Annotated in this window: 42 protein-coding genes and 1 tRNA gene; 22 read left to right on the forward strand and 21 right to left on the reverse strand. The window is 69.1% G+C overall.

The window, feature by feature from the left end:
- Nucleotides 1-583 precede the first annotated feature (583 nt).
- Nucleotides 584-1,156 carry a hypothetical protein gene (locus KL771_RS26595; protein ID WP_261971546.1) on the forward strand — a complete coding sequence of 191 codons (573 nt, stop codon included), beginning with the start codon at nucleotides 584-586 and terminating at the stop codon, nucleotides 1,154-1,156.
- A gap of 112 nt (nucleotides 1,157-1,268) precedes the next feature.
- Here KL771_RS26595 and KL771_RS26600 read toward each other — a convergent pair.
- The 4 genes from KL771_RS26600 to KL771_RS26615 all read right to left on the reverse strand — a co-directional run bounded on the left by KL771_RS26600 (nucleotide 1,269) and on the right by KL771_RS26615 (nucleotide 5,634).
- A tRNA-Arg gene (locus KL771_RS26600) sits at nucleotides 1,269-1,345 on the reverse strand.
- A gap of 404 nt (nucleotides 1,346-1,749) precedes the next feature.
- Nucleotides 1,750-3,213, reverse strand: coding sequence for a sensor histidine kinase (locus tag KL771_RS26605; RefSeq protein WP_261971547.1), 1,464 nt, complete (start codon nucleotides 3,211-3,213; stop codon nucleotides 1,750-1,752).
- 221 nt (nucleotides 3,214-3,434) lie between these two features.
- A complete protein-coding gene (locus tag KL771_RS26610; RefSeq protein WP_261971548.1) occupies nucleotides 3,435-4,865 on the reverse strand; it encodes a dihydrolipoyl dehydrogenase family protein in 1,431 nt (476 codons plus the stop codon).
- 22 nt (nucleotides 4,866-4,887) lie between these two features.
- Nucleotides 4,888-5,634: a TVP38/TMEM64 family protein gene (locus KL771_RS26615; protein WP_261971549.1), complete on the reverse strand. Its 747-nt coding sequence runs from the start codon at nucleotides 5,632-5,634 to the stop codon at nucleotides 4,888-4,890.
- Between the two features lie 324 nt (nucleotides 5,635-5,958).
- Here KL771_RS26615 and rpmH point away from each other — a divergent pair, with 324 nt between their 5' ends.
- The 7 genes from rpmH to KL771_RS26650 all read left to right on the forward strand — a co-directional run bounded on the left by rpmH (nucleotide 5,959) and on the right by KL771_RS26650 (nucleotide 12,532).
- Nucleotides 5,959-6,093, forward strand: a complete 135-nt coding sequence (gene rpmH, locus KL771_RS26620) for a 50S ribosomal protein L34 (RefSeq protein ID WP_054359961.1) — start codon at nucleotides 5,959-5,961, stop codon at nucleotides 6,091-6,093.
- Between the two features lie 36 nt (nucleotides 6,094-6,129).
- The gene (rnpA, locus tag KL771_RS26625) at nucleotides 6,130-6,627 is read left to right on the forward strand and encodes a ribonuclease P protein component (RefSeq protein ID WP_261971550.1); all 498 of its coding nucleotides are present in this window, start codon (nucleotides 6,130-6,132) and stop codon (nucleotides 6,625-6,627) included.
- Nucleotides 6,624-8,444 carry a membrane protein insertase YidC gene (gene yidC / locus KL771_RS26630; protein ID WP_261971551.1) on the forward strand — a complete coding sequence of 607 codons (1,821 nt, stop codon included), beginning with the start codon at nucleotides 6,624-6,626 and terminating at the stop codon, nucleotides 8,442-8,444. The genes rnpA and yidC overlap by 4 nt, the downstream gene beginning before the upstream one ends.
- 6 nt (nucleotides 8,445-8,450) lie before the next feature.
- Nucleotides 8,451-9,230 (forward strand): GTP-binding protein, encoded by a 780-nt coding sequence (locus KL771_RS26635; RefSeq protein WP_261971584.1) that lies wholly within the window; start codon nucleotides 8,451-8,453, stop codon nucleotides 9,228-9,230.
- 112 nt (nucleotides 9,231-9,342) lie between these two features.
- On the forward strand, nucleotides 9,343-10,251 hold the full coding sequence (gene argB / locus KL771_RS26640) for an acetylglutamate kinase (RefSeq protein ID WP_054359963.1): 909 nt from the start codon (nucleotides 9,343-9,345) through the stop codon (nucleotides 10,249-10,251).
- Nucleotides 10,252-10,382: 131 nt separating this feature from the next.
- Nucleotides 10,383-11,129, forward strand: coding sequence for a pyrimidine 5'-nucleotidase (locus KL771_RS26645; protein WP_261971585.1), 747 nt, complete (start codon nucleotides 10,383-10,385; stop codon nucleotides 11,127-11,129).
- A 122-nt stretch (nucleotides 11,130-11,251) separates the two neighbouring features.
- Nucleotides 11,252-12,532, forward strand: coding sequence for a glycosyltransferase family 87 protein (locus KL771_RS26650; protein ID WP_261971552.1), 1,281 nt, complete (start codon nucleotides 11,252-11,254; stop codon nucleotides 12,530-12,532).
- 66 nt (nucleotides 12,533-12,598) lie between these two features.
- On the opposite strand, the gene KL771_RS26655 is transcribed toward KL771_RS26650, so the two are convergent.
- Entirely contained in the window at nucleotides 12,599-14,179 is a 1,581-nt protein-coding gene (locus tag KL771_RS26655) for an ATP-binding protein (protein WP_261971553.1), read from the reverse strand.
- Between the two features lie 390 nt (nucleotides 14,180-14,569).
- On the opposite strand from KL771_RS26655, the gene KL771_RS26660 reads away from it, so the two are divergent.
- A complete protein-coding gene (locus KL771_RS26660) occupies nucleotides 14,570-15,256 on the forward strand; it encodes a Crp/Fnr family transcriptional regulator (RefSeq protein ID WP_261971554.1) in 687 nt (228 codons plus the stop codon).
- A 126-nt stretch (nucleotides 15,257-15,382) separates the two neighbouring features.
- On the opposite strand, the gene KL771_RS26665 is transcribed toward KL771_RS26660, so the two are convergent.
- From KL771_RS26665 to nirJ, 3 genes are read right to left on the reverse strand one after another with little or no spacing between them, the layout of a single operon-like run.
- Complete coding sequence (locus KL771_RS26665) at nucleotides 15,383-15,871, reverse strand: hemerythrin domain-containing protein (RefSeq protein WP_261971555.1); 489 nt, start codon at nucleotides 15,869-15,871, stop codon at nucleotides 15,383-15,385.
- A 35-nt stretch (nucleotides 15,872-15,906) separates the two neighbouring features.
- A complete protein-coding gene (locus KL771_RS26670) occupies nucleotides 15,907-17,511 on the reverse strand; it encodes a nitrite reductase (protein ID WP_261971556.1) in 1,605 nt (534 codons plus the stop codon).
- The gene (nirJ, locus tag KL771_RS26675; RefSeq protein WP_261971557.1) at nucleotides 17,486-18,697 is read right to left on the reverse strand and encodes a heme d1 biosynthesis radical SAM protein NirJ; all 1,212 of its coding nucleotides are present in this window, start codon (nucleotides 18,695-18,697) and stop codon (nucleotides 17,486-17,488) included. The genes KL771_RS26670 and nirJ overlap by 26 nt, the downstream gene beginning before the upstream one ends.
- 186 nt (nucleotides 18,698-18,883) lie before the next feature.
- Here nirJ and KL771_RS26680 point away from each other — a divergent pair, with 186 nt between their 5' ends.
- The 7 genes from KL771_RS26680 to ahbB (KL771_RS26710) all read left to right on the forward strand — a co-directional run bounded on the left by KL771_RS26680 (nucleotide 18,884) and on the right by ahbB (KL771_RS26710) (nucleotide 25,092).
- Complete coding sequence (locus KL771_RS26680) at nucleotides 18,884-20,650, forward strand: nitrite reductase (RefSeq protein ID WP_261971558.1); 1,767 nt, start codon at nucleotides 18,884-18,886, stop codon at nucleotides 20,648-20,650.
- Between the two features lie 168 nt (nucleotides 20,651-20,818).
- A complete protein-coding gene (cobA, locus tag KL771_RS26685; protein WP_261971559.1) occupies nucleotides 20,819-21,598 on the forward strand; it encodes a uroporphyrinogen-III C-methyltransferase in 780 nt (259 codons plus the stop codon).
- Nucleotides 21,564-21,929, forward strand: coding sequence for a c-type cytochrome (locus tag KL771_RS26690; protein ID WP_261971560.1), 366 nt, complete (start codon nucleotides 21,564-21,566; stop codon nucleotides 21,927-21,929). The genes cobA and KL771_RS26690 overlap by 35 nt, the downstream gene beginning before the upstream one ends.
- Nucleotides 21,926-23,140, forward strand: a complete 1,215-nt coding sequence (locus tag KL771_RS26695; protein WP_261971561.1) for a cytochrome D1 domain-containing protein — start codon at nucleotides 21,926-21,928, stop codon at nucleotides 23,138-23,140. Before KL771_RS26690 ends, KL771_RS26695 begins: the two co-directional genes overlap by 4 nt.
- Nucleotide 23,141: 1 nt before the next feature.
- A complete protein-coding gene (ahbB, locus tag KL771_RS26700; protein WP_261971562.1) occupies nucleotides 23,142-24,164 on the forward strand; it encodes a siroheme decarboxylase subunit beta in 1,023 nt (340 codons plus the stop codon).
- Nucleotides 24,161-24,616, forward strand: a complete 456-nt coding sequence (locus KL771_RS26705; protein ID WP_261971563.1) for an Lrp/AsnC family transcriptional regulator — start codon at nucleotides 24,161-24,163, stop codon at nucleotides 24,614-24,616. The genes ahbB (KL771_RS26700) and KL771_RS26705 overlap by 4 nt, the downstream gene beginning before the upstream one ends.
- Nucleotides 24,616-25,092, forward strand: coding sequence for a siroheme decarboxylase subunit beta (gene ahbB / locus KL771_RS26710; RefSeq protein WP_261971564.1), 477 nt, complete (start codon nucleotides 24,616-24,618; stop codon nucleotides 25,090-25,092). Before KL771_RS26705 ends, ahbB (KL771_RS26710) begins: the two co-directional genes overlap by 1 nt.
- A 29-nt stretch (nucleotides 25,093-25,121) precedes the next feature.
- On the opposite strand, the gene KL771_RS26715 is transcribed toward ahbB (KL771_RS26710), so the two are convergent.
- Genes KL771_RS26715 through KL771_RS26725 form a run of 3 tightly spaced genes read right to left on the reverse strand, consistent with a single transcriptional unit; the run spans nucleotide 25,122 to nucleotide 27,498 of the window.
- Nucleotides 25,122-25,664, reverse strand: coding sequence for a VOC family protein (locus tag KL771_RS26715; RefSeq protein ID WP_261971565.1), 543 nt, complete (start codon nucleotides 25,662-25,664; stop codon nucleotides 25,122-25,124).
- A gap of 20 nt (nucleotides 25,665-25,684) precedes the next feature.
- Nucleotides 25,685-25,885, reverse strand: a complete 201-nt coding sequence (locus KL771_RS26720) for a DUF2783 domain-containing protein (protein WP_261971566.1) — start codon at nucleotides 25,883-25,885, stop codon at nucleotides 25,685-25,687.
- Nucleotides 25,885-27,498: an FAD-dependent oxidoreductase gene (locus KL771_RS26725; protein ID WP_261971567.1), complete on the reverse strand. Its 1,614-nt coding sequence runs from the start codon at nucleotides 27,496-27,498 to the stop codon at nucleotides 25,885-25,887. The genes KL771_RS26720 and KL771_RS26725 overlap by 1 nt, the downstream gene beginning before the upstream one ends.
- 125 nt (nucleotides 27,499-27,623) lie before the next feature.
- Between KL771_RS26725 and KL771_RS26730 the strand changes: the two genes are divergently transcribed.
- Both KL771_RS26730 and KL771_RS26735 read left to right on the forward strand, forming a co-directional pair.
- The gene (locus KL771_RS26730; protein WP_261971568.1) at nucleotides 27,624-27,866 is read left to right on the forward strand and encodes a type II toxin-antitoxin system Phd/YefM family antitoxin; all 243 of its coding nucleotides are present in this window, start codon (nucleotides 27,624-27,626) and stop codon (nucleotides 27,864-27,866) included.
- Nucleotides 27,863-28,030: a PIN domain-containing protein gene (locus KL771_RS26735; RefSeq protein ID WP_261971569.1), complete on the forward strand. Its 168-nt coding sequence runs from the start codon at nucleotides 27,863-27,865 to the stop codon at nucleotides 28,028-28,030. Before KL771_RS26730 ends, KL771_RS26735 begins: the two co-directional genes overlap by 4 nt.
- Nucleotides 28,031-28,037: 7 nt before the next feature.
- Here the strand turns inward: KL771_RS26735 and KL771_RS26740 are convergent, their stop codons facing one another.
- The 4 genes from KL771_RS26740 to hmgA are packed head-to-tail and all read right to left on the reverse strand — an operon-like array spanning nucleotide 28,038 to nucleotide 32,017.
- Complete coding sequence (locus KL771_RS26740) at nucleotides 28,038-28,991, reverse strand: MBL fold metallo-hydrolase (protein ID WP_261971570.1); 954 nt, start codon at nucleotides 28,989-28,991, stop codon at nucleotides 28,038-28,040.
- A 6-nt stretch (nucleotides 28,992-28,997) separates the two neighbouring features.
- Nucleotides 28,998-29,642 (reverse strand): maleylacetoacetate isomerase, encoded by a 645-nt coding sequence (gene maiA, locus KL771_RS26745; protein ID WP_261971571.1) that lies wholly within the window; start codon nucleotides 29,640-29,642, stop codon nucleotides 28,998-29,000.
- Nucleotides 29,635-30,678 (reverse strand): fumarylacetoacetate hydrolase family protein, encoded by a 1,044-nt coding sequence (locus tag KL771_RS26750; RefSeq protein WP_261971572.1) that lies wholly within the window; start codon nucleotides 30,676-30,678, stop codon nucleotides 29,635-29,637. Before KL771_RS26750 ends, maiA begins: the two co-directional genes overlap by 8 nt.
- A gap of 4 nt (nucleotides 30,679-30,682) precedes the next feature.
- Nucleotides 30,683-32,017 (reverse strand): homogentisate 1,2-dioxygenase, encoded by a 1,335-nt coding sequence (hmgA, locus tag KL771_RS26755; protein ID WP_261971573.1) that lies wholly within the window; start codon nucleotides 32,015-32,017, stop codon nucleotides 30,683-30,685.
- Nucleotides 32,018-32,299: 282 nt separating this feature from the next.
- Between hmgA and KL771_RS26760 the strand changes: the two genes are divergently transcribed.
- The 3 genes from KL771_RS26760 to KL771_RS26770 all read left to right on the forward strand — a co-directional run bounded on the left by KL771_RS26760 (nucleotide 32,300) and on the right by KL771_RS26770 (nucleotide 38,299).
- Nucleotides 32,300-32,779 (forward strand): MarR family winged helix-turn-helix transcriptional regulator, encoded by a 480-nt coding sequence (locus tag KL771_RS26760; RefSeq protein ID WP_261971574.1) that lies wholly within the window; start codon nucleotides 32,300-32,302, stop codon nucleotides 32,777-32,779.
- Nucleotides 32,780-33,134: 355 nt separating this feature from the next.
- On the forward strand, nucleotides 33,135-37,046 hold the full coding sequence (locus KL771_RS26765; RefSeq protein ID WP_261971575.1) for a hypothetical protein: 3,912 nt from the start codon (nucleotides 33,135-33,137) through the stop codon (nucleotides 37,044-37,046).
- Between the two features lie 230 nt (nucleotides 37,047-37,276).
- Nucleotides 37,277-38,299: a hypothetical protein gene (locus KL771_RS26770; protein ID WP_261971576.1), complete on the forward strand. Its 1,023-nt coding sequence runs from the start codon at nucleotides 37,277-37,279 to the stop codon at nucleotides 38,297-38,299.
- 61 nt (nucleotides 38,300-38,360) lie between these two features.
- Here the strand turns inward: KL771_RS26770 and KL771_RS26775 are convergent, their stop codons facing one another.
- The 6 genes from KL771_RS26775 to KL771_RS26800 all read right to left on the reverse strand — a co-directional run bounded on the left by KL771_RS26775 (nucleotide 38,361) and on the right by KL771_RS26800 (nucleotide 45,654).
- Complete coding sequence (locus KL771_RS26775; protein WP_261971577.1) at nucleotides 38,361-40,301, reverse strand: nitric oxide reductase activation protein NorD; 1,941 nt, start codon at nucleotides 40,299-40,301, stop codon at nucleotides 38,361-38,363.
- Between the two features lie 25 nt (nucleotides 40,302-40,326).
- Nucleotides 40,327-41,193, reverse strand: coding sequence for a CbbQ/NirQ/NorQ/GpvN family protein (locus KL771_RS26780; protein ID WP_261971578.1), 867 nt, complete (start codon nucleotides 41,191-41,193; stop codon nucleotides 40,327-40,329).
- Nucleotides 41,194-41,205: 12 nt separating this feature from the next.
- On the reverse strand, nucleotides 41,206-42,561 hold the full coding sequence (locus KL771_RS26785) for a cbb3-type cytochrome c oxidase subunit I (RefSeq protein WP_261971579.1): 1,356 nt from the start codon (nucleotides 42,559-42,561) through the stop codon (nucleotides 41,206-41,208).
- A 127-nt stretch (nucleotides 42,562-42,688) separates the two neighbouring features.
- The gene (locus KL771_RS26790; protein ID WP_261971580.1) at nucleotides 42,689-43,141 is read right to left on the reverse strand and encodes a c-type cytochrome; all 453 of its coding nucleotides are present in this window, start codon (nucleotides 43,139-43,141) and stop codon (nucleotides 42,689-42,691) included.
- 254 nt (nucleotides 43,142-43,395) lie between these two features.
- Entirely contained in the window at nucleotides 43,396-44,631 is a 1,236-nt protein-coding gene (locus KL771_RS26795) for an NAD(P)/FAD-dependent oxidoreductase (RefSeq protein WP_261971581.1), read from the reverse strand.
- Between the two features lie 102 nt (nucleotides 44,632-44,733).
- Nucleotides 44,734-45,654 (reverse strand): sugar kinase, encoded by a 921-nt coding sequence (locus KL771_RS26800; RefSeq protein ID WP_261971582.1) that lies wholly within the window; start codon nucleotides 45,652-45,654, stop codon nucleotides 44,734-44,736.
- A gap of 123 nt (nucleotides 45,655-45,777) precedes the next feature.
- On the opposite strand from KL771_RS26800, the gene KL771_RS26805 reads away from it, so the two are divergent.
- A complete protein-coding gene (locus tag KL771_RS26805; protein ID WP_261971583.1) occupies nucleotides 45,778-46,248 on the forward strand; it encodes a hypothetical protein in 471 nt (156 codons plus the stop codon).
- Nucleotides 46,249-46,392: the final 144 nt, after the last annotated feature.

Consider the following 46,392-nt stretch of genomic DNA (forward strand, 5'->3'; position numbering starts at 1 on the left):
ACGACTGCCTCCTCTCGAAGGCAACCTTGAATCACGGGAGGTCGAAGAACGGAATCCTATTTGTCAACAGGTCCTAGGCCAATTGCTGCCCACTTTAAGAAGGTACGAAATCCGCGAAATCGAATTGCGAAGTAAATCACCGCAACGGCCACTATCGAAACTGCTAACCACTCCATCGGAAAGCCCTCCGGCACACTATGCGAAAACATTGCGGAATATTATTTTGAGACCGGCGCAATCGACTTCGGATTGTCATCGCCCGCGCTGCGGCAAGCTACGATCCATTTTCGAGATAGGCCATTCGCAGTGGGCTTGAGGTTCCGGCGCCTTTCATGCCGTCCAGCCATGCGCCGTTTGCGTCCCGATACAGAATGCTCGGCATGCGGTCGTGAACCGTCCGCACCTTCCGCACCCCCAACATTGCCGTAAGTTGGCCGGGGAGCCACCAACATCTTCAGGATGATTTACCCGGCGGGCAACTGCTCGCTTAGTTGGTGGAACTCGATCCGTTCTGTACGTTTAAGGTTGCACCGGTGGAGGTTCGCTGCGGGGGTTAGGCAGGAAATTTCGGCGGGAGTAAGCGATGGCTTTGGCACTCGTGGAATCGGGATTGCGGCTCGACATTCATCGTCTGGTGAAGGGTTCGATCCCGGGCGACTGTAGGGCGCAGCTTTGGCAATGGTGGCGCGGAGAAATGCTGTCGGGATCGATTTGTTTTCGCGTGGTGCTGGAGGATGATAGTCGGGCAACACTCATCCTGGACTATTTGCGGAACGGCCGACCGACGCGGCAAGATATCCGGTTGAGGCCCGTGGGGTGTCGCTTCGGTGGGGTCCGGTGGTATGCGGTCTGCCCACGAACCGGCCGACGCGCTTCCAAGCTCTACCTCCCGGCCGGGGAAAGCCGCTTCTTGTCCCGCAATGCGTATGGGCTCGCCTATCGATCGCAGCGCGACTCGGCTGGCTTCTCTCGGGATATCAGCCGGCGCAACCGCCTGCTTGCGAAGCTAAAAGCCGATGATCCGGACTATTGTCCCCGCCCCAAATGGATGCGGACGCGAACCTATAACCGGCTTACTGCTCACCTAGAGGCGATGGAACTCCGATTGGATGGGCATCTAGCCCGGTATGCCAAGCATCTTGGCGCGCTCGCCTAGCCTCTTGCGGCGAATTTGTGCGCCGTGGCGACCCGGTGGCGACCCGGTGAACGAACAGCCAAGATCTAGTCTCTAAGAGACCCAAAATCGCACGATTTTTCAAATGGATAAATGGCGCGCCCGAAAGGATTCGAACCTCTGACCCCCAGATTCGTAGTCTGGTGCTCTATCCAGCTGAGCTACGGGCGCTTGCCGGAGCGGAGGCGCTTGGCCGCCGCGGTGGGGTGTACCTAATCGAGTTCGGACGGCGGCGCAAGGGGGGTGATGAGGTTGCGTGACGGGCCTGTGAATATCGCGGGCCGGCACGACGGCGGGAGGGAACGCCGCCTCCGGTCGCCCCGCGGTGGGGCTGCCGGCGGCCTCGGGCATTGCTGCAGGCTCCGCCGGCGACAGCGCGTCGTCCGGTGTCCAGCGGATGGACTGTTGACAGTTTGGCCCGGATGAATGGTTGACCCTCTTTGAGGGACTGTTGTGTTTGGTCCGCGGTCCGGACCGTTCCCGCGGCGGGCAGCGCGGGCGAGCCTTGCCGCCCCTCGCGCGGCCGCCCCTCCCGCGGCAGCTCGGTCGTGCCGCGCCATCCGCTGCCGGCCGCGTCAGCCGCGATTCGCCTTGCGGCCGGCGCTGCGCAGCTCGACGACGCGGTCAGGGATCCGGATGCGGAAATGGGCGCCGGGGCCGGTCTCGTCGAGATCGATCGTGCCGCCATGGCCGCGGACCAGTTCGGCGCAGATGGCGAGGCCGAGGCCGGTGCCGCCGCGCCGGACGCCGCCCTGGAAGGCGCGGAACAGGTTTTCGCGCGCCCGCGGCGGTACGCCGGGGCCGGTATCGGAGACCCGGATGGTGACCATGCTGCCCTGCCGCTCGGCTTCCACCCGTATGCGCCGGACCAGCGCCGCGTCGGCATCGCCGTCGAGCGCCTGCATGGCGTTGCGCATCAGGTTCATCAGCACGCGCAGCAGATGGTCGGGATCGGCGTCGATCTCCAGCTCGTGCGGGATCGCGACCTCCAGGCGGATGGCGGCATGACTGGAAAGGCCGAGCATCTCGGCGGTGTCGCCGACGAGCCGCTCCAGCGCCACCAGGCGGCGCTCCGGCGGCGCTTCGCGGGCCTTGCCATAGGCGAGCACCGACTGGCTGAAACCGATCGCGCGGTCGAGCGCGGCGACCAGCTTCGGCGCCAGGCGCTGCACGGTCTGGTCTGGAACCGAGGCCAGGCGGTCCGTGATCAGCTGCGCGGAGGCCAGCATGTTGCGCAGGTCGTGGTTGATCTTCGAGACCGCCAGGCCGAGATCGGCCAGGTGGCTCTTCTGCTTCAGCGTGCCGATCAGCTCGCGCTGCAGGCCGGCCAGATGTCGCTCGGCATCGCCGATCTCGTCGGTGCGCCGGCTCGGCGCGACGATCCGGCCCGGATCTTCCGGGTCCTCGCTGAACAGCGCCATGGCCCGGGTCAGGCGCTGCATCGGACGCAGGAACAGCCAGCGCAGGGTGACGTAGACCAGCGAGGCGGTGATGATCGAGATGACCAGCGACAGCCCGAGAATGTTGATCGAGAAGCGCAGCATGGCATGGCGCAGCGGCGTTTCGGGATGCACCAGTTCGATGATTCGGTCGGATCCGGCCGGCGCGCCGAGCACGCGCATGACCCGGCCCTCACCGAAGATCAGCGTGTCGAAGGCATCGTAGATCGCCGTCATCGGGCCGTAGTCGGACAGGTCGTAGTGGCGCGCCACCTCCGGCGGCATCTGGGCCATGGCGACCAGGCGGCGCGCGTTGCCCTCGCGTACCGCGATGATCATGGCGCCCGTGGCGGCGAGCAGGCGATCCTGCACGCTGCGCGGCACGTCGGCGACCTCGCCGAGCGCGATCGCCGCGATATTGGCGGCACCGACCCGGTCGCGCAGCCAGGTGTTGCGAAAATTGGCGATGGAGGGGACGTAGACCAGGATTTCGGCCAGCATCACGAAGACGACCGTCAGGCCGAGCAGCTTTGCCGAAAGCCCGAAGGCCGGCCGCCTTCCATCCGCCTCGGGCGACGCCTCGCGGCTGCCCTCGTCCATGTCCGTCTCCCGTCTCGTGGCCGGCCGGGACGCTTCCCGGGCCGGTCGTCCCGCAGGAGGCGCCGCGATGCGGCTCCGCCGATCGGTCGTGTCGTTCCGGTCGGCGCGAATCGGCCGGAAGACCGGCGCCCGTCCGCGACGGCCCGACCGCCGGATCCTGCCGATGTCGCGTCGATGCGGGGCGAAGCCGGCGAAATTCAGGTCGGCCGCCTGCGTTCGATTCAGCCGAAGCGACGCAGCAGCGAAATGATGCGGCGCAGCCACGGCGAGGTCAAACCCGGCCGGTAGTAGCCGATCGCCGCACGCCGGCCGATCTCGCCGAGGATCGGGTAGGGCGGCACGGCGCGCGCGAAGGCGCCGATGCCGAGCCGGTTGGCGACTGCGAGCGACCAGGCGTTGACGATCTCGCCGGCTTCCGGCGCCGCCACCCCGGCGCCGAGGATGCGGCCGCGTTTCGTCGTGATCACCTTGATCATGCCCTCGCCGGCCCGGTCGGTTCGCGCCCTGTCGGATGCCGCAAGCGGCTCGGCGAGGACGCGGATGCCGTCACCATGCAGGGCGCGCGCCTCGGCCTCGGTCAGGCCGACCTGGCCGATTTCCGGATCCGTATAGGTGACGCGCGGCAGGATGGCGCGATTCTCCGCAACCGGCAGGCGGAACAGGATGGCGCGCAGCACGAGGCCGGCATGGTAGCCGGCGACATGGGTGAAGCGCAGCGGGCCGAGGCCGGCCATGTCGGCGACATCGCCGATCGCATGGACGCGGCGGTTGCTGGTGCGCAAGCCGCGGTCGACCCGGATGCCGGCGGGGCCTTCGTCGATGCCGGCGGCGGCGAGGTCGAGCCCGGCGGTGTTCGGCCGGCGGCCCGCTGCGACCAGGACATGGCTGGCGCCGATCCGCCCGCCGCCCTTGAGGCCGAGCACGATGCCTTCGGCCTCCACGGCGACTTCGGCGACCACCGTCCCCTCGCGCAGGTAGACGCCTTCCCGGCGCAGCCGGTCGAGCGCGAAACGGGCGAGCTCCGTATCCTCGCGGGCCAGCGCACGGCCGGCCTCGATCACCGTGACGGCGGCGCCGAGCCGGCGATGGGCCTGGGCCATTTCGAGCCCGATCGGTCCGCCGCCGATCACCGCGAGGCGGGCGGGCAGGGCGCGCAGGTCGAACAGGCTTTCGTTGGTCAGATACGGGATCGTGTCGAGCCCCGGGATCGCCGGCACGGCCGGGCTCGAGCCGGTGGCGATGACGAAGCGGCGCGCCCGGATGCGGCAATCGCCGGCGATCACCGTCGCGGCGTCCTCGAAGCGGGCGGTGTCGCGCAGCACCGTCACGCCGAGTCCTTCGAAGCGCGCTTGCGAATCGTGCGGCGCGATCGCCGCGATCGTCTCGCGGACATGATCTTGCACGGCGGCGAAATCGATGCGCGGTTCGCCGGCGTCGACCCCAAAGCGCCGGGCGGCCCGGATCGCCTCGGCATGCCGGGCGGCTGCGATCAAGGCTTTGGAGGGCACGCAGCCGGTGTTGAGGCAGTCGCCGCCCATGCGGTGCTGTTCGATCAGCACCACGGGCACGCCGAAGGCGGCGGCGCCGGCGGCGACCGACAGGCCGCCGGAGCCGGCACCGATCACGCAGATGTCGGGGGTCAGGAGTCTCATCGGCGTTGCCGGTACGCGCAGGTCACGGCCGCCGGCGCCGGATCACGCGGATCAGGACCGGCAGCAGGGCGATCAGCCCGAGCGCGGTCAGTCCGATCAGGAGTTCGGGTCCGAGCAGGCTCTTGAGACGCAGACGGCACGTTCCCTCCAGGACGCAGGCCGGTTCGGCTGCGATGATCCGGTCGAGGCCGGCCCCGATCACCGCAAAGGCGATGGTGCCGGGCAGGATGCCCAGAAACGTCGCCAGCGCATAGGGGGCGAGGCGCATGCCGAGAATCGCGGGGGCCAGGTTGACCAGCCAGAAGGGGAACACCGGCACGAGCCGCAGGAACAGGAGATAATTGAAGGCATCCTTCCGGAATCCTTCGGCAAAGCGGGACAGAAACGGCCCCGCCCGGGCCGCCAGCGTTTCGGCCAGCGCCGTGCGCGCCGCCAGAAAGATCAGCACGGCCCCGGTGGTGGCCGAGATCAGCGCGAGCGCGCCGCCGACCAGCCAGCCGAACAGGAAGCCACCGGCAAGCGTCATCAGGATACCGCCGGGAATCGACAGGGCGACCACGCCGACATAAAGGACGACATAGAGGGCGAGCGACCAGGCCATGTGGGCCTGGACCTGTGCCGCCAGGTCGGCCCGGCTCTGCACCAGGGTCGCGAAGGAAAGCGATCGCGGCAATCCGAAAGCCCAGCCGGCCGCCATCAGCGCCAGGATCGCGGCGAGCGGCGCGAACCTGAGCCAGGCGGAGCGGCGGGGGGGGACATCGGATGCCAAGGGGATCTCCGGTCGGGACAACGGGCCGACTGTATCGGAGACGGGGGCCCCCGGAACCCCGCTTCGCGCGGCTGTGACGAGAACTGAACGACCGTGTTCGGCATCCCCCGGCGGCGGACCTCGCGTCTCGCGCCGGGCTCGCGTTGACTTCGCCGGACGCTCCCCCTATAAGCCCCCGACCGGGACGGCTGCCCGTGGGGACGCAAGACGCGTGTCCGCGGAACCGCTCGCGTGCGAGCGGATGGCTCTCCCCTGGAGGCCGCCCTCCCATCCGGACATTGAAGCCCTTGCCAGAGGAGTCGCCTGACCGGCGGCCGAGACCCGATGAAGCGGACCTATCAGCCCTCCAAGCTCGTGCGCAAGCGCCGCCACGGCTTCCGCGCGCGCATGGCCACCGTTGGCGGCCGTCTCGTGATTGCCCGCCGCCGCGCCCGCGGCCGCAAGCGCCTGTCGGCCTGATCCGGTCGCGGCCCGACGGCCGCGCCGGGCCCTGACATGGACCGTTTGAAGAAACGCGCCGAGTTCCTGGCCGTCGCCAAAGGCGCGCGGTCGGCTCGGCGCGCGTTCGTTCTTCAGGCGCTGGTGCCGGGGCTGCCCGATCCCGGTATCGTGTCCGGGGCCGGGGCGGTCGCTTCGCCTGCCGGCCTGCCGGCACCGCGGATCGGCTACACGGTGACCAAGAAGGTCGGCAACGCGGTCGAGCGCAACCGGATCCGCCGGCGTCTGCGCGAGGCCGTGCGGCTCGAAGCGTCCGCCCATGCGCGGCGCGGGGTCGATTACGTCCTGGTCGGCCGGCGCGAGGCTCTCGCCCTGCCGTTCGACCAGCTGCTGTCCGATCTCGAAAGTGCCTTCCGGCAGGTCCATCGCGGACCGCGTCCGGATCGTCGGCCCGGTCCCGTGCCCGATGCACCGGTTCCGGTCGCCGCGGCTCCGGCCGCCTTGCCGCCGGCCGCTCCGTCCCCGCATAGCATCGCACCCGGTGGGACCCGATGATCGACAACCGAAATTACATCATCGCCATTGGTCTCTCGATCCTGATCGTGATCGGGTGGCAGTATTTCGTCATGGGTCCGCGCATGGAGGCCGAGCGGTTGCGCCGGGTCGCCGAGCAGTCGCAGATCCAGACCACCCAGCCCGGCACGCCGGCCACGCCCGGGGCGCCGGCCGCGCCCGCCGGGTCGCCGGCCGGCACCGTCGCCCCGGCGACGACCGCCGCCCAGGTGGTGATGAGCCGCACGGACGCGCTCGCCAAGGATCCGCGCGTCGCCATCGACACGCCGGCGCTCTCCGGTTCGATCAATCTGAAGGGCGCGCGCATCGACGATATCGTGCTCAAGGGCTACCGCGAGTCGGTCGATCCGAAGAGCCCGAATATCGTCCTGCTGGCGCCCGACGCCACGCAGGCGCCCTATTTCGCCGAATTCGGCTGGCTGAACGAGGCCGGCGGCAGCGTCAAGGTGCCGGGTCCCGATGCGGTCTGGCGCCAGGACGGCACCGGCACGCTGTCGGCCACCACGCCGGTCACGCTGGTCTGGGACAATGGCGACGGCCTCGTCTTCCGCCGCACGATCGCGGTCGATGCCAAATACATGTTCACCGTGACCGAGGAGGTGACGGCGACCGGCGACAAGACCGCGCGGCTGCTGCCCTATTCGGCCATGCGCCGGTTCGGCACGCCGACCACGGCCGGCTTCTACATCCTGCATGAAGGCCCGATCGGCGTCTTCGGCGACGAGGGTCTCAAGGAGCCGTCCTACAAGGACCTCGCCGAAAAGAAGAAGATCGAGCAGGCCAAGGTCACCGGCGGCTGGATGGGCTTCGTCGACAAGTACTGGGCCACGGCGATCATTCCGGACAAGGATCGGCAGATGCAGCCGATCTTCGCCTCGCAGAAGCTGGGCGCGGTCGATACCTATCAGACCTTCATGGTCGGCGAGGCGGTCGAGGTCGGCGCGGGCAAGCCTGCGGCATCGTCCTCCCGTGTCTTCGTTGGTGCCAAGGAAGTCGCGACGGTCGACGGCTATGCCGATCAGTTCAAGATCGAGAAATTCGACCGGTTGATCGACTGGGGCTGGTTCTACTTCCTGACCAAGCCGCTCTTCCACGTCATCGACTTCCTGTACAAGTTCCTGGGCAATTTCGGCCTCGCCATCCTGGTCGTCACCGTCATCCTGAAGGGCATCTTCTTCCCGCTTGCCAACAAGTCCTACGACTCGATGAGCAAGATGAAGAAGGTGCAGCCCGAGATGAAGGAGCTGCAGGAGCGCTTCAAAGACGACAAGATGAAGCAGCAGCAGGCCCTGATGGAGCTGTACCGGCGCGAGAAGATCAATCCGCTGTCGGGCTGCCTGCCGATCCTGTTGCAGATCCCGGTCTTCTTCGCGCTCTACAAGGTTCTGTTCGTCACCATCGAGATGCGGCAGGCGCCGTTCTATGGCTGGATCAAGGATCTGGCCGCGCCCGACCCGACCTCGCTGTTCAATCTGTTCGGCCTGATTCCGTGGGATCCGCCCCATGCGCTGATGATCGGCGTCTGGCCGCTGATCATGGGCGTCACCATGTTCGTGCAGATGAAGCTCAACCCGGCGCCGCCGGATCCGACCCAGAAGATGATCTTCGACTGGATGCCGCTGATCTTCACCTACATGCTGGCCTCGTTCCCGGCCGGTCTGGTGATCTACTGGGCGTGGAACAACACGCTGTCGGTGGCGCAGCAGTCGATCATCATGAAGAAGAACGGCGTGAAGATCGAACTCTGGGACAATGTCCGCGGCATGTTCAACCGCTCCAAATCGGCCACGCCGAGCTAGCCGGTGATGATGGGCGAGGACCCGACAGGCTCCGACGATCCGGCCGGCGCCATTCTTGCGGCGGCCGACGCCGCAGAGGCGGCCGACGCGCATCGGGCCGAGCAGGTGCGCATCCTGTTCGCCCGCCCGTGGGCCTTCGACCGCAGCTGCGCCGACCTCGCGCAGCTGCCCGCGCCCGATGCGGCCGAAGTCGCCTTCGCGGGCCGCTCCAATGTCGGCAAGTCGAGCCTGATCAACGCGATCCTCGGCCAGGAGGGGCTCGCCCGCACCTCCAACACGCCCGGCCGCACCCAGCAGCTCAACGTCTTCGTGCCGGCCAAGCCCGACGAGCGCAGCCTGAAGACCTCGCGCCTGTCGAGCGGCGCGCCCAAGCGTCCCGTCGAGGATGCCGGCCTGCGCATCGTCGACATGCCGGGCTACGGCTTCGCCCAGGCGCCCAAGGCCGATGTCGAGGCCTGGACCGCGCTTGTCTTCGACTACTTGCGCGGACGCCCGAACCTGCGCCGCGTCTATGTGCTGATCGACAGCCGCCACGGGCTGAAGCCGATCGATATCGAGGCTCTCAAGATCCTCGACAAGGCTGCGGTCTCCTACCAGATCGTGCTGACCAAGCTCGACAAGATCGCCAAGGAGGCCGACGGCGCTCCCGTCCGCCGCGCCATGGAGGCGGTCGGCGAGGCGATCCGCAAGCGTCCGGCCGCCCATCCGATCGTGCTCGGCACCTCGTCCGAACTGGGCTGGGGCATCGAGACGCTGCGCGATGAAATCGCCGCGCTGGCCGGCTGAGCGGACGCTTCCGGGCAGACCGGACCTGCCGGCGCGCATGGTTGCCCATGACATCCCGATCCCTTAAGAGACCCGCGAACCGCTTTGTGCCGCCGCGTCTCCGGAGCTGCCGATGACCGCCGAAACGCCCGTGAAATCCGAAGCCGAACTGGTGGCCGAGGCCGAGATCCTGTCCAAGGCACTGCCCTACATGCTGCGCTACGACGACAAGACCGTCGTGGTGAAATATGGCGGCCACGCCATGGGCGATCCGGCGCTGGGCCGCGCCTTCGCGGAGGACATCACCCTCCTGAAGCTCGCCGGCGTGAACCCGGTCGTGGTCCATGGCGGCGGGCCGCAGATCAACGCCATGCTGGACCGGCTCGGCATCAAGTCGGAATTCGCCGGCGGCATGCGGGTGACCGACAAGGCGACCGTCGAGGTCGTCGAGATGGTCCTGGCCGGCTCGATCAACAAGGACATCGTGCAGACCATCGGGGAGGCCGGCGGCCGCGCGATCGGATTGACCGGCAAGGACGGCAACATGGTCACGGCGACCAAGATCCGCCGGACCGTGATCGACCCGGCGACCAAGGTCGAGACCGAGGTCGACATGGGCTTCGTCGGCGATCCGCAGATCGTCCGTACCGAAGTGCTCGACGTGATGAAGAAGTCCGAGATCATCCCGGTGCTGGCCCCGATCTGTCCGGGCGAGAACGGCGAGACCTACAACGTCAATGCCGACACCTTCGCGGGCGCGATCGCCGGCGCGCTCGGCGCCGCCCGTCTCCTGTTCCTGACCGACGTGCCCGGCGTGCTCGACAAGGATAAGCGCCTGATCAAGGAACTGACCCGCGCCGAGGCGCAGCGCCTGATCGAGGACGGCACCATCTCGGGCGGCATGATCCCGAAGGTCGAGACCTGCCTGGAGGCGCTCGATCGCGGCGTCGAGGCGGTGGTCATCCTGAACGGCAAGGTGGCGCATGCGGTCCTGCTCGAGCTCTTCACCGAGCACGGCGCCGGCACCCTGATCACGCGCTAGTTCAACTCCGGCGGCCCGAAACCCTTGCGTCCGCGCCCGATCCGGCCGACATATAGTCGTCCGTCCCTCGCCCGTCCCGGGCGGGGGCCTTGGCCGTCTCCCTTGGAGCGGCCGGTTCGATCGGACGCATGATGCTTGCAAGCGACTTCAATCCGGGAACCGAGGCGGCGCCTGCCGATCCGGTAACCCGTTTCGGCCATGTCGAGACCTGGATCTTCGATCTCGACAACACGCTCTATCCCGCGCACACGAACCTGTTCGCCCAGGTCGACGTGCGCATCCGGGACTTCGTGCAGCGTCTCCTCAAGACCAGCCACGACGATGCGCAACGCCTGCAGCGCGACTACTACCGCACCTACGGCACGACGCTGCGCGGCCTGATGATCGAGCACGGCATCTCACCGGACGAATTCCTCGAATATGTCCACGACATCGATCATTCCACTGTGGCGCCCGACCCCGTGCTCGGCGGGGCGATCGAGCGGCTGCCGGGCCGCAAGTTCATCATGACCAACGGTACCCGCCGGCATGCCGAGAAGACCGCGGCGGCGCTCGGCATCCAGCATCATTTCGAGGACATCTTCGACATCGTCGCCGCCGGCCTGCTGCCGAAGCCGCATCGCGAGACCTACGACGCCTTTCTGGGTCTGCACGGCATCGAACCCGCGCGCGCGGCCATGTTCGAGGATCTGGCCCGCAATCTCGCCGTGCCGCATGCGCTCGGCATGCGCACGGTCCTGGTCGTGCCGCAGGGCACCCGCGAGATCTTCCGCGAGGCCTGGGAGATGGAGGGCCGCGACGAGCCGCATGTCGAGTATGTGACCGACGACCTCGCCCATTTTGTCGCCCGTCTGGCGGATGCGCGCGCGGCCGGGTGACGGCCGCCGGTGCGTGACGGCGACAGCCTCGGGAGGGCGACGGGCGGCAGGACCCCGGCCGGCAGCCGAATGTTAAAGCCTTTGCGGTAGGCTGCCTCCAGGTTGGACGGGGACGGTTGCCGATGACGGGCGCAGCGCAGAAGCAGTCGACGATGCCGGCGGGCGGGATCGAGGATCCGTCGGTGACGCTTTGCGCCAAGTACCGGATCGGCCTGATCGTGCTGTTCTTCCTGCTGCTGATCCCGCGCTACGGGGTGGTCGAGGCGATCGCCCCGGGGGTGAAGATCAAGGAACTGGTCGACTTCCACGCCTTCTATATGGTCTCGCAGATGGTTCTGCGCGGCGAGGCGGCGGCGAGCTATGTCTTCCAGGTCCTGTTCGCGGAGCCGGCCTATGCCGAGACGGGCACCTTCATGCCCTGGACCTATCCGCCGCCGGCCCTGCTCCTGGTCGCACCCTTTTCGCTTCTGCCGACCAAGATCGCCTACGTGATCTTCGTCACCGCCAGCCTCGGCCTGTTCCTGTTCGTCATCCATCGCATCGCGGGCCGGGCGAGCGGGCTGGTGCTGGTCGCCATGATGCCGGCCGTTTTGTCCTGCCTCAGCTGCGGCCAGACCGGGTTTCTCGCCGCGGCTCTCCTCGGCCTCGCCGCGCTCGGGCTGATCGAGGGCCGGAGCCGCGCGGGCGCGGCGCTCGGGCTGATGGTGATCAAGCCGCATCTGGCGATCACCTTCGGCCTTGCCGCCCTGACGATGGGTCGCATTCGATTTCTGGCCGTCGCCGTCGCGGTCGGTCTGGCGGCCTGCGCCGCGGCGACGCTCGCCTTCGGCTGGCCGATCTGGACGGCCTTTCTCGGGGCGGTCGGCGACGCCAAGGAGTTCCTGCTGCTCGGCTACTATCCGCTCGTCCGGATGGTCTCGGCCTACGCCTTCCTGAAGACGGCCGGGGTTCCGGCCGAATGGGCCTTGGCGGCCCAGTCGGTCGTGGCGATCGGGATCGCGGGGGCGATCCTCCTGGCGGCCCGGCTCGGCTACACCCCGCGCCAGGTGATCGGCTTCGCCCTGATGGCCGGCGTCACCGTCAGCCCCTATGCCTATGACTACGACATGCCGGTCTACGCGGTCGGGCTGGCCCTTTTGATCGGCGATCTGCTGCGCTGGGGCCATCGGGCCGAGCAGGCCGCCATCTTCGCCCTCGGCTTCTTCGCGTCGACCTACGGCTACGGGCTGACCCTGCTGTGGGGGGCGCTGCATCGGTCGATGGACGAGCCGGGCGCCATGCCGAACACGCCCGCGGCACTGGCCGTCCTCGCCGCGCTGGCGCTCGTCGTCCGGATCATGCTGCGCGCCCGTGCCGGTCGCTCTGCCGAGGGCGCCGCGGTTCCGGTCGCGCTGGCGGCCTGACGGGGCCAAGGTTTTACGGGGCCAAGGATTTACGGGGTCGAGGAACCTGACGGGGCCGCGGATGGTTCATTCCGCCAGTCGCCGCCGTTCCGAACGCCGGCGCGGAACAGGTTCGACGCCCTTCGGGTGACCGGGCGCCGTCCGCCAGCCGACGCCGGCGACGATCACGGAGCGATAGCCGCGGAAATCGACCTCCGTTCGGATGACGCCACGCTCGCCCATGAAGGTCAGCAGCCAGCGGCCGCGAGACGGCGAATGGCTGCCATAAGCCCGCGCCAGATCCTCGTCGGACGGGCAGGGCGCCCGTTCGCGCGCCGCCCGGGCGACGATCAGGAAGACGCTCTGCATCTCCTCGGGCAGGGCCTCGGCGATCTCGATCACCGGCGCCCAGTCGGGATCGGCGGCATCCGAGATGCCGGCACGGGCGAGGTTGAGCCGGCGGCGGAAGGCCGACAGATCCTGGCCGTGATCGGCCAGCCGGTGCACCCGGCAATGCAGCAGGAAATCCTGGTAGACCAGCGGCAGCGGCCGGAACGGCGTCTCCGGATCGGCCAGGACTTCGGCGTAGATCGCCTCGAGTTCCGCCGCCCGCTCTTCGGGACTGCGCGGATCGGGTTCCGGCTCGACGGCCGGCGGCGCCAAGGTCTCGCTGCGGAAGCCTGAGAACTCCGCCTCCGTGCGGCGCTCGGCGGAGGCATCGATGCGCCGGCCGAACGGGCCCGCGATCGCCGTCTGCGGGATCTCGACCGGACGTGGCGCAGCCCGGACCCGTGGCGGCGGGGGCGGCGGGATTTCGGCGCCCGGCTCGAAGATCAGGTCCTGCAGGGCATCCGGTGCGATCTCCGGCATGGCCAGCAGGGAGGGACGGCCGGAGCGCGCCCGGGTCTCGACCGTGCCGATGCGGACTTCGATCGGCCGGCGCGATACGGCCGGGCCGAGGGCGATGAAGCGGCCGGATTCGAGGTCGCGGAAGGCCTCGGCCTGGCGCCGCTCCATGCCGAGCAGGTCGGCCGCACGCGCCATGTCGATATCCAGGAATGTCCGACCCATCAGGAAGTTGGAGGCCTCGGCGGCGACGTTCTTGGCGAGCTTCGCCAGCCGCTGCGTGGCGATGATGCCGGCCAGCCCGCGCTTGCGGCCGCGGCACATCAGGTTGGTCATGGCGCCGAGCGAGATCTTGCGGGCCTCGTCGGCCACGTCGCCGGCGGCGGCGGGCGCGAACAGCTGCGCCTCGTCGACGGCGATCAGCATCGGAAACCAATAGTCCCGGTCGGCGTCGAACAGGCCGTTCAGAAAGGCCGCGGCGCAGCGCATCTGCTCTTCGGCGTCGAGACCCTCCAGGTTCAGCACCACCGAGGCGCGGTGCTGGCGGATGCGGGTGGCGATGCGGGTCAGTTCGCCCGGACTGCGGTCGGCTTCCACCACGACATGGCCGTAGCGGTCGGCGAGAGACACGAAATCGCCTTCCGGATCGATGATCGCCTGCTGCACCGCGCCGGCGCTCTGTTCCAGCAGGCGCCGCAGCAGATGCGATTTTCCGGACCCGGAATTGCCCTGCACCAGGAGCCGGGTCGACAGGAGCTCCTCGAGATCCATGGCGAGCGGCTCGCCGGTCCGGGTCAGCCCAAGTTCGATTCCGACCTTCATTCCACCTCGCCTCGATACTGCCCGATCGCCGGCTCCTACCGGCCGCCCTCTCCGAGTCTCACATGGAGACCCTAGCATGCGGCGGCCTGGGCCAGACCCTGAGCGGGCGTCATCCACAGGAGATCCGGTCCGGCGTGAAGGATTCGGCGGTCCCGTCCGGCGGCAGGGCAGGCCGACATGCCGTGACGTTGCGCCGCAAGAATACCTAGGCGCGACCCGCCATGATCTGCATCAACGCCAATGCCCGCGCGATGAACAAATATGCGTCACACGCGGCGAGGAGGCCGCGTCCAGAAGCAACGACGCTGTCGTGCCGCCGCGCCTTTTCAAGGGCGTGCCGCGGACCCGAAGGACGGCCCCGGATCGAGGGGCCGAAGGGGGGACAGGTCGATGGCTTATGCCGCTCACGATGACAAGCAGTTCGTCTGCACGATGCCGGTCTTCCGCGGGGTCGCACCGGACCTGCTGGCGCGGGTCTGGGACCGGCGGCTTCCGGCGGTGTTCGAGCCCGGCACGGTGCTGTTTCAGCAGGGCGACCCGGCAGCCCATCTCTACATCATGCTCGAGGGCACCGTGAAGGTCGTGCGCCAGCAGGAGGACGGCAGCGAGGCGCTGATCAGCGTTCTCGGCCGGGGCGACACCATCGCCGAATGCTCCTACTGCGCCCGCGAGACCTACACCTTTTCGGCCGAAGCGGTGACCCGCGCCCGCCTGCTCCCGGTCGGCGTCGACACCATCGCCGATTGCGTCGCGCGCGATCCGGGCTTTGCGCTCGTGCTCCTGCGGCTGCAGCAGCGCAATCTCGAATTGCTGGTCGATCAGGTCGAGCAGATGAAGCTCAAGACCGCGGCCCAGCGCGTCGCCCTGTTCATTCTGCGCCAGCGCCGCGGCCAGACCGGAGCGGCCGTGGTCGAACTGCCCTACGAGAAGGCGCTGATCGCCCAACTGCTCGGCATGAATCCGGAGAGCTTTTCGCGCGCGCTCGCCAAGCTGCGCGAACTCGGCGTCGCGGTTGAGGGCCGCAGCATCCGCATCGGCTCCGTCGCCCGCCTGCAGGCCTTCGCCCGCAGCGAATGATGCCGGTGTCGCGCCGGCGCCCGCTCCCTGCGGCCGGGGCGCGCCGGGGCGGGGCTCGTCGGCACGATCCCGCGGGTCACGAGATCCGATCGATCGCGCAATGTTGCGGATCGCCGGTCCGGCGGATCAGGCGATGCCGGAGACCAGCGCCAGGCCGATCCGCTGCTGGTCGTTCCAGTCCCGGCTGAGCCGGTCCAATCCCTCATAGAGACCGCGCCAGGTGCGGCAGGCGAAGGCGGGCGGCACGAATCCCCCGGTGAGTTGGCCGAGCGCGGCGAATCGTGCCGTCACGCCGGCCTGCGCGTCGGCCAGGGCCCGGGCGGGTTCGCGGGCGGCGGCCCGCTGACCCGCCACGACCAGGGGCAGGATCACCTGCTCGGTGCGGTCGAACTGTTCGATCACCTCATTGAAGAGGTCGCCGACGACCAGCGACAGGCCGAGCGGGCATTCCGGCAGGTCGCCGTGATGGGTCTCGACCCGTTCCGCAAGGGCCAGCAGTTCCGGGAACAGGGCGCGGATCGGGGCGTGGTAGTGTTCGACCAGATGGCGGGCGAGGGCTGCGGGGTCGTCGGCCAGTGCCGCGGCGGCTTCGGGAAGTGCGGGGGGGACGGCCATGCGATGCGGGCTCCTGGACCCTGGCGCGGGGAGGCTCAATGGCTGGTCCCCTCGGAGAAGCGGATCTTGTTGAAGACGTTGTATTTCCCGACCGGCTTCCGCATCGGCAGCCTCGTGCGTTCCTCGAGCGTCGCCGCATCGTAGACGACGAGCGCGCCGTCCTGGTCCCAAACCGAGACCAGGGCATGGCGCCCGCTCCGGTCGAATTCGGTATGGGCGGCGATCTTGCCGGGCGCGGGCGTCAGCACGCGCTCCACCTCCAGCGTGCGCTTGTCGATGATCTGCATGCCGTCCGAGGCCTTGCCCATCATGGCGTCGGCCCAGATATAGGGCGTCTGCTCGTGGCTTCTGAGGAAGAAGCCGGGACCGGCGGTCTCGATCGTCCTGACCACCGTCCAGTCGGCCGTATCGATGATCGAGATGCGGCCTTCGTTCAGATGCGGCGCGGCGATCACGCGGCGCCCCTGCCAGGTGAAGCCGATGCCGGCGCCGAGATGCGGCATGCCGGGCATCGGCACCGTGGCGATGGTCCGCCCGACATTCAGGTTGACGACCAGGGCGCGACCGCCCTCGCGCGCCGCGCCGAGCAGGTGGCGATAGCCGCGATCGAAGAAGAAGTCGTCGATCGGCTCCTCGACGGCGATCCGGCGCAGCGCGAACAGGCCGGCCGAGGCGGGCAGGGCCTCGGCCATGCCCTTCTCGTAATTGTGCACCAGCCCGGTGAAGACCGGCGCGGCCGCCGGATCGGTGGCGATCTCCCAGATCTCGGGCACGTCCTTCAAGGCGGCGATGAAGCTGTTGCGGTCCGGGGCCTGATAGACGGCGGAAACCCGCGACGGCACCTTGCGGGCGTCGCCGGCCTCGAAGATGCGGACCGGCTCCAGCGTCTCGGCGGAGAGCAGCACCAGCGTGCCGGGCAGATAGTTGGCGGCGGCGATCCAGCGGCCGTCGGCCGACAGCGCGATGTTGCGCATGTTGATGCCGGCGCGTACCTCTGCGACCGTGGACAGCGTCCAAAGATCGTATTTGCTGATCCAGCCGTCGCGCGAGCCGAAGAAGACGTAACGGCCGTCCGGCGTGAATTTCGGCCCGCCATGCAGCGCATAGCGCGACGGGAAGCGGGCGAGCGGCGCGAAGCGGTCGCCGTCCAGGATGGTGACATGGTGGTCGCCGGCCTCGACGACGACGAAGAGGTTGAGCGGATCGGCCGCGAAGACCGGCTTCGCCGCCGCCGGGGCCGGGTGGACCACCCGGCTGGCGCGGATGTCGGCCTCGCTCCAGGTCGGCATCACGGCCGGCGCCTTGCCGACGAACGCCGCGAGTGCGGCGATCTGGTCCTTGTCCAGGCTGTCGGCGAAGGCCGGCATCTGCGTGGCCGGCCGGCCGTTGGCGACGGTCCGGGCGATGTCGGCGGGCTTCAGCCGGCCGAGCGAGACCGGCAGCAGCGCCGGCCCCTGGCCGCCGAGGCGCGTCTCGCCGTGGCAGGCGGCGCAGTGCGTGGCGTAGAGGGCGGCGGCGTCCGGCGGGATGCCGTCCGATGCACCGGCGGTCGGTTCGGCGGCGCCGGCCACGGCCGTGGCGAGCGCGAGCCAGAGGGCGGCGGCCGCCGCCCGCTCAGGCGATGAGCGAAGGCGCTTCATGGCGCTGTCCCCGATAGGGCGTGACGGTGACGCGGTCGCGTGCGGCGTCGAGGCCGATCTCGCGGTCGTCCAGATAGCAGGCCGGATCCTCGGCGAAGGGGTCGCCGGTCAGCCGCCAGGCACGTACCCGGGTGTTGCCGCCGCAGAGATGGAAGTGGCGGCATTGGCCGCAGCGCCCCGAGATCCGGCGCGGTCGCTGCTTCAGACCGCGCATCAGCGGATCGGCGGTATCCGCCCAGATCGCCCCGAACGGGCGGTCCTTGACGTTGCCGAGGCTGTAGTCCCACCAGAAGGTGTCCGGGTGGACCTGGCCGAGATTGTCGATATTGGCGACGCCGACGCCGGACGCATTGCCGCCCCAGGCGGCCAGCCGTGCTTCGAGGTCCGCGGCCCGCTCGGGCATGCGCTCGCGCGCCCACATCAGCAGGAGCACGCCGTCGGCATCGTTGTTGCCGGTGACATATTCGCGGTCGGCACCGGCCAGGACATCCGCCCAGGCGGTTTCGATCAGCGTCGTGACGGCGGCGCGGGTGGCGCGATGGGCGGCGTCCTCGGCGCGGTTCTTGTTGCCGCGCCCGGCATAGACCAGATGCGACAGATAGAACTTGGTGCAGGCCTCCGCCTTCATCAGGTCGAGCAGATCGGGGAAGCTGGCCGCATTGTCGGCCGTCATGGTGTAGCGCAGGCCGACGCGGACGCCGCAGTCCGACAGGTGGCGGATGCCGGCGAGCGAGGCCGCATAGGCACCCTCCTGTCCGCGGAAGCGGTCGTGCACCGCGCCGATCCCGTCCAGGCTGACGCCGACATAGTCGAACCCGGCAGCCGCGATCCGTCCGGCCGTGGCGGCGTCGATCAGGGCGCCGTTCGAGGACAGCGACATGGCGAAGCCCATGTCCTTGCCGTGCCGGGCGATCTCGAACAGGTCCGGCCGCATCAGCGGTTCGCCGCCGGACAGGATGATGGCGGGAACGCCGGCGGCCTTCAGGTCGGCCATCACGGCCTTGACCTCGGCGGTGCTCAGCTCGCCGGGGAAATGGACATCGCCGGAGACCGAATAGCAGTGCCGGCAAAGCAGGTTGCAGCGGCGGATCAGGTTCCAGATCACCACCGGTCCGGCGGCGGGTCGCGCCGGGCGCATCGGGCCGGGCCGGTGCAGGTCGCGCAGGAAATGGGTCAGGCGAAACATCGCGAAGTCTCCGATCATCGGGGCGGAGACTAGCGGCCGGCCGCGGCGGCCGACTTGACGAATGAGAAGTGGCGGGCGCCCGGCGCCGTACCCCCGTGGCTTTCCGGACCCTTATCAAACGTCAAGGCGACCGGTCGGTGCCGAGCGGACCTTCCGCCCCGTACTCGACGACAAGAGGGTCGCGACATGCCACGCCATATCGACCGGTCCAGGGCCCGCCTCATCGGCAGTGCCGCCATGCTGATCGGACTTGCCTTCGCTACCGCGGCGAACGCCGCAGACACCGCGCCGGACAACAAGCGGCACGATTCCTCCCCGGCCGACCAATACCAGCCGAGCCTGCAGGGCATCGATGCCGCCGCGCTCGCCCAGCCGGGCACGCGCCCCGGCGATCCGGTCCTGACCAAGGAGGAGTTTACCCGCGCCAACCAGATCTATTTCGAGCGCTGCGCCGGCTGCCACGGCGTGCTGCGCAAGGGCGCGACCGGCAAGCCGCTGACGACCGACGTCACCCGCCAGAACGGCTACGACTATCTGCGCGATTTCATCACCTACGGATCGCCCGCCGGCATGCCCAACTGGGGCACGTCGAACGAGCTGTCCAAGGCCGATATCGACCTGATGGCGCGCTACCTGCTGAACGAGCCGGCGCAGCCGCCGGAATTCGGAATGACCGAGATGAAGGCGACCTGGAAGGTCGTCGTCCCGGTCGACCAGCGGCCGACCAAGCAGATGAACAAGCTCGATCTCGACAACGTCTTCTCGGTCACGCTGCGCGACACCGGCGAGGTCGCCCTGATCGACGGCGCATCGAAGCAGATCGTGACGCGGATCAAGACCGGCTATGCGGTCCACATCTCGCGCATCTCGGCCTCGGGCCGCTACCTGTTCGTGATCGGCCGCGATGCCAAGATCAACCTGATCGATCTGTGGCTGGAGATGCCCGCCACCGTCGCCGAACTCAAGGTCGGCAACGAGGCGCGCTCGGTCGAAACCTCGAAATACAAGGGCTTCGAGGACAAGTATGCGATCGCCGGGTCCTATTGGCCGCCGCAATACGTGATCATGGACGGCGCCACGCTCGAGCCGCTGAAGATCGTCTCGACCCGCGGCATGGTCTATGACGAGCAGACCTACCATCCCGAGCCGCGCGTCGCCTCGATCGTGGCCTCGCACTTCAAGCCGGAATTCCTGGTCAACATCAAGGAGACCGGCAAGATCCGGCTGGTCGACTATTCCGACATCAAGAACCTGCGCGAAACCGAGATCGAGGCCGAACGCTTCCTGCATGACGGCGGCTTCGATGCGACCAAGCGCTACTTCATGGTCGCCGCCAACGCCCGCAACAAGGTCGCGGTCGTCGACATGAAGGAATCCAAGCTCGTCAAGGTGATCGACACCAAGGGCGACAAGCCGCATCCGGGCCGCGGTGCCAATTTCGTCCACCCGAAATTCGGCCCGGTCTGGGCGACCAGCCATCTCGGCGACGAGACCGTCTCGCTGATCGGCACCGATCCGGCGAAGCATCCGAAGGAGGCCTGGACGGTGGTCCAGACGCTCGCCGGCCAGGGCGGCGGCTCGCTGTTCATCAAGACCCATCCGAAGTCGCACTATCTCTACGTCGACACGACGCTCAATCCCGAGCCCGAGATCTCCTCCTCGGTGGCCGTGTTCGACATCGAACAGCTCGGTCAGGACAAGCCGAAATACAAGGTCCTGCCGATCGGCGAATGGTCCGGCATCAAGGAAGGCCAGCGCAGGGTCGTGCAGGGCGAGTTCAACAAGGACGGCACCGAGGTCTGGTTCTCGGTCTGGAACGGCAAGGCGCAGGAATCGGCCATCGTGGTGGTCGACGACAAGACGCTGACCCTCAAGAAGGTGATCAAGGACAAGAACATGATCACCCCGACGGGCAAGTTCAACGTCCTCAACACCCGCGACGACATCTACTGATCTGGCGGCTTGCGATCGGTCTCCTTCCGCGTGGCGGAACGCGCGGGGGGATGGCCGGTCCCCCGAACCCGACCGGCGCCGCAACCCTGTCGCGCCGGACCTGCCCGGCCGGAGCCTTGCGCGCCGGCCGGGCCCTATTCCCCGCAAGGTCGAACGGGAGACGACCTCATGCCCTCCACCGGAACAGTCCATCTGGTCGGCGCCGGACCCGGCGATCCCGACCTCCTCACCCTGAAGGCTCTGCGCCTGATCGCCCATGCCGACGTGATCGTGCATGACCGGCTGGTCTCCGACGCGATCCTGAGCCTCGCCAATCCGCGCGCCACGCTGATCGATGTCGGCAAGCGGCCGAAGCGCCACACCCTGCCGCAGGAGGCGATCAACCGACTGCTCGTCGAACAGGCCCGCGCCGGGCGCATGGTGGTCCGCCTGAAGGGCGGCGACCCCTTCGTATTCGGGCGCGGCGGCGAGGAGGCGATGGATCTGGCCGCCGCCGGCATCGCCTGCGAGGTGGTGCCCGGCATCACGGCGGCGCAGGGCGCGGCCGCGAGCCTGGGCGTGCCGCTGACCCATCGCGGCGTCGCCGAGCACGTCACCTATCTGACCGGCCATTGCCGGTCCGACAAGCCGCTCGATTTCGACTTCGCCAAGCTGGCCGACCCGAACGGCACCCTGGTCGTCTATATGGGCCTGGCCACGATCGGCGAGATGGCCGCACGCCTCATCGAGCACGGCCTCGGTGCCGAGACGCCGGTCCTGGTGGTCGAACGGGCCACAACGGCCGGCGAGCGCCGCCATCTGAGCGCGCTCGGCCAGGTCGCCGCCGATACGCAGGCGCTTGGCTTCGAGGGGCCGACCCTGTTCTTGATCGGGCGGGTCGCGGGGCTCGCCCTGGCGCTCGGGAGGCTCGGCGATGCGGACGCCGCCTTCGCCGTCGCGGCGCAGTAGCCCGGCGGCGGTTCCCGGCGCGGTGCTGGCGATCGTTCTGGCCGTCCTCGCGCTCGGCCCCGTCCTGCCGCGCGCCGCCGAGCCGCGTGCGGTCCGTCCGCTCGAGGACCTGGTCCGCCAGGATTGCGGCTCCTGCCATGGCCTGACGCTGAAGGGCGGGCTCGGCCCGCCGCTGCTGCCGGCCGCGCTCGACGGCAAGCCCGCCGAGGCCCTCGCCGAGGTCATCCTCGACGGCATTCCCGGAACCCCCATGCCGCCCTGGCGCGGCCTCCTCGACGACGGGGAGGCGCGCCGCATCGCCGCCATGCTCAAGAAGGGCCTTGCCCCATGACCGCTCCTGCCGCATCCCGCCGCGCCCTCCTCGCCGGTCTCGCCGGCGCTCTCGCGGCCCCCGCCGCCACCGGCATCGCCCGGGCCGCCGATGCCCCGGCCCTGCGCGGCACCGGCGATCTCGGTCTCGTCATCGAACGCGCCGCCGGCGCCGTCCTGCTGGTCGAGACCACCGGCCGCAGCCGGCTCGCCCGCATCGACGGGCTCGGCGATCTCTCCCATGCCTCGGTCTGCTTCTCGCGCGACGAGCGCTACGCCTATCTGTTCGGGCGCGACGGCGGCCTGACCAAGATCGACATGCTCGCCGCCCGCATCGACCGGCGCATCGTCCAGGCCGGCAATGCGATCGGCGGCGCGATTTCCGACGACGGCACGCTGGTGGCGGTCTCCAACTACGAGCCGGGCGGGGTGCGCATCTTCGATGCCGCGACGCTGGCGCCGGTCGCCGACATTCCGGCCGTGGACAGCCGCGGCAACCGCTCCAAGACGGTCGGGCTGGTCGACATCCCGTTCCGCGGTTTCGCCTGGTCGCTCTATGAGGGCGGCGAGATCTGGGTCGCCGATTTCTGGAACCGCGGCAACAGCCCGAAGCTCACCCGGATCTTCGATATCGGCCGGCTGCCCTATGACGGCGTCGTCACCGCCGACGGCCGGCACTATGTCGCCGGGCTGTTCGGCGAGGATGCGCTGATCCGGGTCGATCTCTGGGCCGACAGCCTGAAGCCCGAGCGTGTGCTGGCCGGCTACGGCAAGGGCGAGGCGCCGCTGCCGGTCTACAAGATGCCGCATCTGGAGGGCTGGGCGGCGGTCGGCGACCGCCTGCTCATCCCGGCGGTCGGCCGTCACGAGGTCCTGGTGGTCGATCGGGAGCGCTTCGCGCCCGTCGCCGCCATCCCGGTGCACGGCCAGCCGGTCTTCATCGTCGCGCGGCCCGACGGCCGGCAGGCCTGGGTCAACTTCGCCCATCCGCTCAACGACACCGTCCAGGTGATCGACATTCCCTCGCTCACGGTGGTGCACGGCTTCATGCCCGGCCCGGCCGTGCTGCATCTCGAATTCACCCCGCGCGGGCACGAGGTCTGGATCTCGGTGCGCGATGCCGACCGGGTCGACATCCACGAGACGCGTAGCTTCGGCAAGGTCGGCGAGGTGGCGGCCGCAAAACCGTCCGGCATCTTCTTCACCCCGCGCGCCCACCGGATCGGGGTCTAGCATGCATGCGCCCCTGCTGACGCCGCTCGAATCGCGCCTGCTCGACGCCTGGCAGCGCGACTTCCCGCTCTTCCCCGAGCCCTGGCCGGAGGTCGCCGCCGCCGCCGGAACCAGCCCGGCGGCCGCCCTTGCGGCGGTCGCCAATCTGATCGAAACCGGTCTCGCTTCCCGGCTCGGCGCGGTGGTCCGTCCCAACACGGCCGGCGCCAGCACGCTGGCGGCGTTGGTCTGCAGGCCTACCGAGGTGTCCGAACTCGGCCCCGTGGTCTCGGCCGAGGCGGGCGTCAACCACAACTACGAGCGCGAGCATGCGCGCCTGCCGCTGTGGTTCGTGGTCACCGAGGCCGACGAACCGGCGGTCGCCGCCACGCTCAACCGCATCGGGACCGCGACCGGGCGCCCGGTTCTGGCCCTGCCGCTGGAACGGGAATACCGCATCGATCTCGGCTTCGCGCTCGGCGGGGCCTGCCTCGGCACCGCCGGCCCGCATCGGGCCGGTTCCCGCATGGCCGCACTGCCGGCCGCGATCGGCAAGGTCTCGGCCGCCGACCGCGTGCTTCTGGCCGCCATCGAGGACGGCCTGCCGCTGGTCGAGCGGCCCTACCGGGCGGTCGCCGAGCGGCTTGGCCTGTCCGAGACGGCGGTGCTCGCGCGCCTGGCCGCGATGGTGGCGGGCGGGGCGATCAAGCGCTTCGGCATCATCGTGCGGCACCGCCCGCTCGGCTGGCGCGCCAACGCGATGGTGGTGTTCGATGCTCCCGCGGACGCCGTCGACGACCTGGCCGATCTCTTTCTCGACGAGCCGGCCGTGACGCTGCTCTACCGGCGCCGGCCGGCCCCGCCGCTCTGGCCCTACCGGCTCTATGCCATGATCCACGGCCGGGACCGCGGCGAGGTCGGCCGGGTCATCGAACGGCTGGTCGCGAGGGCCGGCTGTCCGCTCGGCCACGAGATCCTGTTCTCGAGCCGCTGCTTCAAGCAGACCGGTGCCCGCTTCTCCCGCGTGCTGGAGCCGGTGTCGTGACCGGCGCGCCCGATGCCGTCGACCGGCGGCTGATCAACGCCCTTCAGGGCGGGTTTCCGGTCGTCCCGCGGCCCTTCGCGGCGGTCGCCGAAGCCCTCGGCCTGGACGAGGACGACGTGATCGGCCGTATCGCGCGTCTGGTCGAGGCCGGCATACTGTCGCGCTTCGGGCCGATGCTCGATGCCGAACGGCTCGGCGGCGCGGTCTGTCTGTGCGCGCTCGCGGTGCCGCCGGAACGCTTCGATGTCGTGGCCGCGATGCTGGCCGACATGCCGGCTGTCGCCCACAATTACGAGCGCCGCCACGCGCTCAACATGTGGTTCGTGCTGGCGACCGAGACGCCGCAGGGGATCGAGGCCGCCGCCCGCGCCGTCGAGGCGGCGACCGGTCTGGCGGTGGCACGGTTTCCGAAGGAACGGGAATATTTCATCGGCATGAGGGTCGAGGCATGATGGCGGACGACACGGACCGCCGGCTGCTGGCCGCCGTCCAGGCGGGCCTGCCGCTGGTGCGCGAACCCTATCGGGCCGTGGCCGAGCGGCTCGGTCTCGACAAGGCCGATGTGATGGCGCGGCTCGAACGGCTGCTCGCCTCGGGGGCGGTGCGCCGCATCGGCGCGGTGCCCAACCACTACCGGCTCGGCCTCGTCCACAACGGCATGACCGTCTGGGACGTGGCCGATGCCGAGGTCGACCGGCTCGGCGCCGCGGTCGGGGCGCTCGATTTCGTCACCCATTGCTACCGCCGGCCGCGCGCCCTGCCGCTATGGCCCTACAATCTCTTCGCCATGGTGCATGGCCGCACGGAAGGCGAGATCGACGACAAGCGGTCCGTCATCGCGTGTCTGCTCGGCGACGACTGCCGAACCTCCGATATGCTGCCGTCGACCCGCATCCTCAAGAAGACCGGTCTGCGGATCGGTGCTTGACGGCGCGAAGCCGGCCCGGGCGGCGGCTGTCACGCCTTCTCGAATTCGCGCCTGTGCAGCCATTCGGCATGCTTCGGTGCCCGCTTGGTGCGCGACCACTCCTCCAGCATGTCCCATTTCACCGTGTCGAGCTTCGCCAGCATGGCGTCCTCCTCCGGATCCGGGCAGGCCAGTTCGATCCGGTGGCCGTTCGGATCGAAGAAATAGATCGAATGGAAGATCGAGTGGTCAGTCACGCCGAGCACCGGGATGCCGTTCTTCTCCAGCCGCTCCTTGTAGGCGAGGAGGGTCTCGCGGTCCTTGACCTTGAAGGCGATGTGCTGGACCCAGACCGGCGTATTCGGATCGCGGCCCATCTCGGGCTTGGTCGGCAATTCGAAGAAGGCCAGCACGTTGCCGTTCCCGGCATTCAGGAAGACGTGCATGTAGGGATCGGGCTCGTGCGTCGACGGCACCCGGTCCTCCGCAATGGCGAGTACGAAATCCATGCCGAGATTGTCGACATACCAGTTGACCGTCTCCTTGGCATCCTTGCAGCGATAGGCGACGTGGTGGATCTGTTCGATCTTCATGGCCGTTTCCCCTGGTGTGTTCAGTTTCGACCCGAATTCTTGGCTGCGACGATGGCCTGTGCGAGCGCATCCCGGTCGCCGACATGGTTGGCGAGGATCAGGATCAGGCGGGCGTTGAGGGCGTCGCTCTCGGCCTTGGTCAGGCCCTGATGGGCCGCGATCAGGTCGGCGTAGAAATCGTCCGCGCCGGCGATGTTGGGTGTCGTGACGAGGTCGGCCATCATGCCCTCCCGGTGGCCTTGGCGACGGCGGCGCGGACTTCGCCGTCGTCGAAATGCTCCCAGCGCGCGGCGACATGCTGGTCCGGCCGGATCAGGTAGACGGCGGAACGGGCCGCGCCGAGCCAGCGCTCGGCCAGCCGGCCGTCGTCGCCCGCCGTGGAAAGCGCCAGCCGCGTCACCGGGATGCCGTCGGCATCGAGCGTGTCGGGGGCGTCGGCATCGAGCGTCAGGAGCTGGAAGCCGCCGCCGAGCCGGTCGATCAGCCAGCCGCCCGGGATCGGCGCATCGGCGGCCGGGGCGCCGGGCCGGGTGCGCGCCGGCATGGCGGGATGGTCGGGGCCGTTCAGCGGCGAGCCGTCATAGGTGCAGGGCACCGACAGGCGGCCGGAATTGACCATCGGCCGGAAGGCCGGGAAATGCTCGGAGAGATCCAGCACCGCGTCGCGGAACAGCCGGCTCACTTCCGATTTCGGGGTGATGAAGTCGGTCGAGCGGGTCGAGTTCAGGATGTTCTCGTCGGCGCCGTGGATGCGCTCGGTGTCGTAGCTGTCGAGCAGGCCGTCGGGTGCCTTGCCGGCCAGCACCAGGGCGAGCTTCCAGGCCAGGTTGTCGGTGTCCTGCAGGCCGGAATTGGCGCCGCGCGCGCCGAAGGGCGAGACCTGATGGGCCGCGTCGCCGGCGAAGATCACCCGGCCGTGTCGGAACTTCGGCATCCGCCGGCACTGGAAGGTGTAGATCGAGATCCACTCGATCTCGAATTGCGCGTCCTCGCCCAGGAAGGCCTTCAGCCGCGGGATGACCTTCTCGGGCTTGGCCTCCTCGCGCTTGTCGATGTCCCAGCCGAGCTGCAGGTCGATGCGCCAGACATTGTCCGGCTGCTTGTGCAGAAGCGCCGACTGGCCGGGATTGAACGGCGGATCGAACCAGAAGCGGCGCTCGACGGGGAAGTCCGGGCTGTCCTCCATGACCACGTCGGCGATCAGGAAATTGTCCTCGAAGACGCGACCGACGAAGTCGAGCCCCAGCATGGTGCGGATCGGCGAGCCCGCGCCGTCGCAGGCGATCAGCCAGTCGCAGTCGATCCGGTAGGGCCCGTCCGGGGTGTCGACGGTCAGCTGGACGCCGTCTTCCTGGCGCCGGATCACCACCACCTTGCTGCCGCCGCGCAGCTCGATCGGCCGCCCCTCGGCCTGCAAGGCGTGGACCCGATCGACCAGGAACTTTTCGAAATGGTATTGCTGCAGGTTGATGAAGGCCGGCCGCTTGTGCCCGCTCTCCGGCAGGAGATCGAAGGCATAGACCTGCCGGTCGCGGAAGAAGACCTTGCCCCGGTTCCAGATCACGCCCTTGTCGACCATCGGATCGCCGCAGCCGAGCCGGTCGAGGATTTCGAGCGGCCGCTTGGCGAAACAAATCGCGCGCGAGCCCCAGCTGACCTTGTCGTTCTCGTCGAGGACCACGACGGGCACGCCGTGCTGGACGAGGTCGATCGCCGCGGCGAGCCCGACCGGTCCGGCTCCGACCACCACCACCGGCCGCCGGACCGGCCCCGCCGCGCCCTGGTCGGGCGAGCGGACATAGGGATAGAGCGGCGTCTCGAAGATCCTGGACATCCTGGTCACCCTCCCGGGTTTCGCGTCGCTCCGGCTTGTCGCGCCGGTTCCGATCGTCCGCGCGTGCGACTCTCCTCCGCACGCGGCATTTGAGCTATCGTCGTCGGGCGATGGAGGACCCGGCGATGAACGTCACCGTGCAAGACATGAAGGCTAACCTCGCCGAGATCCTGCGCCGCGCGGCCGAAGGCAAGGAGATCCGCGTGACGCTCGATGGCGGGCCATATGTCCGCATCGCGCCGGATCCTGGGGCGGCAGCGGCCGCCTCTACAGGCTCGCTGCCGAGGGTCGGCGCCCTGAAGGGGCAGATCAGGATGGCCGAAGATTTCGACGTGCTGGGTCCGGAATGGGACGCGTATGTTCGATGATCGGCCCGCTCCTCGCCGATACCCGCATCTTGCATTGGTCCTTGAACGGTGATCGGCGGCACGATCCGTTCGACCGCTTGATCATCGCGCAGGCCAAGCACGAGGGATGGCCGCTGATGACGGCCGATCCGGCGTTCCGGCGCTATGACGTGGCCATCGCCTGACATCGCCTCACCCCTGCAGCGCCGCCCACATGGCGCGGTCGCGGTCAGCCGTCCAGATGCGCGGATGGTCGAGGCCGAGCGCCTCGTCATAGGCCCGGGCGACGTTGAAGGGCAGGCAGTGCTCGTAGATGGCGTAGGTCGAGAATTTCGGATCGCACACCGCCCGGCAGGCCGCCATCGCCTCCTTGAGCGTGCCGCCGCCGAGCGCGACTTCGGCGACCGGCCGGTAGGTCGAGGCGACGAAATCGCGGGTCAGCGCCAGCGCCTCCTGCACCTTGGCCTCGCCGACCAGCGCGTCGCCGCGGCCGGGCGAGAGCGCGCGCGGGCGATAGGCCGCGATGGCGTCGAGGGTCGCCGGCCAGTCGCCGAAATGGCCGTCGCCGCAATAGCAGGCGGAATGGTATTCGACGATGTCGCCGGAGAACATCACGCCCTGGTCGGGCACCCAGGCGACGATGTCGCCGGCCGTATGGGCGCGGCCGAGCCAGACCAGATCGACCCGGCGGCGGCCGAGATGCAGCGTCATCCGGCGCTCGAAGGTCATGGTCGGCCAGGTCAGGCCGGGGATCGACTCATGCCCCCGGAACAGGCGCGGGAAGCGGCCGAACTCGGAGTCCCAGTCCTCCTGGCCGCGCTCCTGGATCATGGCCCGGCAGGTCTGCGAGGCGATGATCTCGGAGGCGCCGTAGGCGGAGGCGCCGAGCACGCGCACGGCGTGATAATGCGACAGGACGACATATTTGATCGGCTTGTCGGTGACCGTGCGGATCTGCTCGATCACCTTGCCGGCCATGGCCGGTGTCGCCTGGGCGTCGACCACCATCACGCTGTCGTCGCCGATGATGACGCCGGTATTCGGATCGCCCTCGGCCGTGAAGGCGTAGAGATCCCGGCCGATCTCGGTGAAAGAGGTCTTCTTCTCAGTCATGTCGCCCGTGGAGGCGAAGGCCTTGGCGGTCATGGGATCCTACTCGGCGTCGGCTTGGGCTTCGGGGGCGGCGGCCGCGAAGGCCGGATGCGCGCGGGCGGCTTCGTCCGCGGCGCGGATCATCGGATAGGGCGTCAGGTCGAGTTCGAAGCGGCGGGCGTTGTAGACCTGCGGCACGAGGCAGATGTCGGCGAGGCTCGGGGTATCGCCGACCGCGTAGCGGCCGGCCGAATGGGCGAGGCGCGCCTCGATCGCCGTGAAGCCGGTTCCGATCCAATGCCGGGCCCAGGCGGCCCGCGCCGGCGCGCCCGCACCCCAGTCGGCGGTCAGCTTGTCGAGGACGCGCAGATTGCCGAGCGGGTGGATGTCGCAGGCGACCGTCAGGGCGATCTCGCGCGCCACCGCCCGGTCGCGCGGGGCGGCCGGCAGGAGCGGCGGCTCCGGCCAAGTCTCGTCCAGATACTCGATGATCGCGAGCGACTGGGCGAGCGAGAAGCCCTCCTCCTGCCAGACCGGCACCAGCCCGGACGGGTTGAGCCCGAGATGGTCGGCCCCGCGCTGCTCGCCCTTGCGCAGATGCACGGCGGCGTGGCGCGGGGTCAGGCCCTTCAGATTGACGGCGATGCGCACCCGGTAGGCCGCCGAGGAGCGCCAGTAGCCGACCAGGAGCGGTGCGTCAGCCATTGCCGACCTCGGTGCAGCCTTCGTCCGTCATTGGCGCCACCGTCTGCTCGATCGCGCCGAAGATCGAATGGCCCCTGGCGTCCTTCATCGAGATGCGCACGGTGTCGCCGTAGCGCAGGAACGGGGTCGCCGCCTTGCCGGTGCGGATCGTCTCGACGGTGCGGATCTCCGCGATGCAGGAATAGCCGACGCCGCCCTCGGCGATCGGCCGGCCCGGGCTGCCGTCCGGATCGCGGTTGGAGACCGTGCCCGAGCCGACGATCGTGCCGGCGGCGAGCGGCCGGCTCTTGGCGGCATGCGCGACCAGGGTCGGGAAGTCGAAGGTCATGTCGACGCCGGCATCGGCCTTGCCGAAAGGCTGGCCGTTGACGGAGACGAGCAGCGGCAGGTGCACCTTGCCGCCGTCCCAGGCCGGGCCGAGTTCGTCGGGCGTCACGGCGACCGGCGAGAATGCGCTCGACGGCTTGGCGTGCAGGAAGCCGAAGCCCTTGGCGAGTTCCGGCATCACCAGATTGCGCAGCGACACGTCGTTGACCAGCATGATCAGCCGGATCGCAGTCGCCGCTTCCTCGCGGCTGGCGCCGAGCGGCACGTCGTCGACGATCACGGCGATCTCGCCTTCCAGGTCGATGCCCCAATCCTCGCTCGGCATGCGGATGGGTCCACGCGGGGCCAGGAAGCTGTCGGAGCCGCCCTGATACATCAGCGGGTCGGTCCAGAAGCTCTCCGGCATGGCGACGCCGCGCGATTTCCGCACCAACTCGACATGGTTCACATAGGCCGAGCCGTCCAGCCACTGATAGGCGCGCGGCAGCGGCGAGAGCGCGTCATGCTCGTGGAAGCGCTCGCTCGGCAGGGCGCCGAGGTCGAGGTCGTGGGCGAGATCGGCCAGCCGCGGACCGACATGGGCCCAGTCGTCGAGGGCGGCCTGCAGGGTCGCGGCGATCGGCCGGGCCGAGACGCAGCGGGTCAGGTCGCGCGAGACGACGACCAGCATGCCGTCGCGCGTGCGGTCCTTGAGGGTTGCGAGTTTCATGAGATCACTCCCCGGCCCGGGCGCCCGGCGCCGGCCATTCCGGCCGCGCCGGATCGAAATTGCGGTCGAGCCCGTTCCAGCACTCCGGATAGTCGTCCTGGAGGCCGGGCAGCCGGGCGGCGAATTCGGTCAGCTGCTGCGGGAAGCGCGTCTCGAACATGAAGGCCATCGTGCCCGTGAGCTTGACCGGCTTCAATTCGGAGAAACTCGCCTTGTCGAAGGCCGGCTTGTCGGGGCCGTGCGGCAGCATGCAATTGTGCAGGCTCATGCCGCCCGGCACGAAGCCGGTCTCCTTGGCGTCGTACTGGCCGTAGATCAGCCCCATGAACTCGCTCATGATGTTCATGTGGTACCAGGGCGGGCGGAAGGAATGTTCCGCCACCATCCAGCGTTCGGGGAAGATGACGAAGTCGATATTGGCCGTGCCGGCCTCGCCGGAAGGCGCGGTCAGGACCGTGAAGATCGACGGATCGGGATGGTCGAACAGCAGCGCGCCGACCGGCGAGAAGGTCCGCAGGTCGTATTTGTAGGGCGCGTAGTTGCCGTGCCAGGCGACCACGTCGAGCGGCGAATGGCCGATCTCGCAGGTGTTGAAGCTGCCGCACCACTTGACCGTCAGCCTGCAGGCGGTCTCCTTCTCCTCGAAGGCCGCCACCGGCGTCTTGAAGTCGCGCGGGTTGGCGAGGCAGTTGGCGCCGATCGGGCCACGTTCGGGCAGGGTGAACTTGGCGCCGTAATTCTCGCAGACATAGCCGCGCACCGGACCGTCGACGAGTTCGACCCTGAATTTCATACCGCGCGGGATGACGCAGATCTCGCCCGGACCGACCCGGATGCGGCCGAGCTCGGTGAAGAAGACCAGGTCGCCCGACTGCGGCACGACCATCAGTTCGCCGTCGGCATTGTAGAAATAGTCGTCGACCATCGAGGCCGTGACCAGCATGACATGGGCCGCCATGCCGACCTGGGTATAGACGTCGCCGGCCGTGGTCATGGTCCTGAGGCCGGTGACGAAGGTCAGCGCCTCGTTCGGCATCGGCACCGGATCCCAGCGCAGCGGCCCGAGCGGCAGTCCGTGATCGACGATATGCGGCGCGGTCTTCCAGAAAGGCACCTCGACCCTGCGGAAGCGGCTGGTGTGCCGGACCGAGGGACGGATGCGGTAGAGCCAGGAGCGCTCGTTGGTGCCGCGCGGGGCCGTGAAGGGCGAGCCGGACAATTGCTCGGCATAGAGCCCGTAGGCGCAGCGCTGCGGGGAATTCTGGCCCTGCGGCAGGGCGCCGGGAGCCGCTTCGGTCTCGAAATCGTTACCGAAGCCGGGCATGTAGCCAAGCGTCATCGTCGTGCCTCCTCTCACGCGCGTGTCCTCCGGCCTGCGCTTTTTGAGGGGTCCGGCCGCCGTCATCGGCGGACCCCGCGCTTCGGCCCGATCGGGTCCGTTCGTCTCCCCGATCCGGAATCGCCGGTCCTGCCGGCGATGCTTGCAACCGGCGGAAACGCACAGCATACTCACCCGACGATCATATCATGTGAAATGAAACGGCTGTCAACCATGGCCGAACCGCCCGCCGCCGCCCCGCCCGCAGACAGGCCCGTCGCCGCCCCGACGACGGCCGCCCGGATGGCGACCCGCTCCGCCGGCTTCGATCTGGAGCGGTTCCTGCCCTATCGCCTGAATGTCCTGGCCAGCCGGGTCAGCCGCGATCTCGCGCGCCAATACGAGCGGAAGTTCGGCATCTCGATCCCGGAATGGCGGGTGCTGGCCCATCTGGCGCAGAATCGCGACGTCTCGGTGCGAGAGATCCACGAGCGCGTCGACATGGACAAGTCCAAGGTCAGCCGGGCCGCCGCGCGGCTCGAAAGCCTGGCGCTGATCGAGAAGAAGGAACATGCCGGCGACCGCCGTCTGGTCGATCTCCGGCTGACGGCCCGCGGCCTGGCGCTGTTCGCCGAGATCGCTCCGCTCGCCCTGGCCTTCGAGGCCGATCTGTTCGCCGGGCTCGATGCCGAGGAGCGGCGCATCTTCGAACGCGTGATGACGAAGTTGCTCGGCGAGCCGGCCAGCGGGTCGATGGCCGCAGGCACGGATCCGTCCGACTGAACGGGGCGTCCAGAGCCGCTGCCATACCGCCCTGCGCCTATCCGGTGGCGGCCTGGCGATCGTGCCTTGGGGCAGGGGCCTCCGTCGGCCGGCAATCCCCTCAGCGGAACTGCGGATGGGAGGTCCCCGATCGGGGCTATTCCGACATTACATAACATTCAAAAATTATCACATTTGCGTTTGTCGGTATTCCGTCCGGGACGCATGTACGGACGGCGCGCGCCCTTGCCGGTCGGCGGGGCTCAGCGACGTGCCGGACGCATGACAAGAAGCCCGGCTGCAACCATGCGGCCGACAAGGACATCCCTCGATCCCGACCCCTCGGGCACGAGGCGAACCGAGGAAATGACCCGCCATGCTGACGACCCGCGCCGAACAGGCACGAGCGGAGCGGCCGCCGCGTCGCGCCCGCTTCAGAACGCTCGCCATCGCCGCCGGCCTCACCGCCCTCGCCGGCCTGACCCCTCCGGTCTGGGCGCAGGGCGGCGACACCACGCCGATGCGGCCCGGCGAGGCTTTCCTGACCCGGTTTTCCGGAACCGCAGCCGGCGCCGGCGGACGCGCCATGATCGATCTCGACGGGACCGTCGGCAGCATTGTCGACCTGCGCAATCCGGGCTTTCCGGCGCAGGGGCAGCATTGGATCGACGAGCCGCAGCGCCTGCCGGTCACCGCCCGCGATGTCGGGCAGGTCTATGGCGTCGCCCTGGACGACCAGTCGCCGCCCAACGTCTATCTGACGGCGACCGCGGCCTTCGGCCTGCATCGCACCGAGGACGGCCGCGACTGGCTGCCGGGGCAGTGGGGACCGGGCGGTGCCGGTCCCGGTGCGGTCTGGAAGCTCGATGCGCGGCGCAACTATGCGCCCCAGTTGCTGGCGACCGTGACGCTCGACGGCCGGCCGAACAGCGCCGCCGCGCTCGGCAACATCGCCTTCGACAAGGCGCATCGGCAATTGCTGGTCTCCGACCTGGAGACCGGTATGATCCACCGCCTGTCGCTCGACGGTCGCGATCTCGGCCGCTTCGATCACGGCGTCGAGGGCCGTGCCGCCTATTTCGACGTGCCGGCCGGGCGCAACGCCGCTCTGCCGCCGGTCGCCTTCGATCCGGCCAGCCGTGCCCGCATCGACGATTGCGCCGAGGGCCGCTTCACCGAGACGCCGGCCTGCTGGAACATCGCCGATCCGCGCCGCCGCATCTGGGGGCTCGCCGTGCGCACTGTCGGCACGCAGCGCGAGACCCGGCTCTACTATGCGGTCTGGAGCGGCCTGCCGCTCGGCGCGCCCGGCTTCGCCGACCTGCCCGAGACCGAGAAGACCGGCACGGTGTGGTCCGTGCGGCTCGGCCCAGACGGCGGCTTCGACCGGTCGAGCGTCCGGCGGGAGCTGGAGGTGCCCGAATTCTTCGTCGGCCAGGACGATTTCCGCCGGGCCGGTCCGAGCTGGCCGGTCGCCGACATCGCCTTTCCGGACTGCATCGACCAGGGCATCATGATCCTGTCCGAGCGCGGCGGCCTGCGCAATCTCGGCCTCGACGCCGAGGAGCCCTTCGCCACGCCGCGGGAATCGCGCGTGCTGCGCTACGAGATGGGCGAGGACGGCGCCTGGAAGGCGGTCGGCCGCTACGATGTCGGCTTCTCCGAACGCAAGCCGCCGGCGGTGCAGCCCTTCCTGCGCGCCGGCGCGTCCGGCGCCGCGGCCTTCGGCTACGGCTATGACGAGAAGGGCGCGGTCGATCCGACGCGCGCGAACCAGAGCCTGTGGATGGCCGGCGACCATCTCTGCTCGCCCGAGGGTCCCTGCTTCAATCCCGGCACCGGCGCTTTCGACGACGACAGCCAGGTGCACGGCATCCAGGGCACGCCGGAGCCGGCCTTCGCCGAACTGGCGCCGAACGGCGCCTTCCGGGTCTATCCCGTGAAAGGACGCGTCACCAATCCGGACGGCCCGGCACAGTCCTACATGATCGACGCCGACGTGAATGTCGACGCGGAGGGCAAGCCCAACCCGGCCGAACTCGCCCGCAACGACGCCACCATGATCGGCGACATCGCCATCTGGCAGCCCTGCGAGGGCCAGGCGGCCGCCGTGCCGCCGCCCCCGCCGCCGGCCGAGATCGTGCGCGGGCCGGTCGACCTCTGGATCCGCAAGACCGGCTTCGAGGAGTGCGATTTCGACGGCATCTGCAGCTTCACGGTCACCATCTCGGCGATCGGCGAGGGCACCTGGGTGGCGCCGATCTTCATCCGCGACTTCATCCCCGAGGGCGCCGAACTGGTCTCCTTCACGCCCGCCGATCCGTGGATGTGCGACGTGATCGACGCGCTCTTCTGCTTCCGCCCGACCGTGACGCTGCAGCCGGGCGAGGACATCGTGCTGCGCATCCGCATCCGCATGCCGGAGGCGATCCTGGTGCGTGCACCGATCGACCTGCAGAACTGCATCGCGCTGGAATGGCCTTTCGCCGATCCCGACGACGGTCCGGCGATCCAGCTCGCCACCCGCAACGTTCTGATCCTGATGGGCTATCTGCAGCGCCGGGAGCTCGCGATCGAGCCCGCCATCCAGCGCTTCGAGCGCGACATGCGGCTGCCGCAGACCGGCCGGATCGGGCCGCGCCTGACCGAAGCCCTGTTCGGCGGCCTCGCCCGCATGATCGGCGACAACGATCCGCAGAACGATCTGGCCTGCGCGCCGTTCCGCGTTCCGCCGCGGCCGCCGGTCTTCGACGGGCATTCGCGCCGCGATACCCATCGCCGGTTCGGATCGGTCGAGCACAGCCGCTGGCAGACCCATCGGCGCTGGGACAGCCCGGCCCACAATCCCTGGCAGAGCCATCTGCGCTGGGGATCGGTGGTCCTGCCGCCCTTCGACCTGCACGATCGTGCCGAAACCCACGCCCGCTGGGGTTCTGTCTGGCACAGCCGCGTGCGCACCCATCGCCGGGACGGCTCCTTCCCGCCCCAGCACGACCTGCGCCTGTCGCATGACCGGTTCGACTCGTTCCACTCGCTGGCCATGTCGCACTATCGCGGCAGTTCGATCCACAAGGTCGAGCGCTCGCACTACCGGTTCAGCTCGATCCACGGCAAGAAGGAGTCGCATGATCGTTGGGGCTCGCTGCACGACCGGCGCGAGACGCACCGCCGCGACGGCTCGATCCATGCCCGCTCTCTGTCCCATACCAAGGCACAGTCGCTGCATGCGCTCGACCGGTCCCATGCCAAGGCCGGATCGACCCATGGCCGGCGCGAGTCGCTGGCGGCGGGCGGCTTCGGCGATCAGCATCACACTCGCGCCCAGTCGCACTTCAAGGCGGCTTCGGCCGGCCATGATCCGTCCAGCAACCCGTTCCACGACAAGCGGGCGAGCCTGGGCTTCCTCGGCAAGGACAAGGACAAGGACAAGGGCAAGGGCAAGGGCAAGGACGGCCACGACGACCAGTCCGGTCAGGGCGGTCAGGGGCAGTCCGGTCAGGGTGGCGACATCCGCCACAACCGGCTCCTGAGCCAGAGCCAGCGCACCGGCGACGACAAGGGACCGAAGGGCCATACCGTGGTCCAGTCGCGCGGCGGATCACTGCATTCGACCGCGGCCAGCGCGGCGGCGACCACCGGGCCGACCATCGTCCACACCGTCGCGGCGAGCCGCGGCACGACGACGGGTCACTCCAAGGCGGCCAGCCGCGGCGGCCACAGCACGGCGGAAAGCGCTGCGCTGACCGGTCCGGTCATCGTGCACTCCAAGGCGGCGAGCCGCGGCCCGATCGTCCACAGCAAGGCCGCCAGCCGCGGTCCGGTGATCGGGCCGAGCCACGATCACGGTCCGACCATCGTGCACAGCAAGTCCGCCAGTCGGGGCGGTTCGGGCGGCCATTCGAAGGCGGCCAGCCGGGGTATCACCGGCCCGCAGACCGGCGGCCACAGCCACGATGCCGGCCCGGTCCATTCGAAGAAGGCCAGCAAGGGCTCCTCGGGCGGCGGCAGCTTCGGACCGGCTCCCTTCGGGGGTGGCGGCGGCCATGCCAAGAAGGCCTCCAAGGGCTCCTTCGGCGGCGGCAGCAGCGGCGGCGGCGGTGTGCCTTTCGGCGGCGGCGGGCATTCCAAGCAGGCGAGCAAGGGCTCGTTCGGCGGCGGCCACAGCCATGCGGCACCGTCCGGCTTCGGCGGCTTCTCCAAGCCGCAGAAATCCGGTGGCGGCAGCTTCGGCGGGTTCGGCGGCGGAGGCGGCCACAGCAAGCCGGCCAGCAAGGGCAAGCTGTTCTGAGTGAAAATGGCGCCGGACCGGTCGCGATCCGGCGCCGCCCCCCGTCCAGGACCAGGCCCCCCGGGCCGGCGACGGCCCCGGGCTGGCGACGGCCCCGGGGGGCTTCCTCTCTCTCAGGTGATCGAGGGGACCCGAGCCGGTGCGTTCGGGTCTCCGGCTCCAATCCGGCGATCGGCCCATGCGCGGCGCCGACGCCCTCGCGATGGTCCCCGCCCATGTGGCTTTCTCGCATGCTTCTCGCCGGAGCCGCCGGCCTCATCGCCCTGGCGCTCGTTGCCGCCAGCGCCGCCGTCGCGGCCGATGCCCGGCCCGATTGGCCGAAGCTCCACACCAACGAAGAGATGATCGACGACGCCACGCGGGCGCCGTCGATCGACACCAGGGACCCGCTTGCGGTGCTCGACTTCGTGCTGAAGAGCCTGCCGGCGCGCGTGAAGGTCCATCCGACCGAGAACTACTACTATTTCTGGTTCTGGCACGACCACGTCAAATGGGCCGGAAACCTGCGTCTCGACCCGCAGGAACGCGACCGTGGTCTGGTCAACTTCGCCTATTTCGAGGATTACACGGAGTGGGCGGCGGAGAGCAGGGTCAACCATCGCCTGCTCGGGGCCGAAGACGGCGTCACCGTCGAGAAGCTGGCGCCACTCGTCTACCGGGTCACGTTCCGCGGCACCGCGGTCGAATTCGCGCTCAACGACCTCTCCGAGACCCGTCCGCCGGAGGGATTCCTGCGCCCGACCGAGGTCTATGTCGGGCCGGTGCTCGACGATTCCGGGCTGCCCTTCTATCTGGTCTGGAACAAGGACCAGAAGCTCTTCCACTATATCCTGAACGAGCAGGCCCCCGCTGCGGAGGCCTGGCGCGCCTCGCGCATCTCGCCGCGCATCCTGATCGGCAACCGGACCGGCTTCGCGCTCTATCGGGACCGCTACCGCGACCGTAAGATCCTGATCGGCATCTATGCCTCCAACGCGGCGGTGAACAATTACTATGACGGTCCGTTCGATCAACTGCCCGACAATTTCATCAAGGACGATACGCTGCACGACGCCATCCTGGCGCTCGAACCCGGTCTGAAGGGCAAGATCGACCGCTTCGGCAATTCGCCGGGCGGCAAGGAGCGCTTTTTGATCGGCCCCTACATGCAGTGGCGGACGGAGGAGGATCTCGCCGTCGTCAAGCGCTGCGCGGCCGATCCGAAGATCAAGGGCGAACGCTGGTACGGCTGCTTCGTGATCGAGCGGCAATAGCGCACCGGTATGCGACGGGCATGGTCGTGCGACCGGTACGGTCGATCGATCGGATCGATCGTCACCCGGCCATGTGCCGGTAGAGGCGCGGCAGGGCATCGATCAGTTTGCCCGGCCGCCCGACCACCGCGAAGGCATTGGCACCGAAGATGCGCGGGAAATAGCTCCTCGCCTCTCGGTCGATGGTGATGCCGAACACGGCGATGCCCTTGGCGCGTGCCTCGTCGACCGCCTTGCGGGTATCCTCGATGCCGTAGCGACCCTCGTAGCGGTCGAGGTCGTTGGGCTTGCCGTCGGTCAGCACGATTAGCAGCCGGCGGCGCTCGCCGCGCGCGGCCAGCCCCGTCGCGGCATGGCGCAATGCGGCGCCGAGGCGGGTATAGTGGCCGGGCTTCAGCCCGCCGATGCGCGCCCGCACGGCGGCACCCAGCATCTCATCGAAATCCTTGATCCGGTCGACCCGCACCCGGTCGCGCCGCAGCGACGAGAAGGCGAGCAGCTGGTGCGCGTCGCCGACCGCCGTCAGTCCCTCGGTGAAGGCGACCAGCGCCTGCCGGGCGACCTCGATCACCGGCAGCCCGTCCGCATAGGCTTCGGTCGAGCGCGACACGTCGACCAGGACCGTCACGGCGAGGTCCCGCGCGGTGTTGCGGACCGACTCGTAGACCCGGTCCGATCCGGCGCCGGTCGCCCTGAGGTCGGCGAGCGAGCGGACCAGCGCGTCGGTGTCGAGTTCCGCACCGTCGAGCCGCGCGCGCAACCGCTCGCGCCCGCCCGCCAGCGCCTCGAAGCGCCGGCGCACGGCCCGGATGCGCCGGGCGGCGGCCGGGTCCAGCGTCCAGCGTCCCTCGGCCGCCGCCTCGGCCGGACCGGCGAGCACGCGGACATGGTCGGGCCGGTAGACGGCGCGCCGGCAATCCCATTCCGGATAGAGATGGGTGCCGGCGAGCCGGCCGTGGGCGATGTCCTCCGGTGCCAGATCGAGGTCGAAGGCGAGCCGGGTCGACGCTTTCTTGCGCAGGCGCGCCAGGGCCAGATGATCGTGATCCTCGGCGGCCTTGCGCGCGCTGTCCTCGTCGTCATCCTCCACGTCGCGGTGGATGTTCATGAATTCCGCCCAGGTCAGGATCTTCTCGAAGCGATGGGCGACGAACGGATCCGGGCGGTCGACCTGATCGTGCCGGCGCCGCTGCGCCTGCTTGGCGGCGCCCTCCGGCGTGCGGCCGGTTCCCGGCGTCTCGTCGGCATCGGAAGGGTCCGCGGGTCCGGGAGCCCGAACGGCATCCGGCATGATCTCGCCCCACAGGATGATCGGGAGAAAGGGGCGGTATCCGACGGGTGCCTTCAGATCCCCGAACCCGCGGTCGGGCGCGAAGACGCAGCCGACGATGGCGGTGTCGAGCGGCGGCGCGGTTCGGCCGAGAGCGTGGCGGATGGCGGCCTCGACGGCCATCTCGCAGGGCGGCAGGCGGCGGTCCGGGCGCAGCGCCAGGGCGGCGGCGGCGAGGCGGCGGCCGATGGCGGCGAGGCCCGGAAAGCGGGTTTCGACGGCAGCCGTCACCGCGAGGGCGTGGCGCAGCGCCAGGATGTCGTCGCGCAGCGGGTCGGGGTCGCGCGATCGCCCGATCGCGGCCCCGGCGACCGCATAGCCGGCGAGCCACAGATAGGCCTGACGGTTCAGCGCGCGGTCGGGAAACTGGGCGATGCGCGCCGGCAGCAGCAAGGCGTCGCCGGTCAGTCGGGCGCCGGCGAGGCGCTCGTCGTCGCGGCCGAGCCGCTGGGCGAGGCTCAGGCGATGATGCGAGGTGCGCGCCTCGGCGGCCTTGATCTCGATCGCGTGCGGGCCGCCGAGGCCGCGGAACAGCGGACCGATCGACCCGCGCACGGTCTCGAAGGCGACCGCTTCGGCCTCGAAGCACGGCAGCGTCGCCCGGCCGGCGAAGACCCGGTGCCAGAGCTTGCCGACCGTCTCTTCCGGTTCGAGCAGGGAATGCCAGTCCATCGCCGCGCCTCGCCTGTGCCGTTCGTCAGCCGAAGACCGCGACGACCAGGTCGCGCAGGCCCTGCTTGACATCCTCGTCGTCGCTCAGCGGCTCGATCAGCGCGGCCTCGATCGCGTCCTCCAGGCGGGCGCCGTCGCGCACCAGCATGGCGCAATAGACCAGGAGGCGCGTCGAGCAGCCCTCCTCGAGATCCTGGCCCTTGAGGGCCCGCAGGCGGCCGCCGAGCGCGACCAGCGGGCGGCAGCGGTCGAGGTCGAGGCCGGTCTCGGCAGCGACGATCTCGGCCTCGGCCACGGGCGGCGGATAGTCGAAGGCGATCGACAGGAATCGCTGGCGGGTCGAAGGCTTCAGTGATTTCAGGAGGTTCTGGTAGCCCGGATTGTACGAGACGACGAGCATGAAGTCGTCCGGCGCGGCCAGCGTCTCGCCGGTCCGCTCCAGAGGCAGCAGGCGGCGGTCGTCGGTCAGCGGATGCAGCACGACGGTCACGTCCTTGCGCACCTCGACGATCTCGTCGAGATAGGCGATGCCGCCCCGGCGCACCGCGCGGGTCAGCGGCCCGTCCGTCCACACCGTCTCGCCGCCCTTGAGCAGGAAGCGGCCGGTCAGATCGGCGGCGCTCAGGTCGTCGTGGCAGGCGACGGTGTCGAGCGGCAGGCCGAGCCGGGCCGCCATATGGGCGACGAAGCGGGTCTTGCCGCAGCCGGTCGGACCCTTCAGCAGGAGCGGCAGCCGCAGCCGGAAGGCGCGTTCGAACAGCGCGCATTCCGAACCGATCGGGCGGTAGTAGGGGATTGCCGGGGTCTGGTCCCCCGCAACGGAGACCGCGGGGCCGGTGGCGGCCCCCGCGGGGGCCGCCTTCGCGTTCTGGAACAGAAGGGGCGCGTTCATGTGGGCATCCCCTCATTCGGCCGGCGTGGCGGCGGGGGCGTCGGGGCCGCGGCCGATCACCTCGGCCCGGCGCGGGACGAGCACGGAATAGAGGAACAGGATGGCGCCGATCACCACCGCGACGCCGGAGCCGAAGCGCATCTGGTAGAACAGCGCCAACTGGTCCTGCACCTCCATGAAGCCCTGTCCGAGCACGCGCTGCAGATGGACCTGGACCACGCCGGCGAAGGTCAGCGTGAAGGTCATGAACGACATGGCGCCGGCCATGATCCAGAAGGAGATCATGTTGAGCACCTGGTTGTAGGGTGCCCGGCCGAGCAGGTGCGGCATGGCATAGGTGATGATCGCCAGGTTCAGGCAGACATAGGCGCCGAAGAAGGCGAGATGACCGTGCGCGGCGGTGACCTGGGTGCCGTGGGTATAGTAGTTGACGCCGTGCAGGGTGTGCATGAAACCCCAGATGCCGCCGCCGAAGAAGGCCAGCACCGCGCAACCGAGGCTCCACAGGAGGGCCGCATTGTTGGGATGCTCGCGCCGGCGCTTCCAGACCATCGCGAAGGTGAACAGCACCATGGCGAAGAAGGGCAGGATCTCCAGGCTTGAGAAGATCGAGCCGACCCACTGCCAGTATCCCGGCGCGCCGATCCAGTAATAGTGGTGGCCGGTGCCGAGCAGGCCGGTGAACAGCGACAGCGCGACGATGGCGTAGAGCCACTTCTCGACCACCTCGCGGTCGACGCCGGTCATCTTGAGCATCAGGAAGGCCAGGATGGCCGCCATGACCAGTTCCCAGACGCCCTCGACCCAGATGTGGACGACATACCACCAATAGAGCTTGTCAACGCCGAGGTTGTCCGGATTGTAGAGGGCGAACAGGAAGAAGACCGCGATGCCCCAGAGCCCCAGCAGCAGGACGTTGGTGATGGCGGTTTTGCGTCCCTTCAGCACCGTGACGGTGACGTTGAACAGGAAGATCAGCGCCGCCACGACGATGCCGAGCTTGACCCAGAGCGGCTGCTCCAGGAACTCGCGACCCTCATGGATGCGGAACAGATAGCCGACCACGGCGCCGAGCGTACCGACCACCAGGATGACCAGCTGCAGATAGGCGAGCCGGGTCGAGTAGATCTCGGTCTCGCTCTCCTCCGGGATCAGATAGTAGGCGGCGCCGAAGAAGCCGAGCAGCAGCCAGACGATCAGCGCATTGGTATGCAGCATGCGCACGATGTTGAACGGCAGCAATACGGACAGCGTATCCGGCACGATATAGATCCAGCCGGCCAGAAGACCGGCCGTTACCTGGATGGCGAAGAGCGCGAGGGCGACGGCGAAATAGGCCAGGGCTACCCGCTGGGTTTGATACTTCATGGGACCCTCCTGGTGGTTCGACCGGTACGGATGATCGGCATCCGTCCCGGAGGTCAGAACCACGATGTCTTTGACCGAGAGGTCGGGAACGGGACGGCCGGACGGCGTGCGGCCGGGACGGGACCTGTCAGCCGGAGACGTTCGGCGGCCAGCCCTGTGTGTCGATCTTGGCGGTCCACTCCAGGAAGGCGGCCAGATCGTCCAGCTCCTGATCGGTCAGGTTGAACTGCGGCATCTGGCGCCGGCCGGGCACGCCGGTCGGCTGCGCCTGCATCCAGGACTTGATCGTCTCGCGCGCGCCGGCCGGGTCCTTGTCGCCGCCGTAGCGGATGAAGACGTTGCCGAGCTCGGGCGCGAAATAGGCGCCCTCGCCGAGGATCGTGTGGCAGTCGATGCAGGCGTTCTTTTCCCAGACCCGCTTGCCGCGGGCGACCGCTTCGGTCAGCGGTGCGGACGCCGTGGACTTGGTCACCATGTAGTAGTGACTGTGCGCGGTCAGGCCGGCGAATATCACCAGGAAGACCAGCGATCCCCCATAGAAGATATTGCGCGCGGCCGATTTGGTGAAGGCGTCGAACATGGGACCCCCGTCATGAGCAATCGGCTTCGACGGGTATCGGCCGGAGGCGGCTCGGCCACCTTGATTTTTGGTAAGACCTGATGAACGGGCGGGAAGCCGGGGGCGAGAACAAAAAGGCCCGCCGCGATGAGTTCCGTACGGGAACTGCGGCAGGCCTTTGCTAGGCGGCTCGGGGAGGAAGACCAAGCGTCTCCTGATCCCACGATTCGCCGGAACCGCAATTGATCGGGATCAAGCGTCGGTTTCGGCAGGGCTCATTTTGCGGCGGCCGCACGGGCCTTGAGGTCGAATCCCGGGTCCGCAGCCTCCTCGGGACTGAGGTCGGCGCCGGCATCGAGCAGGCGGCGGGCGATCATGTGGTCGGCCGGTTTCGACACCGATTCCACCGCCACGAGGCGACCCTCGCGGAAACCGAACACCGAGAAGGCGCCGGCCTCGGGTGTGCCGCGGGTGACCGTCCGGTCGATGCCTTGGCCGAGCCCGGCGATCTGCAGCTTGAGCGGACCCTGGTCGCTCCAGAACCACGGCACGGCCTCGTAGGGCACCGGATCGCCGCCGGCGATCCAGGCGGCGAGGCTCTTGGCCTGGTCGGTGGCATTTTGTACGGATTCAATGCGCACCGGTGCCATTGCCCAGCGACTTGGATGCAATGCGGTGTCACCGAGGGCGAAGACGCGGGGGTCGGCGGTGGCGAGATGCCGGTCGACGACGATGCCGTTGCCGACCGCGAGGCCGGCCGCTGCGGCCAGTTCCGCATTCGGGACGACCCCGATGCCGACCACCACGAGGCTCGCCGGGATGCGCTCGCCCGCGACCGTCTCGACCGCGGCGACCCGGCCGGCCTCGCCGACGATCCGCGCCACCCCGGCCGGCATCCGGAAGCGGACCCCGGCGGCCTCGTGGCTCGCCTGGAAGAAGGCGGAGATCTCCGGCGAGACCGCGCGCTGCATGACCCGGCCGGCGGCCTCGATCACCGTCACCCGATGGCCGCGCTTGGCGGCGGTGGCGGCGACCTCCAGGCCGATGAAGCCGGCGCCGATGACGACGACATCCTCGGCCGCGGCGAGCGCATCGCGCAGCGCATGGGCGTCGGCGATGGTCCGGAGCCCGGTGACGCCGTCGAGATCGGCGCCCGGCACCGGCAGCGGCCGGTTGCGCGTGCCGGTCGCCAGCGCCAGCCGCGAGAAGGCCAGACTGCCGCCATCCGCGAAGGCCACCCGGCCGCCGGCGAGATCGAGCCCGGCGACCGGGCGATCGCCGAGAAAGTCGATCCGGTTCTGGGTCAGGAAGGCTTCCGGGCGCAGGAACAGGCTGTCGGGCGTCTTGCCGTCGCTCAGATAGCCCTTGGACAGGGGCGGGCGCTGGTAGGGCAGGTGGCCCTCGTCGCCGACCAGCAGGATCGGTTCGTCATAGCCGTTCTGGCGCAGCGAGGCGGCCAGCTGCAAGCCGGCCTGGCCGGCGCCGACGATGACGAAGGGGGCGGCATTCATCGCAAGGCTCCTGACGGGATGCGGGGGTGGATGCGGGCGAGCGGTTCGGCCGACCGACGGATCCGGCCGCGCCCGGGAGGCCCGGCCGAACCGACCGAAGACCTAGCCGAGCCGGGCGAGGACGGCGGCGCGGGTCGGCAGCGGGTCGACCGCGCCGTAGCCCTCGGTCGACATGCCGGCGGCGACATTGGCGAAGCGACCGGCGCGGAAGGGGTCGTCATGGGCGAGATATTCGGTCAGGAAGGCACCGTCATAGGCGTCGCCTGCCCCCGTCGCGTCGACCGGCCGGCAGGCGATCGACGGAATGCGATCGCGCCGTTCGGCCGTGGCGACCAGCGAGCCCTCGGCGCCGAGCGTCAGGCCGACGATTTTGACGCCGAGCGCCAGATAGTGGTCGCAGATGGCGTCGGCATCGTCGAGGCCGGTCAGGAGCCTGGCGTCGTCGAGGCCGGGCAGGAGGATGTCGGTGAGCCGCGCGGTCGCCTCGATCACCGCGCGGGCGCGGTCGAGCGGCCAGAGCCTCAGGCGCAGGTTGGTGTCGTAGGAGACCAGCCGGCCGGCCTCGCGCGCGGTGCGGATCGCCGCGAAGACGGCGTCGCAGGCCGAGGCCGAGATGGCCTGGCTGATCGCCGAGACATGCAGCACCCGGGCGCCGGCGACGAGAGCCGCCGGCACGTCGGCCGGGCCGACGCGGCTCGCCGCCGAACCGGCGCGCAAGTAGGAGAAGGCGTGCCCGTCCGGCCCGTGGGTGACGAAATAGACCGCCGTATGGGCGGCCGGATCGATCTTCACCCGGCTCGCATCGACCCCCTCGCGCGCCCAGAGCGCCAGGAAGTCCTTGCCGAAGGCATCGTCGCCGAGCCCGGTGAAATAGCCGACCCGCGCCCCCAGCCGCGCCGCCGCGATCGCCGCATTGGAGGTGTCCCCGCCGAAGCCGCCGAGCCATTGACGGCCCTCGCCGGTATGGTTGAACTCGAACATGGGCTCGCCGAAGGCGAGAATGTCGAGGGACGTGGCGCTCATCGTGCTGTCTCCGGAGATCGGGCCGGCGAGAGCCATGCAGCGCGCCGCCGACCGGGTCAAGCCGGTCGATGCGGGACGGTGCCGTGCAGGTCAGATAAGCGGCGCAGGCATGAGGGGGACTGGATGGGGTACGACATTCACATCACCAGACGCCGCGTCTGGCTGGACGACGCGAACGACATTACACTTGAGGAGTGGAAGGCCTATGTCGCCTCCGATCCGGACATGCGGCTGGACGGCTTTTGGGAGGATTCCTACGACGGCGGCGTCATTCTGCGGTTCGAAGATGAGAGCTTCGCCGTCTGGACATCCCATCCAGACGCAAAGTCGCCTGACGATCTGGTCCGGTTCAGGCTTGGTGCCGGCAATATCGTCGTCAAAAATTCCGACCAGGCGATCCGGATCAAGATGGCGGCGATCGCGCGAGCGCTCGGCGCCCGTGTCCAGGGCGACGAATTCGAACTCTATGGCGATGACGGCCAACAGAACGGCGTGGACCTGCCCGAGTACGACTCGGAGCCCGAGGCCGCCGACGGCGCCAAGCCGGGCGTCCCGGCGCCGGGCGGCCGGCGCTGGTGGGAGTTCTGGAAATAGCGGGGTCGGGAGTGACGCGACGAAGCGGTTCGGTGATTCACCCGACGCGCGTCAGACGTGGCTCGACAGGTCTCATCTTTTCGGTTCCGAACCCGCGGCTGCATCCCCGGACAAGGCCCGTCAGGGCCGCCGATCAAGTCGGGT

Source organism: Prosthecodimorpha staleyi (assembly GCF_018729455.1).
Taxonomy (GTDB): Bacteria; Pseudomonadota; Alphaproteobacteria; order Rhizobiales; family Ancalomicrobiaceae; genus Prosthecodimorpha; species Prosthecodimorpha staleyi.

Coding starts and splice junctions, on each gene's coding strand:
- KL771_RS26595 (WP_261971546.1), top strand. CDS start 584: ATGGCTTTGGCACTCGTGGAATCGGGATTGCGGCTCGACATTCATCGT.
- KL771_RS26605 (WP_261971547.1), bottom strand. CDS start 3,213: ATGGACGAGGGCAGCCGCGAGGCGTCGCCCGAGGCGGATGGAAGGCGG.
- KL771_RS26610 (WP_261971548.1), bottom strand. CDS start 4,865: ATGAGACTCCTGACCCCCGACATCTGCGTGATCGGTGCCGGCTCCGGC.
- rpmH (WP_054359961.1), top strand. CDS start 5,959: ATGAAGCGGACCTATCAGCCCTCCAAGCTCGTGCGCAAGCGCCGCCAC.
- rnpA (WP_261971550.1), top strand. CDS start 6,130: ATGGACCGTTTGAAGAAACGCGCCGAGTTCCTGGCCGTCGCCAAAGGC.
- yidC (WP_261971551.1), top strand. CDS start 6,624: ATGATCGACAACCGAAATTACATCATCGCCATTGGTCTCTCGATCCTG.
- KL771_RS26635 (WP_261971584.1), top strand. CDS start 8,451: ATGATGGGCGAGGACCCGACAGGCTCCGACGATCCGGCCGGCGCCATT.
- argB (WP_054359963.1), top strand. CDS start 9,343: ATGACCGCCGAAACGCCCGTGAAATCCGAAGCCGAACTGGTGGCCGAG.
- KL771_RS26645 (WP_261971585.1), top strand. CDS start 10,383: ATGCTTGCAAGCGACTTCAATCCGGGAACCGAGGCGGCGCCTGCCGAT.
- KL771_RS26650 (WP_261971552.1), top strand. CDS start 11,252: ATGACGGGCGCAGCGCAGAAGCAGTCGACGATGCCGGCGGGCGGGATC.
- KL771_RS26655 (WP_261971553.1), bottom strand. CDS start 14,179: ATGAAGGTCGGAATCGAACTTGGGCTGACCCGGACCGGCGAGCCGCTC.
- KL771_RS26660 (WP_261971554.1), top strand. CDS start 14,570: ATGGCTTATGCCGCTCACGATGACAAGCAGTTCGTCTGCACGATGCCG.
- KL771_RS26665 (WP_261971555.1), bottom strand. CDS start 15,871: ATGGCCGTCCCCCCCGCACTTCCCGAAGCCGCCGCGGCACTGGCCGAC.
- KL771_RS26670 (WP_261971556.1), bottom strand. CDS start 17,511: ATGAAGCGCCTTCGCTCATCGCCTGAGCGGGCGGCGGCCGCCGCCCTC.
- nirJ (WP_261971557.1), bottom strand. CDS start 18,697: ATGTTTCGCCTGACCCATTTCCTGCGCGACCTGCACCGGCCCGGCCCG.
- KL771_RS26680 (WP_261971558.1), top strand. CDS start 18,884: ATGCCACGCCATATCGACCGGTCCAGGGCCCGCCTCATCGGCAGTGCC.
- cobA (WP_261971559.1), top strand. CDS start 20,819: ATGCCCTCCACCGGAACAGTCCATCTGGTCGGCGCCGGACCCGGCGAT.
- KL771_RS26690 (WP_261971560.1), top strand. CDS start 21,564: ATGCGGACGCCGCCTTCGCCGTCGCGGCGCAGTAGCCCGGCGGCGGTT.
- KL771_RS26695 (WP_261971561.1), top strand. CDS start 21,926: ATGACCGCTCCTGCCGCATCCCGCCGCGCCCTCCTCGCCGGTCTCGCC.
- ahbB (WP_261971562.1), top strand. CDS start 23,142: ATGCATGCGCCCCTGCTGACGCCGCTCGAATCGCGCCTGCTCGACGCC.
- ahbB (WP_261971564.1), top strand. CDS start 24,616: ATGGCGGACGACACGGACCGCCGGCTGCTGGCCGCCGTCCAGGCGGGC.
- KL771_RS26715 (WP_261971565.1), bottom strand. CDS start 25,664: ATGAAGATCGAACAGATCCACCACGTCGCCTATCGCTGCAAGGATGCC.
- KL771_RS26720 (WP_261971566.1), bottom strand. CDS start 25,885: ATGGCCGACCTCGTCACGACACCCAACATCGCCGGCGCGGACGATTTC.
- KL771_RS26725 (WP_261971567.1), bottom strand. CDS start 27,498: ATGTCCAGGATCTTCGAGACGCCGCTCTATCCCTATGTCCGCTCGCCC.
- KL771_RS26730 (WP_261971568.1), top strand. CDS start 27,624: ATGAACGTCACCGTGCAAGACATGAAGGCTAACCTCGCCGAGATCCTG.
- KL771_RS26735 (WP_261971569.1), top strand. CDS start 27,863: ATGATCGGCCCGCTCCTCGCCGATACCCGCATCTTGCATTGGTCCTTG.
- KL771_RS26740 (WP_261971570.1), bottom strand. CDS start 28,991: ATGACCGCCAAGGCCTTCGCCTCCACGGGCGACATGACTGAGAAGAAG.
- maiA (WP_261971571.1), bottom strand. CDS start 29,642: ATGGCTGACGCACCGCTCCTGGTCGGCTACTGGCGCTCCTCGGCGGCC.
- KL771_RS26750 (WP_261971572.1), bottom strand. CDS start 30,678: ATGAAACTCGCAACCCTCAAGGACCGCACGCGCGACGGCATGCTGGTC.
- hmgA (WP_261971573.1), bottom strand. CDS start 32,017: ATGACGCTTGGCTACATGCCCGGCTTCGGTAACGATTTCGAGACCGAA.
- KL771_RS26760 (WP_261971574.1), top strand. CDS start 32,300: ATGGCGACCCGCTCCGCCGGCTTCGATCTGGAGCGGTTCCTGCCCTAT.
- KL771_RS26765 (WP_261971575.1), top strand. CDS start 33,135: ATGCTGACGACCCGCGCCGAACAGGCACGAGCGGAGCGGCCGCCGCGT.
- KL771_RS26770 (WP_261971576.1), top strand. CDS start 37,277: ATGCTTCTCGCCGGAGCCGCCGGCCTCATCGCCCTGGCGCTCGTTGCC.
- KL771_RS26775 (WP_261971577.1), bottom strand. CDS start 40,301: ATGGACTGGCATTCCCTGCTCGAACCGGAAGAGACGGTCGGCAAGCTC.
- KL771_RS26780 (WP_261971578.1), bottom strand. CDS start 41,193: ATGAACGCGCCCCTTCTGTTCCAGAACGCGAAGGCGGCCCCCGCGGGG.
- KL771_RS26785 (WP_261971579.1), bottom strand. CDS start 42,561: ATGAAGTATCAAACCCAGCGGGTAGCCCTGGCCTATTTCGCCGTCGCC.
- KL771_RS26790 (WP_261971580.1), bottom strand. CDS start 43,141: ATGTTCGACGCCTTCACCAAATCGGCCGCGCGCAATATCTTCTATGGG.
- KL771_RS26795 (WP_261971581.1), bottom strand. CDS start 44,631: ATGAATGCCGCCCCCTTCGTCATCGTCGGCGCCGGCCAGGCCGGCTTG.
- KL771_RS26800 (WP_261971582.1), bottom strand. CDS start 45,654: ATGAGCGCCACGTCCCTCGACATTCTCGCCTTCGGCGAGCCCATGTTC.
- KL771_RS26805 (WP_261971583.1), top strand. CDS start 45,778: ATGGGGTACGACATTCACATCACCAGACGCCGCGTCTGGCTGGACGAC.